40 protein-coding genes and 1 tRNA gene (1 of these 41 only partly in view) are annotated in these 50,066 nt (G+C 37.5%); 18 read left to right on the forward strand and 23 right to left on the reverse strand.

Annotation, left to right across the window (positions count from 1 at the left end; all coding sequences use genetic code 11):
• Positions 1–45 carry the beginning of a glycosyl hydrolase family 18 protein gene (locus tag CRI88_RS21330; RefSeq protein WP_419185182.1) on the reverse strand. Its footprint begins 1,128 nt before the window's first position, so the window shows 45 of its 1,173 coding nt (coding positions 1–45); its start codon is at positions 43–45; the stop codon falls past the left edge of the window.
• A 690-nt stretch (positions 46–735) separates the two neighbouring features.
• On the opposite strand from CRI88_RS21330, the gene CRI88_RS21335 reads away from it, so the two are divergent.
• A complete protein-coding gene (locus tag CRI88_RS21335; protein ID WP_058843580.1) occupies positions 736–1,155 on the forward strand; it encodes a hypothetical protein in 420 nt (139 codons plus the stop codon).
• 13 nt (positions 1,156–1,168) lie between these two features.
• Entirely contained in the window at positions 1,169–6,259 is a 5,091-nt protein-coding gene (locus CRI88_RS21340; protein WP_101967019.1) for a DUF4132 domain-containing protein, read from the forward strand.
• Between the two features lie 43 nt (positions 6,260–6,302).
• Here CRI88_RS21340 and CRI88_RS21345 read toward each other — a convergent pair whose 3' ends face one another.
• Positions 6,303–7,034 (reverse strand): hypothetical protein, encoded by a 732-nt coding sequence (locus CRI88_RS21345; RefSeq protein WP_036118980.1) that lies wholly within the window; start codon positions 7,032–7,034, stop codon positions 6,303–6,305.
• Entirely contained in the window at positions 7,027–8,340 is a 1,314-nt protein-coding gene (locus tag CRI88_RS21350) for an AAA family ATPase (RefSeq protein WP_257982960.1), read from the reverse strand. The genes CRI88_RS21345 and CRI88_RS21350 overlap by 8 nt, the downstream gene beginning before the upstream one ends.
• Positions 8,341–8,514: 174 nt before the next feature.
• Between CRI88_RS21350 and CRI88_RS21355 the strand changes: the two genes are divergently transcribed.
• From CRI88_RS21355 to CRI88_RS21365, 3 genes are all read left to right on the forward strand, one after another.
• Positions 8,515–8,979: a hypothetical protein gene (locus CRI88_RS21355; RefSeq protein WP_036118983.1), complete on the forward strand. Its 465-nt coding sequence runs from the start codon at positions 8,515–8,517 to the stop codon at positions 8,977–8,979.
• Between the two features lie 539 nt (positions 8,980–9,518).
• Complete coding sequence (locus tag CRI88_RS21360) at positions 9,519–11,267, forward strand: methyl-accepting chemotaxis protein (protein WP_036118985.1); 1,749 nt, start codon at positions 9,519–9,521, stop codon at positions 11,265–11,267.
• Between the two features lie 135 nt (positions 11,268–11,402).
• A complete protein-coding gene (locus tag CRI88_RS21365; RefSeq protein ID WP_058843577.1) occupies positions 11,403–14,570 on the forward strand; it encodes a non-ribosomal peptide synthetase in 3,168 nt (1,055 codons plus the stop codon).
• Positions 14,571–14,919: 349 nt separating this feature from the next.
• On the opposite strand, the gene CRI88_RS21370 is transcribed toward CRI88_RS21365, so the two are convergent.
• The 5 genes from CRI88_RS21370 to groES form a co-directional block, all read right to left on the reverse strand.
• The gene (locus CRI88_RS21370; RefSeq protein WP_036118989.1) at positions 14,920–15,930 is read right to left on the reverse strand and encodes an ABC transporter substrate-binding protein; all 1,011 of its coding nucleotides are present in this window, start codon (positions 15,928–15,930) and stop codon (positions 14,920–14,922) included.
• A 10-nt stretch (positions 15,931–15,940) separates the two neighbouring features.
• The gene (locus CRI88_RS21375) at positions 15,941–16,702 is read right to left on the reverse strand and encodes an ABC transporter ATP-binding protein (RefSeq protein ID WP_036118991.1); all 762 of its coding nucleotides are present in this window, start codon (positions 16,700–16,702) and stop codon (positions 15,941–15,943) included.
• A 4-nt stretch (positions 16,703–16,706) separates the two neighbouring features.
• Entirely contained in the window at positions 16,707–17,786 is a 1,080-nt protein-coding gene (locus CRI88_RS21380) for a FecCD family ABC transporter permease (protein WP_036118993.1), read from the reverse strand.
• A gap of 671 nt (positions 17,787–18,457) precedes the next feature.
• On the reverse strand, positions 18,458–20,089 hold the full coding sequence (groL, locus tag CRI88_RS21385; RefSeq protein ID WP_058843576.1) for a chaperonin GroEL: 1,632 nt from the start codon (positions 20,087–20,089) through the stop codon (positions 18,458–18,460).
• Positions 20,090–20,219: 130 nt separating this feature from the next.
• On the reverse strand, positions 20,220–20,504 hold the full coding sequence (groES, locus tag CRI88_RS21390; protein WP_004224358.1) for a co-chaperone GroES: 285 nt from the start codon (positions 20,502–20,504) through the stop codon (positions 20,220–20,222).
• 171 nt (positions 20,505–20,675) lie between these two features.
• Here groES and CRI88_RS21395 point away from each other — a divergent pair, with 171 nt between their 5' ends.
• Positions 20,676–21,440, forward strand: a complete 765-nt coding sequence (locus CRI88_RS21395; RefSeq protein WP_058843575.1) for a CPBP family intramembrane glutamic endopeptidase — start codon at positions 20,676–20,678, stop codon at positions 21,438–21,440.
• Positions 21,441–21,517: 77 nt separating this feature from the next.
• Here the strand turns inward: CRI88_RS21395 and tatC are convergent, their stop codons facing one another.
• From tatC to CRI88_RS21410, 3 genes are all read right to left on the reverse strand, one after another.
• A complete protein-coding gene (tatC, locus tag CRI88_RS21400) occupies positions 21,518–22,342 on the reverse strand; it encodes a twin-arginine translocase subunit TatC (RefSeq protein WP_036119000.1) in 825 nt (274 codons plus the stop codon).
• A 17-nt stretch (positions 22,343–22,359) separates the two neighbouring features.
• The gene (locus tag CRI88_RS21405; RefSeq protein WP_010857065.1) at positions 22,360–22,545 is read right to left on the reverse strand and encodes a twin-arginine translocase TatA/TatE family subunit; all 186 of its coding nucleotides are present in this window, start codon (positions 22,543–22,545) and stop codon (positions 22,360–22,362) included.
• Between the two features lie 165 nt (positions 22,546–22,710).
• Positions 22,711–23,346, reverse strand: a complete 636-nt coding sequence (locus tag CRI88_RS21410) for a redox-sensing transcriptional repressor Rex (RefSeq protein ID WP_036119002.1) — start codon at positions 23,344–23,346, stop codon at positions 22,711–22,713.
• 253 nt (positions 23,347–23,599) lie between these two features.
• On the opposite strand from CRI88_RS21410, the gene CRI88_RS21415 reads away from it, so the two are divergent.
• On the forward strand, positions 23,600–25,543 hold the full coding sequence (locus CRI88_RS21415; RefSeq protein WP_058843574.1) for an ABC transporter ATP-binding protein: 1,944 nt from the start codon (positions 23,600–23,602) through the stop codon (positions 25,541–25,543).
• A gap of 441 nt (positions 25,544–25,984) precedes the next feature.
• Here the strand turns inward: CRI88_RS21415 and tsaD are convergent, their stop codons facing one another.
• The 6 genes from tsaD to CRI88_RS21445 form a co-directional block, all read right to left on the reverse strand.
• Complete coding sequence (tsaD, locus tag CRI88_RS21420; RefSeq protein ID WP_058843573.1) at positions 25,985–27,001, reverse strand: tRNA (adenosine(37)-N6)-threonylcarbamoyltransferase complex transferase subunit TsaD; 1,017 nt, start codon at positions 26,999–27,001, stop codon at positions 25,985–25,987.
• Positions 27,001–27,453, reverse strand: coding sequence for a ribosomal protein S18-alanine N-acetyltransferase (gene rimI / locus CRI88_RS21425; RefSeq protein ID WP_058843572.1), 453 nt, complete (start codon positions 27,451–27,453; stop codon positions 27,001–27,003). Before rimI ends, tsaD begins: the two co-directional genes overlap by 1 nt.
• A complete protein-coding gene (gene tsaB / locus CRI88_RS21430) occupies positions 27,446–28,153 on the reverse strand; it encodes a tRNA (adenosine(37)-N6)-threonylcarbamoyltransferase complex dimerization subunit type 1 TsaB (protein ID WP_058843571.1) in 708 nt (235 codons plus the stop codon). The genes rimI and tsaB overlap by 8 nt, the downstream gene beginning before the upstream one ends.
• Positions 28,150–28,599 carry a tRNA (adenosine(37)-N6)-threonylcarbamoyltransferase complex ATPase subunit type 1 TsaE gene (gene tsaE / locus CRI88_RS21435; RefSeq protein ID WP_036119017.1) on the reverse strand — a complete coding sequence of 150 codons (450 nt, stop codon included), beginning with the start codon at positions 28,597–28,599 and terminating at the stop codon, positions 28,150–28,152. The genes tsaB and tsaE overlap by 4 nt, the downstream gene beginning before the upstream one ends.
• A gap of 189 nt (positions 28,600–28,788) precedes the next feature.
• A complete protein-coding gene (locus tag CRI88_RS21440) occupies positions 28,789–29,127 on the reverse strand; it encodes a hypothetical protein (RefSeq protein ID WP_036119013.1) in 339 nt (112 codons plus the stop codon).
• A gap of 470 nt (positions 29,128–29,597) precedes the next feature.
• Positions 29,598–29,673: transfer RNA gene (locus CRI88_RS21445), tRNA-Asp, on the reverse strand.
• Positions 29,674–29,822: 149 nt separating this feature from the next.
• On the opposite strand from CRI88_RS21445, the gene opp3b reads away from it, so the two are divergent.
• From opp3b to CRI88_RS21465, 4 genes are read left to right on the forward strand one after another with little or no spacing between them, the layout of a single operon-like run.
• Entirely contained in the window at positions 29,823–30,752 is a 930-nt protein-coding gene (gene opp3b, locus CRI88_RS21450) for an oligopeptide ABC transporter permease (protein WP_058843570.1), read from the forward strand.
• Positions 30,749–31,780, forward strand: coding sequence for an oligopeptide ABC transporter permease (gene opp3C / locus CRI88_RS21455; RefSeq protein ID WP_036119022.1), 1,032 nt, complete (start codon positions 30,749–30,751; stop codon positions 31,778–31,780). Before opp3b ends, opp3C begins: the two co-directional genes overlap by 4 nt.
• Positions 31,781–31,793: 13 nt before the next feature.
• Entirely contained in the window at positions 31,794–33,785 is a 1,992-nt protein-coding gene (locus CRI88_RS23150) for an ABC transporter ATP-binding protein (protein ID WP_080717036.1), read from the forward strand.
• Positions 33,782–34,147: a DUF3899 domain-containing protein gene (locus CRI88_RS21465; protein ID WP_231744985.1), complete on the forward strand. Its 366-nt coding sequence runs from the start codon at positions 33,782–33,784 to the stop codon at positions 34,145–34,147. Before CRI88_RS23150 ends, CRI88_RS21465 begins: the two co-directional genes overlap by 4 nt.
• Positions 34,148–34,571: 424 nt before the next feature.
• Here CRI88_RS21465 and CRI88_RS21470 read toward each other — a convergent pair whose 3' ends face one another.
• The gene (locus tag CRI88_RS21470; RefSeq protein WP_058843569.1) at positions 34,572–36,254 is read right to left on the reverse strand and encodes a peptide ABC transporter substrate-binding protein; all 1,683 of its coding nucleotides are present in this window, start codon (positions 36,252–36,254) and stop codon (positions 34,572–34,574) included.
• A 136-nt stretch (positions 36,255–36,390) separates the two neighbouring features.
• Here CRI88_RS21470 and CRI88_RS21475 point away from each other — a divergent pair, with 136 nt between their 5' ends.
• Positions 36,391–37,455, forward strand: coding sequence for a M24 family metallopeptidase (locus tag CRI88_RS21475; RefSeq protein WP_036119051.1), 1,065 nt, complete (start codon positions 36,391–36,393; stop codon positions 37,453–37,455).
• Positions 37,456–37,631: 176 nt separating this feature from the next.
• Complete coding sequence (gene rpoN, locus CRI88_RS21480; RefSeq protein WP_058843568.1) at positions 37,632–38,918, forward strand: RNA polymerase factor sigma-54; 1,287 nt, start codon at positions 37,632–37,634, stop codon at positions 38,916–38,918.
• A 69-nt stretch (positions 38,919–38,987) separates the two neighbouring features.
• On the opposite strand, the gene CRI88_RS21485 is transcribed toward rpoN, so the two are convergent.
• The 5 genes from CRI88_RS21485 to CRI88_RS21505 are packed head-to-tail and all read right to left on the reverse strand — an operon-like array spanning position 38,988 to position 44,500.
• A complete protein-coding gene (locus CRI88_RS21485; RefSeq protein WP_058843567.1) occupies positions 38,988–40,469 on the reverse strand; it encodes an aldehyde dehydrogenase family protein in 1,482 nt (493 codons plus the stop codon).
• An 18-nt stretch (positions 40,470–40,487) separates the two neighbouring features.
• Positions 40,488–41,390: a 4-hydroxy-tetrahydrodipicolinate synthase gene (dapA, locus tag CRI88_RS21490; RefSeq protein ID WP_058843566.1), complete on the reverse strand. Its 903-nt coding sequence runs from the start codon at positions 41,388–41,390 to the stop codon at positions 40,488–40,490.
• A gap of 27 nt (positions 41,391–41,417) precedes the next feature.
• Complete coding sequence (locus CRI88_RS21495) at positions 41,418–42,290, reverse strand: proline racemase family protein (protein WP_036119064.1); 873 nt, start codon at positions 42,288–42,290, stop codon at positions 41,418–41,420.
• Positions 42,291–42,302: 12 nt separating this feature from the next.
• Entirely contained in the window at positions 42,303–43,322 is a 1,020-nt protein-coding gene (locus tag CRI88_RS21500) for a proline racemase family protein (protein WP_058843565.1), read from the reverse strand.
• Positions 43,319–44,500, reverse strand: coding sequence for an NAD(P)/FAD-dependent oxidoreductase (locus tag CRI88_RS21505; RefSeq protein ID WP_036119068.1), 1,182 nt, complete (start codon positions 44,498–44,500; stop codon positions 43,319–43,321). The genes CRI88_RS21500 and CRI88_RS21505 overlap by 4 nt, the downstream gene beginning before the upstream one ends.
• Positions 44,501–44,675: 175 nt before the next feature.
• Here CRI88_RS21505 and CRI88_RS21510 point away from each other — a divergent pair, with 175 nt between their 5' ends.
• From CRI88_RS21510 to CRI88_RS21530, 5 genes are all read left to right on the forward strand, one after another.
• Complete coding sequence (locus tag CRI88_RS21510) at positions 44,676–46,361, forward strand: sigma-54 interaction domain-containing protein (protein ID WP_058843596.1); 1,686 nt, start codon at positions 44,676–44,678, stop codon at positions 46,359–46,361.
• A 141-nt stretch (positions 46,362–46,502) separates the two neighbouring features.
• The gene (locus tag CRI88_RS21515; RefSeq protein WP_058843564.1) at positions 46,503–46,772 is read left to right on the forward strand and encodes a (2Fe-2S)-binding protein; all 270 of its coding nucleotides are present in this window, start codon (positions 46,503–46,505) and stop codon (positions 46,770–46,772) included.
• On the forward strand, positions 46,769–47,107 hold the full coding sequence (locus CRI88_RS21520; protein ID WP_036119074.1) for a (2Fe-2S)-binding protein: 339 nt from the start codon (positions 46,769–46,771) through the stop codon (positions 47,105–47,107). Before CRI88_RS21515 ends, CRI88_RS21520 begins: the two co-directional genes overlap by 4 nt.
• The gene (locus tag CRI88_RS21525) at positions 47,100–48,320 is read left to right on the forward strand and encodes an NAD(P)/FAD-dependent oxidoreductase (RefSeq protein ID WP_058843563.1); all 1,221 of its coding nucleotides are present in this window, start codon (positions 47,100–47,102) and stop codon (positions 48,318–48,320) included. The genes CRI88_RS21520 and CRI88_RS21525 overlap by 8 nt, the downstream gene beginning before the upstream one ends.
• Positions 48,321–48,582: 262 nt before the next feature.
• Complete coding sequence (locus CRI88_RS21530) at positions 48,583–50,034, forward strand: alanine/glycine:cation symporter family protein (RefSeq protein WP_058843562.1); 1,452 nt, start codon at positions 48,583–48,585, stop codon at positions 50,032–50,034.
• Positions 50,035–50,066 lie beyond the last annotated feature (32 nt).

Here is a 50,066-nt window from a genome sequence, read left to right on the forward strand (position 1 = left end):
ATAATAAAAACTTCCGACAATTGGGATCACAAGAGCTTGCCCCACAACTAAACGATTTGGATCGGGAATTTGATTGGCCTCTACAATACTCTGAACCGTAGTCCCATACGCCTGCGCAATACCCCATAAAGACTCGCCAGCCCGTACAACATGTATTTGAATGATTTTGCCTCCTTCTCGCTTGATAAAATCATACCTATAAATCTTATGAAACCCGATAAGAAAAGATGTCTTGCTACAACACCACAAAAATCTATTACTTCGAATAGTGGATGAATTTTTGGATGGTGTATTTTGTCATCCTTTTTAAAATAGTTTTTTTATTAGTGTATGAATAATAATTTCCTAAGGCTTCGGAACCCCCATTCACCTGATTTTTTGTTTGCTATGTATTCTACTGCTGTATGCCATGTACTCGATAATATCCATGTTTTTACTTTCCCTTCATTTTAATGTTTTCAATATATCTAGTATCCTATCTTCTGCTTCTTCTCTACTATTTGTATAAGAAAACGCAAAATGATACACAACCCTAAAATATTTATCGTACAAACGTTCTATATATGACATATCCTTCTGTATAAATTCCCCCTCTTTCTACCTTATACATAAGTCTCTGTACGCTAGTTTTTGTCGCACTTTTCCCGAAATATTTAACGCAACTAGTATCATATGCCTTATTCTTTTCACTATCACCACTCTTGTATAATGAAATTATTGTAAGGAGGTGTTAGATTGCGTTTATTTTACCAGCAAAAAGTAATCGGCAAGAAATCTCGTAAGCTTCAAAAAATTCCATTTTCTATTGATGAGCCTGTTACAACTTTACAAGATTTACTTGTTCAACTTGTGACACAGCAGGTACAACAATTTAATGAAAAAATGGTCGATACACCACTTCATCTTTACTTAACGGATCAGCAATTAGATGACGCAACCCAGTATGGGAAAGTACATTTTGGAGAGAAGAAAAATGATTCTTTACAGTCAGTTGACCAAGCCATGTCCAATATGCTTCAAGCATTTCAAGATGAGCTGTTCTTGGTCCTTCACAATGAGGAATCGCTAGATTCTCTTACTACACCTTTAACCATACAGGAAGACGATGTTTTTACATTCATTAAATTAACTATGCTTGCAGGACGCATTTGGTAAGGAGGGATATTTCATGACACTTTCACATGAACAAAAAACATATTTTCAAGGTATAGTCGATTCCGCACCTATAGCTATACAGCCATTAGCTGCAGCATTACTAAAATATATGGACAACAGAGATTATGAAATAGAACAGCTGATTGCTGCTCAACAAAATTCAACACTTGAAGAGCTATTTAGTGGTCCACTATTTGACGTGCTTACGCTATTTTCTTCACAAGAACGTGCACTAAAGATTAAGAAACTAGCATTACGTTTTGATGCTACAATGTTCCAAACCGATGTTTTACGTCGATCATTTCGTTCATCTCAACCCGTGCAGGATCATCTTTTCCACTGTTTACAATTAATAGAAGAAATGCTGACCTTTGAGGAAATTACTTTGGAGGAGTTACTAGCGAATCATCATCAATACGAACATGGTACCTATCCCAATTACAGCTCTTACGTTTTGAAGAATGAAAATATAAAAGTAATGGGCTTTAACGTCTTTGAACAGTTGCTTGCTGACGAACTCTCTTTAGAAAATCCTTCTATTGAAGAGGTAGTGGAAAGTATTTTATTTGATGAGCATCACAGTAGCTTTTTCGGTCATCCGTTCATTCGGGGTATTTTTAAGTCCAATAACCACCGTATGCACGAGGCTCTTGGCAAATTATTAGTAGCAGCTGCCCGTCAAGAAGGGCTACGACAAGCAATCGTTGAAAATATTGACCATGGCAATCTTGTTGCACAGCTAAAAATGATGAAACTTATTCAAGAACATCAACTAACACGCTTCTCCTCTGTGATTCGAGCAGTCGATACTTGGATGGGGCTTGGCTATAATAGCTTTGAAAATCAAAAAGTGACGGAGGAAGTTTTAGCTTTAGCTGTCCAAGCCATCGAAGAAGATAACTTTGTTGAACAGCTACTAAAGAGTGAACGTACAATTGATATTTATGTCGCATTATGGGCAACTGCTACAAGAGACTATACAAGGCTAGATGCTGTCGTGACAACGCTCTTAAAGCGTAACAAACATATCCAGCTTACAACGCTTGCCTTTTTAAAAAATTTATCTAAGACCTCATTTACAGCGCCATTTGTGAAGGATTTAATTTTAACGACGAAAGATATCGAGTTATTTGCCTTTGCATGGGGCAATTTCCTCTATGCTAACCACTATATTAATAGCGAGTATGCAAGAGATCATGAATGGGATCAAAACCTTCAAAAATTCATGCAAGAAAATGCACAGTTGCAAGGCATTGAATATCTATTATTCGAACAACTAGAATGGGCTAAGAATGAAGTTACAAAAGAAGGGCTGAATATTACAGGTAAACCTTTATCCTTTGTCCATGTCCATTTATCATTAGAAGATTTAATTTCAACCCAAATTATTTTGGCCCATCATGTACAAGATGAGGTATTATTCCAACGAATTATTGCACAGGCAGATTCCTACTCACCATCAAGTAGAATCGGCTTACTTAATATTTATTGTCTTGATCCTAAAACACAAGGTCAACGTGAATTTTTATTTAATTCTTTACGAGATCGCAGCTCCATCAATCGTTCTCTTGCATTGAAAAAAATACATGCTCTGACACCAACCGAAGAAGAAATCGTAAAAATTGAAGATCTTTTAGCTAATAAATCAGGGGCACTTCGTAAAGAGGCTATCTCCTTGTTAAAAGCTCAACCACAGGACCCGTTATTGCAAAGTGCTGAACGACTGATAAAAGATAGTAAGCAGTTAAAAAGGCTTGGAGGACTTGAATTACTGTTAGAAGCTTCTAAGGACGACAATTTAACGAGTGAGCAAATTACCACTTTATGTTCCTTATTACCAAAAATAACAAAAAGTGAACAAGTTCTGTTAGAACAATTAGTAGCAAGGGATGTACCACAGTATAACGAGCGCAATGGCTTTGGCTTATATACGCCGCATTCCCCTATTCAATATGATCGTATTGCCGATGGGGCCATTCAAATGAATGGTGAAGAACCTTGGCAGCAGCTTGTTCCTTTCTATGTACAGACACCGACACCATTTGAACAATTTTTTCAATATGATATTGAAAAATTGCTGTCGAAGCTTGAGCAACTTATCCAAGTACTTGATGAACATGCTGAACTTGAGTATGAGACGTACCAATGGAATGATACGCCTATTACTACAACGTTAGGACAACAATATAGTGTCCTGACAGATAAAACGGACAGTCGGCGAGATGCTAGTCTAGATGCTTATCCTATTCCTGAGGAAATTGTTCAATGGATCAAGTCATCTCTATTTAGCCGTGAGGACTTAGTCTATTTTAATTTCTACAATAATCTATCAGAATACCCTGCTGCCCATAATCTTTCCGATGCAGCCCATACACTTATTAAACCTTTCTTCCAATACGAAGAAATTAAAGCACGAGTTGTTCAATTTGATTCCTTGAAATATAACTATACGATTCAACAAATTTTCTCTGTGCTATCGCAAGATAGCGATAAAATTTCAGGAGAGACAATGTTGCATAAAGAAGCTCTCTCATTACTAGAAAAGCATGCTCCTGAATTTAATAGCTTTGAACAGGCTATCGGCATAATGCTACAGCTATTCAAACAAATCCCTGCAGATCAGTGGCAGCTTGATGTTAGAGAGCAAAGTTATTATTACTATCGTTCTACATCTACTATTATTGATTTGGATGTTATTGAGACATTTGTAGAGCGATGCTGGTCTGGTTACTCAACCTATGGTGAATATGTCAAAATGCTCGCGATCAATGAAGAGCTTACAAAGCGTATGAAAAACGAAGGCTATAGTGCTAATGTATACAATTTATCACTGTTCCAATATTTAGATGCTATGAAGGCTGGGTTATTGACACAGGATCATTTATTTGAAGCCATCTTTACTGATACACTTGCTTCAGAAATATTTAACGAGCCTAATAAATTACTAGAACGCTATCAGCAGTCATTTGAAGACTTAACAGATTTTTTTGCTATTCGTGAACAAGCGATTGATCGTATTTTAGCCATAGAGCTAAAGCGTGGTGATACACCTACCACTGTAACCAAGCTTGCTAGTAATATTTCTTATTTTGAGGGTATTCATTATTTCTTACAAATTCTACAGGCACTTGATGGAGAAAAGCTTGCACGAGGTTATATTTGGCAAGCCGAAACGAAAAAGGATGTATTCTCTCGATTGCTAACTAGCTGCTACCCTAAAAAAGAAGAAACGGCACAGCAATTAAAAGAGGCGTGGGAACAAACAGATATTTCAAAAGAACGTTTAATCGAAGCCATGATGTACAACCAGCATTGGATAGACCTTGTCAGTGAGGTCATTGACTGGGATGGATTAAAGGAATCAGCCTGGTATTTTATCGCCCATACAACTGATTCTTTATCAGACTTTGCCAAAGATCAGATTGCCCTCTTCTCTAGCATAACTGCTGAGGATTTTCGTGATGGTGCATTCGATTTAGCTTGGTTCCAAAGTGCCTACGAAACACTTGGTGCAAAAAAATTCAAACTCGTCTATGATGCAGCAAAATATGCTTCTGAAGGAGCCAACCATCGTCGGGCACAGCTTTATGCAGATACGGCTATCGGTAAGCTCAGTCCCAAACCATTTATGCAAGAAATTCAAGACAAGCGTAATAAAGATAAATTACGCGCACTTGGCCTGATTCCTTTAAATAAATCTGATGATAAAGATGCCCTAACACGCTATCAATTTATTCAACAATTTTTAAAGGAAAGTAAGCAATTTGGTGCGCAACGCCGGGCTAGTGAAGCACGCGCAGCCAGTATTGCACTAGAAAACTTAGCACGCAATGCTGGTGATGGAGAAGCCACACGCTTTACATGGCGTATGGAATTATCAGCCTTTAACGACATCAAGCATTTATTTAAAGCACAACAAATCGAGCAAATTACAGCTCATTTGCAAATTGAAGAAGATGCGTCTGTAGCCATTGTCGTTGAAAAGGATGGTAAACGTCTAAAGAATATTCCTGCTGCATTAAAAAAACATGCTGCTATTGTAACCTTGCAGGAAGCTCGAAAAGATTTACAAGAACAATATAAACGGGCGCGTCCAGCACTGGAGCAGGCTATGGAATTAGAAACCGTATTTTCAGCTGATGAGCTTATCCATTTATTAGCTCATCCGATTCTAGCTCCCCTTTTACAAAAGCTCATCTTTATCAGTGATGAACATGTTGGCATGCTTACACCAGATGGCTTACAGCTTTTATCTGCTGACATTGTGGCACTGGCACCAACGTCCGCCATCAAGATTGCCCACCCTTATCACCTTTTAGAAAGTGGTCAATGGAGACAGTGGCAAGCCTATATGTTTGAGCACAAAATACAACAACCATTTAAGCAAGTGTTCCGTGAGTTATATCTCATCAATGCAGATGAAAAAGCACAAAAACAATCATTGCGCTATGCAGGACATCAGGTAAATCCATCACAAACAATAGCTTTGCTGAAAACACGAGGCTGGCAAATGAGTTATGAAACAGGTCCTCGTAAAGTGTATTACAAGGAAAATATTGTGGCATCCTTGTATGCACAGTCAGATTGGTTTACCCCAGCAGAAATTGAAGCACCTGCAATCGAAGGGGTTTACTTCTATGATCGTCTAACCGGCAAAAATATCGTGTTAGATGTTATTCCTGCTACGATATTCTCTGAGGTTATGCGAGATATTGACCTTGTTGTCAGCGTTGCTCATATTGGTGGTGTAGATCCTGAGGCAAGTCATTCTACTGTTGATATGCGCAGTATTATTGTAGAAGAATTAGCTAAATTATTGAAGCTAAACAATGTGGAAGTGAAAAAACAGCATGCCCTCATTGAAGGTAAGCTAGCAAGCTACTCCTTACATTTAGGAAGTGGTGTGGTGCATCAAGTAGGTGGTTCGATGATTCCGATTATTGCTGTTCCATCACAGCATCGTGGACGAATTTTCTTACCAATGGTGGATGATGATCCACGCACAGCCGAAATCATGTCAAAACTGTTATTACTAAGTGAAGATACTAAAATTAAAGATCCTGCCATTTTAACTCATATTCGTAGCTATGAACAAATGCGCTAATGTAAGCCAAGTAAAAACAGGTGACAAAACAAGTCACCTGTTTTTATTGTACATCCGTTTTAATCATTTCAAATAATAGTGGTACATTCGTACCTCGTTGCAATGAATGGCAACCTTCCATTAAAAACGACCAACTTTTCTTTATTTTTTCCCTATAAGGTAGCTCTGAACTAACCGGGAGATAGGCTCTCAAATATTCTTCAATTGTGCCAGATAGATTGTCCATAAACGCATCTGCTTTTTGTATTTTTTCTGTTGGGATTTCATTGCGCTCATCCCATAAAACATGCTCTAAATTCGTAGAGAAATAAAACAATTGATAAGGTACTTTCATACGATTAATGCTAAAATGGTCGTTGGCAATTAAAATTTTAGCATTCTTCGCTTTCATATCATTACGTTGTTCAATTTGTTCTTTACGCTTAGCTGACTTCACTAAAATAGCATCCTCAGTATAAAATAAATTTTGCTCAATTTTCTCATCTACCTTGACACATTCCGGTGCAATAAAGCAACCATCCGTATCTGTAATATGAACGACAGCAGTTAAATCATTTGCTAAAAATTTATATTTTTCAAGATAGCTTTGGATTACTCGTACCACACTATTTTTAATATTCGGGATACGTTTATGGGCATCCCATTTTGTCAAAATATCTTCACGTTGTACATCAAAACGTATGGTTGAATTCGCAAAGTGAGCATCTAAATAATCCTCTAAAATGATTTGCTCCGTTTGTCCTTCCACAATGATTAAGAGTACCTTTTTAGTCATACTGAACACCCGCTTTACGAAAAGCACGTTTAATTTTAAATGTTTTGGTTTCCTTATAGACATCTTCATCCTGTCCACCAAGTTGAATAGCACGTAAGTAGACATCTCTAGCATTATTTACTTCTTTAATGCCTTTTAGCTGCATATAGCGGTGATTTTCATTTGTCGTTGTAAACCATAAGTTTTTAATAGCTAGCACCTCTAACACACGTAGATTATGGGATGTAAAAATAAGTTGTCCTTTTCCATCCTCATCTATCACTGTTAACAACTCACCCAACAAATATTCAAATACTCCCGAATCTAATTCATCAATAACCACACAGGCATTCGGATTATTGTAGACAGCTATCAATACACTAAGAACAGAAATGATCTTTAAAATCCCCTCAGACTCTGTTCGCAGCGGTAATTCCCTCTCTCCACGCTGTGATAAAAATTCAAAACGAATTCCCGGCTCACCATTATCCATCATTTGCTTTGTAATCACATTAATTTTAATAGTTAGACCTGGAATAATAGCCGTTAACACACGGTTACTTTGCTCAATTACTTCACATAATGCATAGAATGCATCCTCTCGTAATATTGCTGGTCCCTTTAAATCGTAAGGTATTAGACCTCTCGTTTTCTCTAAATGAATACTAAACGGCATGATCCGTTCTTCAAATAATGGTGCTATATTTTGATTATTAACAACATGTAAGTCTCTATTAAAATCAACCGCAATATTTTGAAGTAGTTGCATTTCTTGCTCCGAAAGTCGTTCCTGTAACAATGGCTTTACATCTTTATGGAATAGAAATGACATATATTGCTTTCTTGCTAACTGTTGAATAACAAGTAATTGGATACGTGCCTGCTCACTTAAATCAGCCAGTTTTGATTGACGAATTCGGACGTCCTTCTCTGTTACAGCTACTAATATCTTTGAACGCTTCCCTTTAGCATTTTCTCGATAGCTAAGACGTTCCAGCGTTGTATATAACCGATGCTGATCCTCCTGTAGCTCCACATAGTAATTTACATAAAACGTCCCAAATTGATTTTCAACTAAAAATTCGACATCTATGCAGGCTGTTTGCTCACCTGCTAAGATAAGTCGTTTTTCTTGTGAGGGTAGTTTCACTTCAGCAAGCCAACCCGATATAAGTGTCTTTAATATTTCAAATGCATCCACAATGGTTGTCTTTCCAGAGCCATTCTGTCCATACAGCCCTACAACATTTGCTTGTAGAAATGTCTCAAAATTTACTCCTAGTACAATTTCGCCTTGTCTTACATTTCGCAAATTTTGTATGTTCATCTTTTTTATTTTAATAATCGCCATTTGCTAAACATCCTTTTAACCTTTTTCCTTATTATAATGAAAATTGTTATATTTTATAACAATTTCAACCTTAAGTATCGACTAGCCTAAAGCCTATGGCAATTATCGCAATAGGCATATGTTAGAAAAAATGAAGAAAGGTGTGTTTCATTGGTTTATCCTAGATTAGCTCCTGATGATTTTAACAGTCAATTTCGCCCAGGTATGAAAATATGGGTAACACTCCCCACAGGTACTTATGCAGGTACATTGATTCGAACATTTGGCACGGGAGGAAGAACAGCTGAAATCCAGCTAGATAACGGTCAAATAGTGACTGTGGATGTTAGTCAAATTACTGCCGCAGGTACAGGTACACCACCTGGTAGTTCCTATCCTCCGCCATATCCACCACCCTATCCACCACCTTATCCGCCGCAACCATACCCTCCACGTCCATATCCGCCACAACCTTATCCACCGCAACCCTATCCTCCACGTCCATATCCACCACAGCCCTATCCGCCGCAACCTTATCCACCACGTCCAGGAGGGCAATATCCCGGTTTCCCACCACCATTAATACCAGGATTGCCTAATATTTTACCAGGTATCTTTGGTAATCCTCGACCATAGCCAATTAGAAAAGGTTATTTCTTTGTTCATCTTTGAATAAAGAAATAACCTTTTTTTCATTTTATTCCCATAATAAAAATGACAGAAAACCATAGCATTCTCAATGCATATCAGACATTACAAAATAAGTAAAAAGCCCTAACAAGGAGTTGAAAAATAGGATATCCACCAAATTTTTAATTCAATTGAAATCGACTAGTTCCAAGCAAACTTCTTTTTTATACTAGTAATCTTTCGAGTTTTTGTAAAAATACAGACTAAAATACAAAATAGACAGACTAAAAAACTAAATTCCATTCTTTAATTTTATAAATCTAGACTTTAAATAGTAAGTTTTCTGGGTTGTGAATCAATTTTTTTGGCAGTATAGTAGTTTAATGTTAGGGGATAAATAGATTACTTTGCATTCATAAATATTTAATATGCATCTGGACTTCTACGAATAACATCACAATCTTCAATGTGCAGTACATTGACTAAATTATCCATTTCTTATCCTTAGCTTGAAATATTTGTTATATCATATTAGGAGGAAAAGTATGAAAAAACGCAAGAAGCAGCATATGTCCATTAGCAAAAAACTAACCGTAATAATGGTAAGTATTTTATTATTATTTGGTTTAGTTACTTTAGGCCTTTCTTATTATATTGTCAGAAATAGTAATTTAACAGATATGGATCAATCGCTCTCTGACAAAGGCATGATCTTAGCAAAAACGATTGATATCAATACGTTGAAATCAATACTAGATAATCCAACAAACAGTAACTCCGACGCCTTAAAATTAACAAGAGAAATGGATGCGATCAATGACAATTCTGATAGCATTACCAATCTATTTTTAATTACGGTTAATGGAGAAAATATTAATGCACCTGTTCTTTCATCTAGTATACTAGAACTAGGTGCTGAATATAATCAAGATATGATTGCTATGGGTTTATCTCCCGATTTCCTAGCAAGAATCAAAGAGGTTTTTAACACAAAAAAAGCAACAGCAACAGATATTTATAGCGATGAGTTTGGTAGCTACAAAACGGGCCTCACACCCATTTTAGATGAAAATGGTGATATGTTGGCTGCATATGCCATTGACTATGACGTATCGATGGTAACTGGAAAAGCCATGTCTGAAGCTCTATGGACATTATTAGTCACTGTTATTTTCTTAATTGGTTCATCTATTGCTGTATACACTCTTTTGAGAAAAAAATTAACACCAATTCAACAGCTTTCCTTACAATCTAAAAAAGTAGCAGAAGGTAATTTAGAGCTTGAACCATTATCCGTTACTTCTACAGATGAAATAGGAACGCTCACACAAAACTTTAACTTAATGATTGAAAATCTAAAAACTGTCATTAAAAGTACAACAAACGTTTCTGCTCGTGTGTCAAACACAGCCAACGTTTTATCGGCAAATATGCAGGAAGCTTCCGATTCTTATAATAATGTAGCTTCTTCCATGCAAGAAATTGCGAGTGGTGCGGATCTCCAAGTTCAAAAGGCAAAAGAGAGTACGATTACTATTGAAGAAATGAGTATTGGTATCCAACGCATTGCGATGACATCCAATCAAATTTCAGAATCCTCTATCTTAGCATCAGAGGAAGCTGAAAGAGGTAATGAATCGACAAATAAATCAGTTGCACAAATGAATGCGATTAGTAAAGCTGTGAATCAGTCTGCTGCTTCTGTTAAATTACTTGGCGATCACTCCAATAAAATTGAAGAAATTGTGGGCATTATTACGGGAATCGCTTCCCAAACAAATTTACTGGCATTGAATGCAGCCATCGAAGCTGCCCGTGCTGGAGAAGCTGGTAGTGGGTTTGCAGTGGTTGCTGACGAGGTACGTAAGCTTGCTGAACAGTCTGAGGCATCTGCACGGGAAATTTCTACACTTATTTCTCATATCCAGCATGATACAAACGAATCTGTCAATATCATGGTTCACGCTGTAGAAGAGGTCGATCATGGAATTGTTATGATTAATGATTCAGAAAAATCATTTAGCCAGATTCTAACTTCCATTCATCATGTAACAGGACAAATTCAAGAGCTTTCTGCTACGATTGAAGAAATGGCAGCTGGTATGGAAGAAGTAACATCTGCTGTTAAAGATATGGAAGACTTCTCTATCAATTCAAAAGACAATACGAGAGCAGTTGCCGCAACTTCTGCCTCTCAGCTGAATACCGTACAACGAGTTTCTGAAGAAGCTCAAGTATTATCCGAGTTATCTGATGAACTATTAAATGTTGTTAATACCTTTGTAGTGAAATAAAAAAGCGAAAGGGCTGCTCTTATCAGGAGATGTATGTCCGTTAGAATTCTGAGAATGATTCATTTTCTGTGGAACTAATGGCATAAACACTCCTTCATAAGTGTCTGCCCTTTTCTAAAATAGGAGTTGTCATGATTGAATAATAAACGAGAATTTGATGTATACCCATTAGAGAATAATACGCATTCTTATGAGCCACAAACTCTACCATCCAATCGTACACAACTGTTGAACGAAGAAGATTTACTAGCCTATCAAACTTTAAACCAAACATTAGCTGACTACGATCAAAACACCACAATACCTGACGTATTTTATCAGGCAGCACAACAGTTTGCTGAACGCATTGCATTGTCCTTTGAAAATGGTAAGATGACCTACCATCAGCTAAATGAACAATCCAATCAAGTTGCTCATATGCTAATAGCAAACGGTCTGCAAAAAGGAAACTATGTGGCAATCGTTATGGAACGAAGTAAAGAAACAATCATCAGCCTTTTAGGTGTCCTGAAAGCTGGTGGTGTATATGTTCCTATTGATCCAAGCTACCCGAAAGAACGGTGTCAGTATCTATTAAACGATACAGGTGCCCCGTTTATTCTAACGAAAAACGAACATACAGTATTACTGAATGATTTCATACATAATGATTCCCAAACACGTACAGTGTTAACGATCAACCAATCAGAAAAAGGCTACTCACAGGAAAATCTAACTTGTGAAATACATCCATCCGACCTAGCCTATATTATTTATACTTCTGGTTCTACGGGCAAACCAAAAGGGGTTATGCTTAAACATGAATCTGTTATTAATTTGATTACAGATAATCAAAGAATCTACCATTCAACACAAGACGATGTATATTCTCAGTTTATCTCCTATAGTTTTGACCCATCAGTAACAGAGACTTTTACCGCTTTCTTTTCTGGAGCAAGGCTTCATATGCTAACAAGTGTGGAACGTCTATCGATTGAAGCATTTGCTGATATGATTGGTCGTGAGCAAGTAACCGCTGCCACTGTACCCAATGCTTTCTTTACACAGCTAGCAACACATTTACCTGTAGAATACCGAGAAAAACTGACAACACTAAACTACCTATCTGTTGGTGGCGAAGCTCTATTACCTGCTGTCGTTCAAAAATGGCATGAAAAATTTGGATTAACTACAGAAATTATTAATCTTTACGGACCAACTGAATGTACAGTATTGTCCTCTTACTTCAAGATAAAGGATTCTATAATAGATAAACAATCCAGTATTCCTATTGGCAGACCAATCGCTAATTATGAGATGTATGTTGTTAATGACGATGAGCAGCTTTGCCCAGTTCATGAAACTGGAGAATTATGTATTGCAGGTGCTGGTTTAGCAGCAGGCTATTTACATCAGCCAGAAAAAACGGCTGAGGTATTTGTACCTCATCTATTGAAGCCAGAACAAAAAATGTATCGTACAGGTGATTTAGTTCGCCTATTACCTAGTGGTATTATTGAATTTGTTGGGCGCAAGGATTCACAAATCAAAGTAAGGGGCTTCCGTATTGAGCTTGGAGAAATTGAAACGGTGTTAAGCAATCATCCTAACATTCAGGAAGTCGTAATCATTGCGAAGAAAAAGTCCGATGGTAACAATCATTTATTTGCCTACTATACAGTGACTAGTGGTATACAACTTGAGGAAGATATTTTAAGAGACTACCTGTCAACTCTTCTACCAGATTATATGGTGCCTGAGCGTTTTATAGAATTGCCTGAAATGCCGCTTTCTCCTACAGGAAAAATCGATCGAAAACAACTAGCATCACTGGAAGTGGTTTTATCGCGTAGCCATGCATACAGCGCACCCCAAAATAATATACAGCAGCTGCTAGCTACCGCATGGGAAAAGGCACTTGGTATCGAGCCAATAGGCATTCACGATAATTTCTTCCATATTGGAGGTCATTCATTAAAAGTGCTTGAAATTCTTGTACAAGTGAAAAAGCATATACCATTCTTAAAAATACAAGATTTCTTCCACTACCAAACGATTGCAGAGCTAGATCAATATATTCGTCATTATCAGCCGGAAGCTAATGACAATCAAGAGCAACCAGCTAATCTTGTTTTTAAGGATTTAATGGAGCCAAGTCCGCTGCAAGTCTCTCAAACTGTAAGACCCTTGCCAATGACGTCGGTATTATTAACAGGAGCTACAGGTTATTTAGGAAGCCATATATTATACGAGCTGTTAACAGTAACAAATGCACATATTTACTGTCTTATTCGACCAGGTGCCCATGCAACGATTGAGGACAAGCTAATGGATAGTATGCAATTTTACTTTGGCAACGATCTTGTTCATCCTATGAAAGAGCGTGTCACAGTTATCCCAGGCGACTTAGGAAAGCAACAACTTGATTTATCTGATGAAGCTGAACAAATGTTGCTGGAAAAAATCAATGCAATCATTCATTGTGGTGCAGATGTACGTCATTTTGGTGCGGCTGACCATTTCAATAATGTCAATGTGAATGGTACTCGCCATTTGCTTGAAATAGCTAAACGAAAACCGGGTATGCATTTCCATTATGTATCAACAATTGGTATTCCAGAGGAGTTAGCTGCCATTCAATGGGGCTCAAATGAGGCAAAAGGTAATTTTAATTACGATGTGAAGCTTAATAATGTGTATACCCAAAGTAAGCTAGAGGCGGAAAATCTTGTTCGAAATGCTGTAAATGATGCCATTCCTATTTCCATTTATCGTGTAGGAAATTTAAGTTGTCACTCTGAAACAGGCAAATTCCAACGTAATATTGATGACAATGCCTTTTACCGTATGATTAAATCGATGCTTTATTTAGGTAAAACACCTACTGCACAATGGCATGTTGACTTTACTCCTATTAATTATGCGAGCCAAGCACTCGTTTCTCTGGCGAGTCAGCCAGCAGCAAACGGTCATGTCTTCCATTTATGTAATCCTGTATCGCTTCCTTATTTAGAATTAATCGACATGATTAAGGAATTTGGCTATGATCTATCAATCGTTTCAGCACAGGAATATACAAATTGGCTATTGCATAGTGAGCATACAAAAGAAGCACAGGAATATTTATCGTTAGCCATTGCTCAGCTTGAAGGTGATGGAGCTGGTGATTCCCCGTTTATTTTCAATTGCAAAAAAACACTAGAATTTTTAGTCAATACGAAAATTGAATGTGCAGTACCTAATACAGCCTTTATTCACAGAATGATTCAATATGGAATAGATACAGGCTACTTCCCTGCTCCAAGTCAAGTCAACATAAGATAATCAAACAGGATATACAGCTATTTGCATATCGTTAACACTAACAGAGTAGGATACTTTTTTTAAGTACTCCCTTCTGATATTTAACGAAAATTTAAGAAATACAGGATTTTGCAGGATCAGCAATGAGCATTGCTTGGTTGGGCATGTGCTATAAACCTCATTTGTTTGATACCATTAATATTAAGCGAGCCAAGAAAGAACTTTCTAGCTCGTTCTCGATTCACAACATCCTTTATCCATCTGCCGAAACAATTACAATGTTTAATAGAGAGCTGCTTCCATTGCTATAACAAAAAGGAGGAGAAATTAATAATTTCTCCCCCTTTTTTAAGCTGTCTAATCGACTCTCTTATTTAAATAAGTCTGGATACATCTCTTTTGCTAATGCTTCCATTCCATCTATTGTGTTGTAGCCATAACCAAACATGTAATTATAATCTACGATATAAATTTGTTTATTTTTAATAGCTTTCATGCTTGAAAGTTTAGGATTTGCATAAATTTCTTCGCGTACTTTTGTTAGATCAGAACCATCCCAGTTAGGAAGAATTAATACATCTGGATCTGCTGCAATTAATGTTTCAACACTTACATCGCCTGTTTCATCTTTGAAAATGTTATCTAATTTAACCATTTTGAATGCGTCATTGAAGAATGTTTCATCGTGAGCTGGGTATACAAAAAGCTCTTTTGGATCATTTGTATGCAAATAAGCAAAAGTTTTTTCTTCTTTAATACTTTCTAATTTTGAAGAAATGTTTTGTTGTCGCCCTTTTAATTCTTTAATAAAGCTATCCGCTTTGTCTTGCACTTTGAAAATTTTACCGATATTTTCGATATCTTTGTAAATAGAATCATATGTGCCACCTGTTACAGATGATTCTAAAACATATGTTTTAACGCCCATTTCATTAAGTGAGTCTACTGTCCCTACGCCCCATTCAGCATTATCAAATAAGCCACCGCGACCAAATACAAGATCAGGATCAGTTCCTAATGTAACCTCTTTCCCTACATACTCATCACTTAAAATATTTAACTTAGCGTATTCTTCTTCTACAGATTTATCGACTGCACCAAAGTTTGCACCGACACCAACGATTTTATCACCTAATCCTAAATGTAATAATAATTCTGCTGCTGGGCGTGTATTAGCCATAATTCTTTCAGGTGCTTTATCGAATACTTGATCTTTCTTTTCCCACGTTGAGCCTCCCTCAGCCTTTGCAAAGTTAGCAACTGTCAGTGGATAATAATCTTTTGTTTGTGTTTCCTCAGCTGTATTTTTTGATGTGTTACCACAAGCTGTTAATGTTAATAAAGCTGCTAAACCAATTCCTAATAATAGTTTTTTCTTCATGATTTTCCTCCTATAGTCCATATGCAAAGCCTAATCCGTTTGTCACTGGATTAGTAAACGTTTGACATTTAATATGATATAAAGCTTCTATTGTTTCCGGTGTTAAAACCTCTGCTGGTGTGCCATGCGCATAGATTTCACCATCTTTGACCGCATAGAGATAATCACAGTAATGGGCTGCCATTTCTAAATCGTGAAGCGCTGCTAAAACACCGATGTTTAAACTTCTAACACAGGATAGTATTTCGATTTGATAACGAATATCTAAATGGTTTGTTGGCTCATCCAAAATCATAAATTTAGGCTGCTGAGCAATCGTTCTTGCTAAAATAACTCGTTGCTTTTCGCCACCAGATAGTGAAAGAAAACTACGCCCTCTATAGGATTGTAAGTTCGTACGCGTTAACGCCTCTTCCACTATGTCAAAATCCTTTTGGTTATCTGACTCTAGCATTTTTTTATGAGGTGTTCTGCCTAACATCACCATTTGCTGTACCGTTAAATCAAAATGCATTTCATTGAATTGCCCAACTACACCTAAGTGCTGAGAAATCTTTTTTTCAGGACTCTTCAAAACATCTAAATCATCTAAAAAAACCATCCCTTTTTGAGGCACAAGGCTTTTATAAATACTTTTCAACAAAGTTGACTTTCCGCATCCGTTTGGTCCGATTAAGCCCACAAATTGTTGCTTATTCACATGAATGGATATGTTTTTTACTATTTCCTTTTTGCCGATCTTTACCTCTATTTCCTTTGCTACTAATTCCATTGTTCTACCCTCCGAAGTTGTAACCTTTTTTTACAATCATATAGATAAATAATGGCGATCCAATGACAGAAGTAATGATACCAATTGGTAATTCAACATTTTGGATTAATGTTCGAGACAGAATATCCGCCCAAATCATGAAAAGACCACCTAAGAGCAATGTTCCTAACATTAATCGTTTATGGTCTGCTCCAAAAATGCCTCTCGTGATATGTGGAATAATTAAACCAACAAAACCGATCATACCCGCATAAGCAACCATTGTTCCTGTAATGAGCGAAGTAAGGATCATGTACAATTTGCGATAAGCACTTAGATTGATACCTAATGTGATAGCTGATTCATCTCCAAGTAGCATTGTATTTAGCACACGATGTTGGAAAAGGAATAACGCAGCCCCTAGCACAATCACAATTGTTAAAATCGGTGTTTTATCCCAGCTAGCAGAGGCCAAGCTTCCCATAGACCAAAACGTAACGGTTTTAATGCCCTCAGCATTATTCGCAAAAAAGATAATAAGACTTGAAAAAGAACTACATAATGCTCCAATGACAACACCTGATAAAACAAGTTTGACTGATGTCGCTTTACCACCAATGCTGGATAAGATCAGCACTGCCATAGAGGTAATCATCGCCCCTGCAAATGCTCCAAAGGCTACCCCAAACTGTGCCAACAATGCACTACTTCCAAAACCAACTAGAATGGCAAAGGTTGCACCCAATGACGCCCCTGAAGAAATACCAAGTATGTATGGATCAGCAAGGGGGTTTTGTACAACCGCCTGCATGACAGTCCCGCATAGTGCAAGTCCAACGCCAATCAATAATGCAAAAACCACACGAGGCATTCTGACCTGTAAAATAATATTCAAGTAGGATTCACTATCCACACTATCAAGCGAGCCAAGCTTCCCGTTGGATATAGTATGTAGCAAAATATCCATTGATTGCTTAAAAGGTATGCTGACTTGTCCTATTGATACAGAAAAAACGGCAGATATTAAAATGGCGCCTATTAAAAGCAAGATAATAACATAATAAATATTGCCCATTCCTATTCTGTTAGCTTCCTGATTATCCAAGATTTCACCTCTATCTAACAAACTATTAGTTAATGATAACGATTATCATTTTCATTTTGTATTGTAAGTGATAATCTTTTGAAAAACAACAGGAAAATTTTTAATTATAGATTATTCATACATTTAGTAGATGAATAATCCACTAATGGCGCTTTCATTCACTAAAATTATTTTTTCGTTGAGCATCACAACAATAAGTTTAGAAATCCCATTTATTATATAGAAGAGAAAATTTAGGAATTTCTAATTAACTAAATATAATCAACAATTAAATGCGAAAATGCTCGCTTTTATTTTTAACTATTGGTCTGTTTTATTTGGTTTATGATTATCTCATTGTTGAACTAGAGGAATTAGCTATAGGAGAATTGCAATTGGAATCCCCCTCGCCTAACTACCTTGACTAAAGGTTAGGCAACAGGAAAATCAGTAATCGATGATGGAGGTAAATTTAAACAATTTATTGGAGCTATGATGAAATCACCCTGCTGTTAAATGGATCATCGACTATAAATAGAGCTCATTGGAAAAAGGGGACTGAATGGGACAAATATAGAGCGATATACTTGTTACAAGCGCTGTACATTTAAGCTATTCATTATAAAAACCACTTCCCATAAAGTTATGGAAAGTGGTTATGTTTAGTCAAAAATTTTAGCTGAAACTAAAACTTACATCATGCCTGGCATACCGCCCATGCCGCTCATATCTGGCATTGCTGGTGCTGCTTCTGGAATATCTGCTACAACTGCTTCTGTTGTTAAGAATAGCGCTGCAACTGATGCTGCGTTTTGTAGAGCTGAACGAGTTACTTTTGCTGGGTCCACTACGCCTGCTTCCATCATGTTTACCCATTCGCCAGTAGCTGCATTGAAACCAATGCCAACTTCTTCACGTTTTAGGCGATCCACGATGATTGAACCTTCAAGACCAGCGTTATTAGCGATTTGGCGAACTGGTTCTTCTAAAGCACGTAAAACGATTTTCACACCTGTAGCTACGTCGCCATCTACTGATTCAGCTGCTTTTTCCACTGCTGCATAGACGTTAAGAAGGGCTGTACCACCACCTGATACGATACCTTCTTCAACAGCAGCACGAGTAGAGTTTAGGGCATCTTCAATACGCAGTTTACGTTCTTTAAGCTCAGTTTCTGTTGCAGCACCAACTTTGATAACTGCTACGCCACCTGCTAATTTTGCAAGACGTTCTTGTAATTTTTCTTTATCGAATTCTGATGTTGTTTCAGCAAGTTGTGCACGGATTTGACCAATGCGTCCTTCGATTGCGTCTGCACCGCCAACACCTTCAACGATTGTTGTATTGTCTTTTGTTACAACAACTTTTGCTGCACGTCCAAGTGAAGAAATATCCGCTGATTTTAGGTCTAAGCCTAATTCTTCAGTAATTACTTGACCACCAGTTAGGATAGCGATATCTTCAAGCATAGCTTTACGACGATCACCGAAGCCTGGTGCTTTTACTGCTACAGCATTGAATGTACCACGAAGCTTGTTCACAACAAGCGTTGCAAGTGCTTCACCTTCCACGTCTTCAGCAATGATTACTAATGGACGACCTTGTTGTACCACTTGTTCTAATAATGGTAATACTTCTTGAATGTTTGTAATTTTTTTATCAGTAATTAAAATGTATGGGTTATCAAGAACCGCTTCCATTTTATCTGTGTCAGTTACCATGTAGTGTGAAGCATAGCCACGGTCAAACTGCATACCTTCTACTACATCAAGTTCTGTTGTGAAGCCTTTAGATTCTTCGATTGTAATAACGCCGTCGTTACCAACACGCTCCATTGCTTCAGCGATCAGTTGTCCAACTTCATCATCTGCAGCAGAAATAGCAGCAACTTGTGCAATTTCTTCTTTATTGCTTACTGGACGAGAAATAGCGTGTAATTCTGTAAGTGCAGCAGCAACTGCTTTATCAATACCTTTGCGGATACCTACAGGATTTGCACCAGCCGTAACGTTTTTCAAGCCTTCACGAATAATTGCTTGTGCTAATACTGTTGCTGTTGTTGTACCGTCACCAGCGATTTCATTTGTCTTAGAAGCAACCTCTGCTACTAATTTTGCCCCCATGTTTTCATATGGGTTTTCTAGCTCGATTTCTTTAGCGATTGTTACACCATCATTTGTAATAAGTGGTGAACCGAATTTTTTTTCTAAAACAACATTACGCCCTTTTGGTCCTAATGTTACTTTTACTGTATTCGCTAATTTATCTACACCTTGTAACATTAATGAACGAGCGTCTTCTGAGAATTTAATATCTTTTGCCATGAGAATTTACCCTCCTGAAATGGAATATTCGTTAAGCTTCTTCAATATATTTATATCAATTTCATCTTATTGTCATTTTCGTTAAACAAACAATAAGCCTTCACCTTTATTTAAGGTGTGAATAATGTACTTATTCAATAATTGCAAGAATATCGCTTTCGCGTAAAATTAGGTATTCATTACCTTCAAATTTAACTTCTGTTCCAGCGTATTTAGAGAAAATAATGCGGTCGTCAACTTTAACGTCAAGCTCTACACGTTGCCCGTTCTCTAATACACGACCTGTCCCAACTGCTACTACTTTACCCTCTTGTGGTTTTTCTTTTGCAGAGTCAGGTAGTACAATACCGAATGCAGATTTCTCTTCTACCTCGATTAGTTCAATTACAATACGATCTCCTAGTGGTCTTAACAAGTGAAACAACCTCCTAATAATTAAATAATTGTTAAAATTTATTAGCACTCTATATCAATGAGTGCTAACACAATTATTATGATAATCAATCACACTTTTTTTTGCAAGCCAGAACTTCGAAAAATTTTGTTTTCTTTCCATATTCCTCTACAATAGAAAGGAAGCATATGAATGGAAAGGATTTTGACTGTGACTAATTCTCAAAAAATAACGAAACATAAAAAAACAGCCCTGTATGTCTTATTAATTTATATCTTGATGCAGATTTCAAGCAGATGGCTGCTCTTACCGTTTCATAAGCTCGTTATGAAGATAACTGGTCTAGCTTCTGAACAAGCGGCTCCCATTACTCAAGGCTGGTATATTGCCCTTAGTTTTGCTATTGCGCTCATTTTAAGCTTAATCCTAACATCTCGTGATAAAGCCTTTTGGAACATTTATCAAGGAAAAAAGGAAACGATCCCTCTTACAATTGTTTGGGGAATCTTCGGTTTCTTCCTCGTGTTCTTTGGTCAAATGATTGGTGCCGCTATTGAGATGGCTGTTTTCGGTATCGAAGGAGGTTCCCAAAATACCGCAGATATCGTCGCTATAGCTCAAGGTGCTCCCGTTGCTATATTAGCGATTGTTGTATTTGGGCCTATTTTAGAAGAATTCGTCTTCCGCAGAGTCATATTTGGCTCGCTTGTCCAAACAACAAATTTCTGGGTGGCGGCTATAGTAAGTGCCATATTCTTTGCGATTATCCACTTCGACTTCTCGCATATCTTGCTTTATACCATTTGTGGCTTAATATTTGCCTTTTTATATCACAAAACAAAACGCATTTGGACTTCTATTATCGCACACGTTATGCTTAATGGATTTGTGACACTTGTACAATTCTATGCAGAGCCATTGCAAAAGTTTCTTCAAGAACTAGAAAAAATGCAATAATTTTTTGTAAAGTCATCGTAAAGCGGAATTAGAACACAAAAGCTCGGTGTCCCATTGAGGGCACCGAGCTTTATCTATTACTGTTGATTCAATTCTTCTATTTGTCGTCGTTGCTGCTCAAGCGCCTCTTCAATCTGACGCTTTTGCTCCGCTTCCTGTTCTTCTTTTAAACGAATTTCCTCTGATTTAAGATATTTCTTATAACCAATCCGAGAAATCATAATACTAATTTCATACAAGATAAACAATGGCACAGAAACCATTAAATGTGACGCCAACTCAGGCGGTGCAATAATCGCTGCACATACAAATAAACCAAAGTATGAATATTTACGAATTCGAATTAGTAAATCTGGACTTAATATACCAATTCGCGAAAAGAATAAAACAACAATCGGTAACTGGAATAGAAAACCAAAAGGTATTGTAAGCTTAAACAAAAATGTAAAATACTCATGTATACCAATGGTTTGCTGTATCTCCAAATCATTCGATAAATTCATCATGAATTTTATGACATACGGGAAGAGTAAAAAGTACGAAAAAGATAACCCTGCAATAAACAATAGAAATGAATATGGTATATAGCTTAGAGTGGCTTTACGTTCTACTTCTCTTAATCCAGGGCTAATAAACGACCACAATTGATACATCAACACTGGCGATGAAAGAATAAAGGCAATTATAAAAACAACTTGGATATAAATTGCAAGTGGTGTGACTACGTCAAATGCATGAAGCTCAATATTATATTTTGCTCCAGTCATTTGAAGGTATTTAACAAGCGGCTTTGCGACGAAAAAGCCGCCAGCCATAGCGAGAACAAAGAAAACGGCAACAATGAACAGCCGTTTTCTTAATTCTTCTATATGCTCAATGACAGTTAGATCTTTTGGATTCATTCCTCAAACATCCTAACTTACTTATCTAGTTCTTTCTTTTTCTTGTCATCATCATCTTCGTCGGCTAAACCTTTAGTAGCATTTTTGAATTCACGTAGTGTTGAACCAAATGCCTTACCAAGCTCTGGTAACTTCTTAGGACCAAAAATTAATAACGCGACAATTCCGATAATAATGAGGCTCATAGGACCAATTCCACCCATTACAGCCACCTCCTCTTTATATCCATCATTTTAACGCATATTTCGCCATTTTGCTAACTAATTATATGTGAAAGTTTTTCGTCTCTCTCATAGGTTTACCCGCATTTTATTAAAAAATATTATTTGACAGAAATGGTGAATTACACTTAAAAATATGTATTATTTTCACACTTCCTGATTACGAATTAAATAGATAAGCGCTTGCAATTCTACCGATAAATCAATGGTTAAGAGCTGCATTCTATCTGGTACTGTTAACCGTTCTGGTGTAAAGTTTAAAATACCTTTTGCATTCATTGCTGCTAAACGATCCGCCATTTTTTGTGCGGAGCGTGGTGAAACGGTTAAAATCGCAAGCTCTGCACCGTATTCAGCATACTTCTCCTCCAGCAAATCTGGATGAAAAACAGGAATATTACTAATCATTTTGCCATCCTTCGGTGCTTTAGAATCGAATGCTACGACAATATGTGTATTATGGTTTTTTTGAAAATTATATTTTAATAATGCACTGCCCAAATTCCCCACGCCAATTAACGCTACTTTTGTCGCTTCATGTTGATCAAGCGTCTGGCTAAAAAATTGTAATAAATGCTGCACATCATAGCCATAGCCCTTTTTACCAAGAGCGCCAAAATAAGAAAAATCACGGCGAATCGTTGCAGAATCTATTTTCATCGCTTCACTCAGTTCCTTCGACGAAATACGTTCCATACCTTCTTGTGCAAAGTTTTGAATAAATCGATAGTAAAGAGGAAGTCTTTTTGTAGTGGCTTGTGGGATTTTTAATTCTTGTTTCAAACTTTCTCCTCCTTATGATGAACCTCAATCAATTTTACTGTATTTAACTACTAATTTTAATACATTTATCCTTAACTATATACAACATTTTTGCAATCCACTAGCGTATTTCTCTTTAGTTAATGGCGCTTTGTACGCAACTAACTAAAAAGAAATCGTTTCAATCTTACATGACTGCTAGGAATAAGTAAAGCACCTACATTGCATGCAAATCGTTCATCCATTACACTAAGGTAGAATTGAGGTGTCAAGAATGATTGTTTTACAGGTCAATCAACTAACTAAATCCTTTCTTGCAGATGAAATTTTAAGTGGTGTTAAATTAGAAGTTCAACACCGTGATCGCGTTGCCTTAGTAGGGCGAAACGGTGCAGGTAAATCGACTTTATTAAAAATAATCGCTGGTCAAATGTCCTATGACTCTGGGGATATCATTATCCCAAAGGGCGTTCAGGTTGGCTATTTAGAGCAACATGCTGGATTAAATTCTACGTTAACTATTTGGGATGAAATGATGACCATTTTCGAACCGCTTTTAGCTCAAGAACAAACGCTCCGCTCGCTCGAACAGCAGATGGCTGATCCTACCGTTTACGAAAATTCCACTCTGTATGCGAAAGTTATGTCGGAATACGATCAACTACAGCATACTTTTAAGGATGCTGGCGGCTATCAATATGAATCGGACATACGTTCAGTGCTTCATGGAATGCAGTTCTATCCCGAAGACTATGATAAACCCATCAGCTCACTATCTGGTGGACAACGCACACGTTTAGCACTGGCTAAGCTTTTACTTAGTAAACCAGACCTTTTAATTCTCGATGAGCCTACGAACCATTTAGATATCGAAACATTATCTTGGTTGGAATCTTATTTAAAGAGCTATGAAGGAGCTATTTTAATTGTTTCCCATGACCGCTACTTCTTAGACCAAGTCGTTTCCATTGTCTACGAGGTGTCACGTCATCGTGTTACAAAATATACAGGCAATTACAGTGCTTATTTAGATGAAAAGGCTAAAACCTATGAACGCGATGTCAAACTTTTTGAGCGTCAGCAAGATGAAAAGGCCAAGCTAGAGGATTTTATCCAAAAGAATATTGCACGTGCCTCTACAACAAAAATGGCACAAAGTCGACGTAAAATGCTTGAACGAACTGAGTGGATGGAATCGCCGGATGGTGATGAGAAATCCGCTAGTTTTGGTTTTACTATCGAACGTCAAAGTGGTAATGATGTTTTATCCGTCGATGATTTAACAATCGGCTATGATGATCAGCTAATATCTAGTGGTATTAACCTGCGCACTTTTCGCGAGGATCGGATAGCCCTTGTTGGACCAAATGGGGTTGGTAAATCAACATTATTAAAAACAATTGTGAAAGATTTAACACCTCTTGCAGGTGCTATTCGTTATGGTACTAATGTACAAATTGGCTATTATGATCAAGAGCAAGCAAAGCTTTCAAGCAATAAAAGTGTCTTGAAAGAGCTATGGGATGAATGGCCGCTCATGAATGAAAAAGATATTCGCACTGTCTTAGGACGCTTCCTATTTAGTGGAGAAGATGTGGATAAAACCGTATCCTCTTTATCAGGCGGTGAAAAAGCACGCCTTGCACTGTCAAAATTAATGATGCAAAAGGCCAATTTTTTAATTCTCGACGAGCCTACAAACCATCTAGACTTAGATAGTAAAGAGGTTCTGGAAAATGCACTGATTGATTATCCTGGAACGCTTCTATTTGTCTCCCATGACCGCTACTTCATTAATCGTATCACAACGAAAGTGGTGGAGTTGTCTGGAACTGGGTCATTTGAATATTTAGGTGACTATGATTATTATGTAGAGAAAAAACAGGAACTGTTGGAGCTAGCGCAAATGAAGGCTGCCTCCCAACTACAAGTACAGCAAGACCTACCTGATAAGACTTCTACCTCTAAAATTGATAAAGAGGCAAAAAAACGCGAACGTCAAATTAGACGTACTATTGAAGAACTAGAAGTGAAGATGCAAGAAACAACAGCTATCATTGATAGACTCGAGGAAGCTCTCTGTGACCCTGCAATTTTCACGGATCACGAAAAAATTTCACAGCTTCAAGACGAATTAGCTACTGCTAAAGAACAGCATGAGCGATTGGAATTAGAATGGTTAGAGCTAAATGAGGAACTTGAAAATATGAATATGTAGTTACTGATTTTAAGCCATGTGCCTCGCCGCATGGCTTTTTTCTTTACACACCTTTATTTTTCATATATATTGGTCAAGTGCTATTTTTCGACAAAAAGTGCCCACAGTTTTATACACACTATAAATCTAGTAATACCAACATATCAACAGAGTTTTCCACATTGTCCACAATCAAAAATTATTTTATCCACATCATCCCTTGTAAAACATGCTACTATATATTGAATAATCACAAGTTATGCACAAGTTATCAACATATTGTGCATAAGTACGCGTGTTCGGTACTTAGTTCGCTCCATTACCTGTGGATAATTTTCTGAAAAATTTGTCAATTAACGTGTTGAATATTATTATTCTCTTCGCAACGTTCATTTTTTATCAACAAATTTTCGACAATCAAAAAAAGAGATATCTTCAATAAGATACCTCCTTCATTTACTGCTACACCCAAGATTTTAACTCCATTCCTGGACGTCCATTCATCATTAAGTTTCCTCGAACCCCCGCCTCAAACATTGGCATGGCTGCTGCTCCAATCATTGCCGCATTATCTGTACACAATTTGAGTGGTGGTACAAAAAATGGGATGCCTTCCTCGGCAAATACAGCCTCTAAAGCGCTTCGCAGACCTTTATTCGCTGCTACACCACCAGCTGCTATGACCTGCTTCACCTGATATTCGCGAGCAGCACGCAATGTTTTCGCTGTCAGTACTTCGACAACACTTTCCTGAAAACCTTTAGCAACGGCTGCTGGCGAAATAGCTTCGCCTCGTTGATCCATATTGTGTTTATAATTGATGACTGCTGATTTTAAGCCACTAAAGCTAAAATCATAAGAACCCTCCTCTAACCAAACTCTTGGAAAAGGAACAGCCTCTTCACCCTCATGAGCAAGCTGATCAATACGTGGTCCACCTGGATAAGGTAAGTTTAAAACGCGTGCCACTTTATCATAGGCTTCACCAGCTGCATCATCTCGTGTTTCACCAATGACCTCAAAGGAGCCATGTTCCTTCATATAAACAAGCTCTGTATGACCACCTGATACGACAAGTGCCAACAAAGGAAATTCCATTGGCTGAACAAGTGCATTGGCATAAATATGTCCTGCAATATGGTGGACGCCAACAATCGGCAAGCTGTTAGCAAAAGCAAAAGCCTTAGCTGCGTTAATGCCAATCAATAATGCCCCTACAAGACCTGGGCCCTCTGTAACAGCAACTGCATCTAAATCGGCTGGCTTTAAATTAGCTTGTGCCAGTGCTTCTTCTATTACTACTGTAATTTGTTCAACATGATGACGTGATGCAATTTCAGGTACAACCCCACCAAATCGCTTATGACTTTCTATTTGAGAAGCCACAACATTCGACACAATTTCATGACCATTTCGAATAATCGCTGCAGCTGTTTCATCACAACTTGATTCTATTGCTAATATCAATCCATTATTCATTATAAATTCACCCACATGACAAGGGCATCCTCCCCGTTATCAGTATAATAGCCTTTCCGTATGCCACCATCTTGGAATTGAAGCTTGCGATAGAGATTTTGTGCAACCATATTTGTTACACGTACCTCTAACGTCATGACCTCCATTCCATGTAAACGAGCTATTTGCATCGCCTCACGCATTAACCCCTCACCTATCCCTCGGCCACGTGCCTCCTCAATAACAGCTACATTTGTAATTTGAGCTGCATCTATGACCATCCACATCCCACAAAAACCAATAATACTGTCATTTTCATCTATAGCCAGCACATAATGCGCATACTGATTTTCATGCACTTCGTAGTAAAAGGAATCTAACGTCCATGGCACTGGAAATGAAGTCACTTCAATTTCATAAACCGTTGGCACATCGTCAGAAACCATTTTACGATAAGTTACATTCCTACTCATGTTCCTTCTCCTTCTGTTCTTTCAGCCAGTTCGCCTCAGCTTCTGCAATCCGTTTATATTGTGGAACAAAGTGATGGATAGCTTCGACTCTAGGTAACTCTAATTTCGTTGCTACACGAATGACTTCCGTTGCGCGTGGCAAGTCAAAACTAAATGGTGCACGTACTGCTGTATCACCAAGCACCTGCTCAATATTCTTCCAAAATATATCAACATCTGTTCCTACAAATAAAATAGGCGCCTCTAATGCCTTTAAACGCACTAATAAATCATCAATATGTACATGATGATCCTCCACAAGGGCCTCTAATGTCTCGCCCTGATAAACAGCTGTGTAAACATTGCCTCTTCTAGCATCAATAATTGGACAAATCAATCCGTTGTAAAGAGCAGCATTAGCAGCCAATGTCTTTAAGCTAGATACACCAACTAAAGGCTTCTGTAATGTCCATGCTAGGGTTTTTGCTAATGTCACGCCTATACGAACACCTGTATAAGAACCTGGCCCTTCAGACACTGCAATCACATCCAAGTCATTCGGTTTTAAACCTATTCGTGCCAAGATTTCTTCAATCGCCGGCATTGCACCTGCAGAATGCGTTAATTTTATGTTTTGTACCATCTCGGCCACCACTTTGCCATCCTTCACAACTGCAATGGAGAGTGGTGTATTTGCTGTTTCTATTCCTAACCAAATCATTTCATTAGCTCCTCACATAGTGCCTCATAGCGTTCTCCACGAGGTATTAACACAAAGCGTCGTTCATTTTCTCCGATTCGGTAAATCTCTATCGCTAAGCGATCCTGTGGCAAATCCTGTTCAATTAAATGCGCCCATTCGACCACTGAAACTGCATCTCCATAAAACAGTTCATCCCAGCCTAGGTCTTCATCACTTTCTGCTAACCTATACACATCTAAATGATTAAACGGTAATCTCCCCTCATACTGCTTAACAATCGTAAATGTTGGACTGTTGACTGTTCGTTTGACCCCAAGTCCCTTTGCCAAGGCTTTCGTAAATGTTGTCTTGCCAGCACCTAGATCCCCTTCTAATGTAATCGTATCTTGAGCTTCTAGTATATTGGCAAGTTTAATGGCGAAACGTTCTGTATCATCAACTGAATTCATGATTATTTCATACATATTCTTTTTTCCTCTCATCACTACATTACCTCTAGTTTACCTAAACTAACGAAAATGTTCAAAGCATCCAATATCAATTATACCTGCTTTGATTGTGCTTGTTAAAAAGCCCTGTTCTGTGATGACAATAGTTAGGTAACCTAAATGCAAACAAAAACACGTCTTCTCTTATGAAGACGTGTCAACTATCTATCTATTGGAATGACCTTTTACAGCTATGATCTCTTTAGCAATTAATTTATCATCCTTAAATTTCACTATATAAGCCTGAGTCAACAGGGTTTCATCATTCCAACGATATTCATTATTTTTAACCTTTTTACCTGCGCCGCCTGCTGTCTCTACTACCTCAATATATGACATATCATTTTTTAATTTCTCAAATTCTACTTCGTTCATATTTTTTTGCCAGTGATACGTATTTGCTTCTTCAATCTCTATAATAGGATCTCCACAGCCTACCATCATAATCATGGAACCAATAAGCAAAGGTAAATAAAGACGTTTTAAGAAATGGTCTTTGCTCATATAAACACCTCCGTAGCCAATCCGATTACTTCTAAATTTTTACCCCTAATTTTTATTTTAGAAACATATCTCATTTTACCTTATAAAAACGCCCTCATTTATCGGTAATTTTTACTATTTTTAGATAATGTTAAAAATATGCAATAAGTTAGGCTCATGTCAATAATTCAATTAACTTCACTGGGATTGGGTGATTTTTTAGTAGCAGTAGAGGCGTTATTTAGGGCAATAGATGTTATTTTATTAAAACCAATGGGAGGTTGGTCATAAAGGCTTCAGAAATTGTAAAGCTTTTAGCCTCTATGTTTCTACCCTATGAACTGGGTCTTTATAAAATGATGCTTTCACAATTTCAACATAAGCTTGAATGCATTTCATGCTCAAATGCTAAGTTGAAAGAAAATCATTATTAAATAAAAAAAGCTCTTATGACTGTAGCAGCACATAAGAGCGATCATATCAATTTTAAATGGCGGTCCCGACCGGGATCGAACCGGCGATCTCCTGCGTGACAGGCAGGCATGTTAACCGCTACACCACGGGACCTCTTTAAGACATTTATAAATATATCATATAGTAAAAAGCTATGCAATATATATTTTCATATTTTTTCTTCTCATAATTTCTGCAATTGGCATCAATCTTGCAAATAAATTAATAGTTTTAACAACACTATTTAGTAGGAGGTTGGTGCCATGGTTCGGTACATATTTACACGAATTGGTTATATGATCATTACCCTTTTTATTATTATTCTACTGTCATTTTTATTAATGAAAGCTTTGCCAGGTTCACCATTTAATGATGAGCGTCTTCCGGAGCCTCAAAAAGAGCTACTTTACAAAAAATATGGGTTAGACAAGCCTGTTCCTGTGCAATTTGGCATTTATTTAACGAATCTTGTACAAGGAGATTTAGGAGTTTCTTTTGTCTTTGATAATCGACCAGTGACTAAAATTATTCAGGAACGTATCGGTGCATCGGCAATTTTGGGCTTTCAAGCCATTATAGTGGGAACAATTATTGGGCTTTTATTAGGAATTATAGCGGCTCTAAAACATAACACTATTATTGATTATGGAGCCACAATACTAGCCGTACTAGGTATATCGATTCCATCGTTTGTCTTTGCAGGCTTTCTACAATATTGGGTTGGCGTTAAACTAGGCTGGCTACCCATTGCCTTTTGGAATGGCTTTGAATATTCTATTTTACCAACGATTGCTTTAGCAGTTGGAGTAGTTGCTACAATTGCCCGTTTCACGCGCATTGAAATGCTAGAAGTACTTAGTCAAGAATACATCTTAACCGCAAAAGCCAAAGGTTTATCAAACCCTTTTATCATTACAAAACATGGTATTCGAAATGCCATGATTCCAATCGTGACTATTATTGGTCCGTTAACTGTTAACACTATTACTGGTTCACTTGTTATTGAAAAGATATTCAGTATTCCAGGTTTAGGTGAGCAGTTTGTTAATTCTATTATTACCAACGATTATCAGCTAATTATGGGAACAACTATTTTTTATGCGGTGCTATTTGTAACCGTTATTTTAATCATCGATATTTTATACGGGTTGATTGATCCCCGAATCCGTGTGACAGGAGGCGATAAGGCATGACTATAAAATTGACAGAAGGTATAACTAAGAGCTATTCAAAGGAGTTATTTGAATATGCATCGCAAACTGATATTACGGATGATATCACCTATCGTCCTGAGCAATCATTTTGGCAAGATGCATGGCGTGGTTTGCGGAAAAATAAAGCAGCTATTGTTGGGTTATGTACAATTATCGTCGTTCTATTACTTGCTATTTTCGGCCCTTTTATGAATAGCCACGGTTATGATGAACAAAATATCGCGCGCACTAATTTACCTCCAAAAATTCCTGTCCTTGAGAATATTTCTTTCTTAGGCTTGAATGGTGTTGATAGCCGAGGCGTAGACCAATATGAAGCAAAAGGGATTGCAGAATATTTTTGGTTTGGTACAGATGAATTAGGTCGAGATCTTTGGACGCGTATATGGGAAGGAACACGAATTTCTCTTTATATTGCTTTTTTAGCAGCAACCATCGATCTAATTATAGGGGTTGCCTATGGGGCTGTCTCAGCATTTTATGGTGGTCGGACAGATAATATCATGCAACGTATTATTGAAGTGTTAGTTGGTATCCCTGGCCTAATTGTGAACATACTTTTGATTCTTATTTTAAAGCCAGGGATTATTTCGATTACGATTGCAATGGTGATTGTAGGCTGGATCAGTATGGCTCGAATTGTTCGAGCACAAATATTGAAGTTAAAATCATATGAATATGTGCTTGCTTCACGGACACTTGGTGCTAGTAACCAACGTCTCATTTGGAAGCATTTAATTCCCAACACGCTTGGGCCAATTATTGTTGCAACTACGTTTACTATTCCAGGAGCCATTTTCACGGAAGCATTATTAAGCTTCATCGGATTAGGGCTACAGCCTCCAACAGCTTCTTTAGGAACAATTGTCAATGATTCGTATAAATTACTACGAATTTATCCACATGGCATGATTGTTTCATCTATTGTCATTAGCTTGATTATGATTAGCTTTAATTTACTCGGGGATGGACTGCGTGATGCATTCGATCCAAAAACTCGTAAATAAGGAGATGCTCTAAATGAAAAAAATATTAGAAGTGAAAAATTTAAGTGTCTCATTCAACACATACAACGGTGAGGTACAAGCAGTACGCAACATTTCATTTGATTTATTTGAAGGTGAAACCTTAGCCATTGTAGGCGAGTCTGGCTCAGGAAAATCAGTTACTTCTAAAAGCCTTCTTCGCCTCAATCCAACTGAGACAACGATATTAAAAAGTGGACACATTTTATATAACGGACATAATATTTTTACTTGCAGTGAGCAAAAAATCCGAGCAATTCGTGGAGCTGAAATAGCCATGATATTTCAAGATCCAATGACTGCTTTAAACCCTACGATGACGATTGGTCGCCAAATAGCAGAAAGTATAAAGAAACATACAACTTTACGTGGCCAACAAATTACTAACCGTGTTATAGAACTATTGCAACTAGTCGGTATTAAAGAAGCTGATAAACGATATAAACAGTACCCACACCAATTTTCTGGAGGGATGCGCCAACGAATAGTGATTGCCATGGCGCTAGCTTGTGAGCCGCGCATCATTATTGCCGATGAGCCTACTACAGCACTAGATGTTTCGATCCAAGCACAAATTTTAGAATTACTAAAAAACATACAACAAAAAATGAATTTATCGATTATCTTTATTACCCATGATTTAGGTGTTGTCGCCAAAATGGCTGATCGTGTTGCTGTTATGTATGCTGGAAAAATAATTGAAATTGGCTTAGTTGATGAAATTTTTTATCATTGTCAACATCCTTATACACAAGGCCTACTTGCAGCCATGCCTAATCCAGATATTGATACCAATTCATTGTATGCCATTCCAGGAACACCACCAAACCTGCTTCAGCCACCTACTGGAGATGCCTTTGCAGCTCGTAATAAACATGCATTGAAAATTGACTTTATAGAGGAGCCACCGATGTTTCAAATAAGCGACACTCATTTCGCAGCAACTTGGTTATTGCATAAACACGCACCTAAAATAGTACCGATTCATCAACAACCTACACAGGTACAGCAAGAGAAAAGTAAAGCACCCACTGTATTCGATAAAGAACATCCATATTTATCATTAAAGGAGGTCAAGCAGCACTTTTCTTTAGGAAAAAACACTGTTAATAAAGCTGTTGATGGCATTACGTTCGATATTTATAAAGGAGAAATTTTTGGTCTAGTGGGAGAATCAGGATGTGGTAAATCTACAACTGGACGTTCCATAATTGGACTCAATTCGATTACTAGCGGAGAAATTCACGTTGATGGTCGTAATATCAATGACAATCAAACAAAAAAAGACAAACTAACTTTCAATAGCAAGGTGCAAATGATTTTCCAAGATCCCTATTCTTCCCTTAATCCGCGTATGAAAATAGCGGATATTATTGCAGAAGGATTGGCCATCCATGAAGTACCAAAAAGTGAATGGAAGCCCAAAATATATGAGCTATTAAAAATAGTAGGATTAACAAAGGAGTATGCAAACCGTTATCCTCACGAGCTTAGTGGTGGACAACGTCAGAGGATTGGTATTGCACGTGCTCTTGCTGTAGAACCTGAGCTCATCATTGCAGATGAACCTATTTCTGCGTTGGACGTGTCCATCCAGGCACAAATAGTGAATCTACTGAAAAAGTTACAAAAGGAACGTGGATTGACCTATCTTTTTATTGCACATGACTTGTCGATGGTGAAATATATTAGTGATCGTATTGGTGTGATGTATCGAGGAAAAATCGTTGAGCTAGCAGACAGTCAAGAGCTCTATGATCACTCAGTACACCCTTATACGAAGTCATTATTATCAGCCATTCCATTGCCAGATCCTAAGTTAGAGCGAGAACGCAAACGCATTATTTTTAATGAAGCTACCTATCAAGCTAGCAGAAATTATGAAAGTGAAAGCTTTGTAGAGATACGGCCTGGTCACTTTGTTATGCTGACAGAAGAAGAGCTTGTCCAATACCGTCTAGCACAAGAAGGAGGTATATCACTTTGAATATAAAGGTCACAGCCCTACTTGCTAGCTGTATTGTCATAAGTTCCCTTAGCTATACTTGGCTCCTCCATCAACCAATAACTTTTTTAACATTGATCAACAATATTTTCCTTATTTCACTTGCGTTCACTATTGTAGGTGCATCATTATTTGTTGTGCAAGGTGGGCTTTTTAATGGTATCGCCTATAGTTTTAAACGTTTTTTTGCACGTGTCACTAAAAATGGTGCCTATGCCTTTGAATTAGATGGAGATTTAGAATTTGTTCATGCACCTTCCTACACCTTCACTTATCCACTATTACTAGCGGGTATACTTGGCTGTTCCGCAACAGCCATTTTATCGATAGTTTTCTATCTATAAATGAAAAACAAAACCATCAATAGAATTTTGTGAAAGGTGAAAAAGGATTTCCGTTGCAGGTTAATTGCTTTCCTGTGGTTGAGCGCCGAGCCGCTTCGCTCAAATGTTTCTTTTTAGCAAAGTTTTTTAAATAAAGTCTGGTAGAGGGGTGTTGTCACTCATCACTTCTCCACATTGAAAATAAGAGGCTATCTACAAATAATGGGCTATTTTGCTCGCTACGGCTCGTATGAAAGATAAGGAAAGACGCTTTTGCATATGGCGAGACTCTGGAGCAAACGCAGTGAGTGAAGCAGCTCATCGGACGCTGGCGGAACGGAAATCACCCCCCTCGCCTTTCAAAATAGCTTTTTCTGCCGTTGACATCGCCCTTTTTCAACAACATGAAAAAATGCTGTCCTCCGAAAGTAGAGGACAGCATTTTTTAGTTTACAATTTCTACCCATTTATAGCTTATGTCAGCTGAGAATGGATGCTCATATAAATTTTTCACGTATGGTTTTGTCAAACGACTTAACCCTTTTTGAAATGTTGGAGCGAATGCTACGTCTTCCATCATTAATTTTTCAGCTTGCTGCATAAGTTCCCAGCGCTCTATAACATCAGAGGTAGTTTTCGCTTGTTTTATTAATGCATCCACTTTTTCATTTTTATAGTTGGATTGATTATAATAAGCTGTTGATTCAAATAATTCAATGTAAGTCATAGGATCTTGATAGTCAGGACCCCAACCGCCATAGTCTAAGTCAAAATCAACAGCCCCCTCTAATGCAAGTTTTTGCTTATTAGGCTGCATATTAATTGTTAGCTCTAAGCCTTCTAAATTCGTCTCTAATTGATTTTTAATAAATTCAGCAGCTTTCTTAGATTCTGCACGGTCATATGTTAAAAACTCCAGCTTTACTTGGTCTACACCAAGTTCCTTTTTGCCAGTAGCCCATAGTTCCTTCGCTAATTCGATATCTGTTTTATTCATATCACCGTTTCCATCGCGGAAGTCATTCCCCTTGTCATCTGTTGATAATCCCTGTGGTACTAAATAATAAGCAGGAATAGAACCATCCTGTAATATCACATCAGCAAAGCCTTGTTTATCCCATGCCAAATCAATGGCTTTACGAATGTTTTGATTAGCTAAATATTGATTTTCGTGATTTATACGAATAAAATACGTATTTGGCTTTAAAAACGTTGAATACTCTGGACTGTCTTTATATTGAGCGACATACTCACTCGATAACTCGGCAGTGTCTATTTCACCAGCCTCATAGAGATTGACAGCCGTTGCTGTATCTTTGACAATTTTTTGTGTGATTTTAGTAAGCTTGACAGTGTCTTTATCCCAATAACTTTCATTTTTGACGAACGTCCATCCTTGCCCATGTTGCCAAGATTCCATCTGGAAAGGACCATTATAGATCATATTAGCCGCTTCTAGCGCATATTGATCGCCTTGGGATTCTGTAAATTCTTCATTTAATGGGAAAAACGGTGCATAAGTCGTTAAGCTAATAAAATACGGAATAGGCGCATTTAGTTGCACTTCTAATGTTTCATCGTTTAACGCCTTAATACCAATTTCCTCTACCTTTCCATAAAGTGGGTCCTCTTCTGTTTGAACATTGGCCGCATTTTTTATATCCAACATTAAGTAAGAATAAATTGCTTGTGTTTCTGGGTTTATAGCTCTTTTCCAAGCATATTCAAAATCATGTGCTGTAACTGGAGACCCATTACTCCACACTGCATCCTTGCGTATTTTAAATGTATAAACTGTACCATCCTCAGAAACTTCATGTGACTCTGCCATACCCGGAACTGGTGTATTTTCAGGCCCTATACGATATAACCCCTCGAACACAGAGTTCATTGCCGTCACAGCAAGTGCATCTACACTCCCCAATGAGCTCATTGTCGTTAAATCACCTGTTGCAACTAAATGAAGCTCTTGTGCAGCAGTATTGTCGCCTTCATCAGTAGATGCATTGTCTGATTCATTACTATTTGTAGTATTTCCAGAAGTATTGTTTTCTTTCCCGTAACAACCGACCAATACAATGAGCATTAATCCTAACAATACGACAAGCCATTTTGTTTTTTTAGCCATCCTCAAAACCCCTTTGATTTTATTGCACGAATGAAATCGCACTATAAAAATCTATGCAATTTTCATGCCGACGCCAAATATTTTTAAAATTGGCACAGATTTTGCATTATAATTTCACTAAAGGGGGAATGACAACATGTCAAAATTAGAACAATTACGAAATGCTTTACAAGCACAAGATACAAGCGCAATGATTATCACAAATGCACAAAACCGACGTTATCTAACAGGATTTACTGGAAGTGCAGGAACGGTTGTAGTAACTAATAGGCGCGCACTTTTATTAGTGGACTTCCGCTACACACAACAAGCAACGGAGCAAAGTAAAACTTTCGAGGTTCATGAGATTGATCGCAACCGTATATATGAAACGATTCAAGAGATTTTAGATCAAGATTCAATCCAATCAGTTGGCTTTGAACAACATCACGTAACTTATTACGCCTATCAATTAATGGCTAATAAATTGACAGCAACATTAAAGCCTTTATCTAATATTGTGGAAAATTTACGTATGATTAAGACACCAGAAGAAATTGAAATAATTAAGAAGGCAGCTTGGATTTCAGATGAGGCATTTAAGCATATTTTAACATTCATTAAACCGGGTGTTTCAGAAATCGAAATTGCCAATGAATTGGAATCCCATATGCGAAAAAACGGTGCAACTAGTGCTGCATTTGATATGATTATCGCTTCAGGTCATCGCTCTGCTCTACCACATGGTGTAGCATCTTCAAAAATAATTGAGCAAGGTGACATGCTAACACTTGATTTTGGTGCTTATTATCAAGGCTATCGTTCTGACATGACAAGAACTATTGCTGTTGGTGAGCCACCTGAACAATTAAAAGAAATATATCAAATTGTTTATGATTCCTTGCAACATGCTCTTTCTAATATGAAAGCTGGTATGACAGGGCAAAATGCAGATAGCTATACACGTGACTACATTACAGCTAAAGGCTATGGGGACAATTACGGACATGGAGCAGGACATGGCATCGGGTTAGATATCCATGAAAATATATTCATGTCGTCAGTTTGTGAAGACATCTTAGAAGAGAATATGGTACTTACAGTTGAGCCAGGCATTTACGTTCCACAAGTTGGCGGTGTTCGCATAGAAGATGATGTCATCATTACAAAAGACGGTGTAGAAGTGATCACACACTCACCAAAAGAACTCATTATTTTATAATTTCTTTACACTTATCCTATAGATGTTTACTTTTTTTACACTTTTTAAAAACCTTTCATTTCAACATTTTGAGCTTTTTATTGGAAGCTTATAATATATTTCGTTGCACATGTCAAAATTTCTTGTCACTATATTTTCTAAGGTTAGATAGATTGATAGAGAATCGAGGTTTTATTATGCAACTTTCTATTAAGCAAACACAAGAATTACAAATCGTTATGTCTGCCCAACTTCGTCAGGCAATCGAGCTACTCCAATATTCAACTCAGGAATTAGAACAATATATACGTGAACAAGAACTCGTTAATCCTTTAATTGAATTAAGTGAACCAACACTTAAAGACCATCTACAGATTCCAAAAATGAGTAGCAGACATCTTGATATTATGCATCTTGCCACAAAATGTGAAAAAAATGTTCGTGATGAACTATTCCAACAGGTCAGGCTAACATTTTCTAACGAAAAGGACATTCAACTCTTAAAACATATTATTTATCATTTAGATGACAATGGTTATTATGAGCATTCAACACAAACGTCTTATAATGACCTAGAAATTGAAAAGGGCATTCATTTATTACAAACAATTGGTCCCTTAGGAATTGGTGCACGCAATTTGAAGGAATGTTTACTATTGCAAACCATTTATTGTCATAACAGCCCTGCTCATGCTGAAACCGTTATTTCTAATTATCTAGAAGAGCTTGCCAATAAGAAGTGGAAACAAATCTCAAAAGAGCTGGATATATCGCTAAGTGACTTACAAATGATCTATCTTTTTATACAATCACTACAGCCAAAGCTGAGCTCATTATTTTATCAAGAGTTGGTACATACGACGATACCAGATATCATTGTTGATATCGTTGATGGTGGGATTACCTTTTCGTTAAATGATTATTATTTACCAAAAATTAATATTCACGCTGACTACTTTCCTTATATAAAAACGCATTCCTCAGAGAAGAGTTATTTTAAAAAACACTTAACTGACTACCATTGGTTAGTTAACAGCATTGAACAACGTCGAAATACAATGATCAATATCATGAAGGCACTTATTGAAAAACAAAAGAAGTTTTTTCTATATGGCTTTGATGCCATGCAACCACTTACGTTGCGTGAAATTGCTGACCAAATAGATGTTCATGAATCAACGGTTAGCCGCATTACAACGAATAAATATGTACAAACTGCTTTTGGCACATTTGAATTAAAAGAATTATTCACCTCTAAATTGTCAACAGCAAATGGTCATAGTGTGTCGCAAATAAAGGTGAAGTCATTGCTGTCAGACTATATAAAATCTGAAAATAAAGCAAAGCCCTTCTCTGATCAAAAAATAGCTGAGTATTTTAACTCTGCGTTGGGAATTGAAATATCTCGTCGTACCATAGCCAAATATCGCGAGGACATGAACATACCTTCCTCTGCTAGACGTAAAATAAACCAGTTTAAATAATGAGAAAAGGAGCTATCTATTGGGGGTAGCTCCTTTTCCATCTAAACAAATTTAAAGCAGACTCACTTATTATTGCTTCATATTGACAAATACACTTTTCACCTCAGTATAATTGGACAAACCATATTCGCCGCCCATTTCACGACCAATACCTGACTGTTTATAGCCACCAAATGGCATCGTTTCCCATTCTAAGCCAAAATCATTAATCCATACTGTTCCTGCCTGTAGTTTACTAGCAATATAATGTGCTTTTTTTACATTTTCTGTCCAAATGCTTGCAGCAAGTCCATACCTACTATTATTAGCACGCACGATCACTTCTTCTATTGTTTCAAACGATAGAATAGACATAACAGGTCCGAAAATCTCCTCCTGAGCAATCGTCATCGTGTCCTGTACATCAGCAAAGATAGTTGGTTGTACAAAAAATCCCTTTTGGAGTGCTCGATTACCACCAGCTACTAAGCGAGCACCCTCTTCTTTTCCTTTTTCAATAAAACCAAGGACTGTATTTAATTGTTTTTGTGACACTAACGGGCCCATTTCTGTTTCCGGATCTAGTCCTGGTCCTACCTTCAATGCCTTAGCCTTTTCTGCAAGTCGTTCAACAAATTGATTGTATAGACTACTATGCACAAATACTCGTGTACATGCGCTACAGTTTTGGCCGTGATTGTACATCGTTCCAGCAAAAGTTCCCTCTATTGCTTCCTGTACATCTGCATCTGGTAACACAATAGCAGGAGATTTCCCTCCAAGCTCTAATGTTACACTTTTCACTTCATCAGCTGCCTTTTTCATCACGTGGATTCCAGTTTTTGTTGATCCAGTGAAGGCTACTTTAGCTACACCTTTATGTGTAACAATAGCTTCTCCAGCTTCTCCCGTACCCGGTACAATATTTACTACACCATTTGGAAAACCAGCTTGTTTCATTAATTGCCCTACATATAATAATGATAATGGCGTTTCAGCCGCTGGTTTGATGACAATCGTACACCCTACAGCTAACGCTGCGCCTAGCTTCCATGCCGCCATTGCAAGAGGGAAATTCCAAGGAATAATTTGACCTACAACACCAACAGGCTCATGTACAATATAATTTAAGTAATCCTTGGATACTTGTACAGTCTGTCCTGTAATTTTTGTCGCCCACCCTGCATAATAACGGAAATGCTGAACAGTGCCATCCACATCATCTGCGAGAGCAGTTTGATATGGTTTACCATTGTCTATTGATTCAAGCTGTGCTAGCTCTTCACGATGTTCTTCTAGTAAATCTGCCAATTTATAAATAATTCGTGAGCGTTCAGCTGCCTCCATCGTTGACCATGCACCATCAAATGCTTTTTGAGCAGCTTCTACTGCAAGATCAATATCTTCTGCCTGTGCTTCGCTTACTACAGCAATGACCTCTTCATTAGCAGGATTTAGAACATTCAATGTTTTACCTGATTGAGCTTGCATGTATTCACCGTCGATATACAAGCCGATTGTGGACTGTAGAAATTCCTTTACTTGTGGTTTTAATGTCAACACTGCCTCCATCATTCATCCCCCTTTGCATTAATAATGTTCAATTGCCAGTACGTCTAAATTAGTCATAATTGCTTTAAGTTGGGCATCTTCTTCCTCTGTTAGTGGGAGTCGTGGTAGACGACATGGTCCCCCTGCCCATCCTTTTAGTTCCATTGCACGTTTAGTGATTTGTACATATTTACCTGATCCCTCTAAAAATGCACATAAAGGTAATAAACGATCATAAATTGCCCAAGCTGCCTCTAAATTTCCTTCTTTTACTTGACTATATAACTTTGTGACAAGCTCTGGCACAATATTTCCAGATACAGAAATCCACCCAACAGCCCCAACTAAAAATGATTCTATGGCTAAGTCCTCTGAACCACAAAATACTTTAATATTATCTTGGCCTTGACGTACGATATCACGCGCTTTTCCAATACTGCCGCTCGATTCCTTAATGTGTGTAATATTTGGAACATCTCTACCTACTTTTAAAATCGTTTCTAAACCAATATCTACCCCCGACGTAAACGGATTATTATAGATCATAATAGGGAAGCTTACAGATTCGGCTACTGATTTAAAATGAACATATATTTCCTCATCTTTTGGGTGTGCATAATAGGAATTAATCAATAATGCTGCGTCTGCGCCGGCCAGTTCAGCCTGCTGTGTATAGGTGATAGCCTCTGCAGTTGTCTCAGCAGCTGTACCAACAATCAATGTAATTCGCCCTTTAATTTGATCTACAGCTACTTCTACTGCTTTAAACCGTTCTTCTTTCGTTAAACTTACAAATTCGCCTGTACTACCGTTAATAGCAATACCTGTTACCCCTGCTTCAATAAAATGTTCAATATTTTGACGGAAACCATCCCAATCAATGTCCGTTTGGTTTTTCATCGGTGTTACTAATACCGGAAATACACCTTCTAATTTTTTCATCTTTTTTTCCTCCTCTACCCTCTTTTATTACACTATGATAAATCCATGCTGCAAAGGATCTTCACGGTCCACTACAAATTGATGGATTCCTGTGATATATCCTGTTAATGCAATTTCATAGCCAGCTTCATGCTTTTGACTAATTTCAATGCTGCTACCAAAAATACTGTCATTTTTTTTGACAGCTTCTTCCCCTAAAACTGCTAGTAACGCCAATGTACTGTCTACACCAGGTGAACGTAATATATAGCCATCTCGCTCAAAGGTAACTGACCGTACTGAACTGTCTAGCTGTTCATACATAATGACACCATCTGCTGTACTATATTTCTCACTTTCTAGTAATCCCCACGTACTGATTTCTGCTAATTCATCTAGAACAATTGCCTTTAATTGCTGTGGTTTTTCTACAACAAAGTAGCGGCGCTCATTATCGATAATTACTTCGTCACCTTCTATATGCGCTGGCTTCAATGTCAAATGAACTGATAAAACAGTATCTTTCGGTTCAGAAAGTTTTACATAGGCTTCATAAACACCTTTTACTGTTTCAATAGAGTAAATATTATCTCTTGAAAGCTCTATTATTCCTTGCTCAATCAACGCTGTCATTGTGGCTACAAGTGCTTCATACTTAAAATTTGTAGAAGCCGAATGTTGGAAAAATAATAGTCGATAGGATGCAATAGCTGATGGTAAAACAAGACAGCCATTCATTCCACGGTGTCCTCTAGGTTCATTCAGAAGCAATTGTTTTGTATCTTCGAATTGCGTATTTAAAGCATGAGCCGCTTCCGTAATATTTTCATGCGCAAGCATGATTGGTGATTGCACAATAATACGAAAGGCTTCTCCCACTACTTGTGTATCGATCGTTTGAAAAGACTTATGAAAATTCATGCTTATCCTCCCTTAGTGATCCATTGGCGGAATCATCAAATAGCCCTCTTTCAGTGGATCCTGATTATTGTAAAAGAATCGATGCATACCCATAACCCAGGCAGATCCTGTTACCTCTGGAATAACAGCGGTTAGGCCACTAATAGCTACTTCTTCTAGTACACGTGCTTTAAACATTGTCCCCACAATACTTTCATAGACGAAGGACTCATTGAGAGCAAGCTCATTTTTTGAATAGAGTGTAGCAATTTTTGCGGATGTACCAGTGCCACAAGGGGAACGGTCAATCCCTCCTGGTGGAACAACAACTGTATTTTTTAAATCTGCTAATGGATTGACTGGGTCTGTATAAAACTCAATATGTGTAAGTCCATGGATAAATGGGAATTCTGGATGGACAATATCTTCCTTAGCATTCACAGCATTGCGGAGACGAATAGCTGTGTTAATAATTTTCGTTGAATTGTCTACAGCTAAGTTTAGATTGATTTTTCTAGCATCTATAATGCCGTAAAAGTTCCCTCCATAAGCTATTTCACATTCCACTACACCTAATTCAGAATCATTTATTTCAATCGTTTTTAATAGAAAGGATGGTACATTTTTAAATGTCACTTCCTTCGCTACGCCATCCACTACTTTAATCTTTACATCAATTAAACCTGCAGGTGTGTCCAATTTTATGTTTGTATAAGGTGTATTAACCTCTATTAAATTTGCTTCAATAAGTGCTGTACAAACGCCTATTGTGTCATGTCCACACATCGGCAAGTAACCACCTGTTTCTATATAAATCACTCCAAAATCTGCTTCGGGATGGCAAGGATCTGTAATGATAACACCTGACATCACACTATGTCCTCGGGGCTCATTCATAAGAAATTTTCGAATCCAGTCAAAATTCTCTTGCATAAATAACATTTTTTCAGACATTGTTTTGCCTTCAAGCTTAGGCATACCGCTTATTAATGAACGTGTTGGATTCCCACCTGTATGGGTATCAATTGTTGTAAAGAGCTTTTGAAATTTCATTTGTGAAGTACTCCTTTCTGGAAACGACTAAGATGAACTGGTTCAGTAGGAATGCATGTATCTTTGTACTGTAGTAATTCTTGGATAAGCTTCCCAGTAACTGCAGCCAAGCTAATTCCATCTCCTTCATGACCTGCCGCAATATAGAAACCAGGCACTTCTTCTACTTCACAAATAATAGGTAAATGATCTTCCGTCCATGGTCTTAACCCTGCATATGTACGAATAATCGACATATCAGCGATTTTTGGATAAAAACGTACAGCACGTCTAGCAATCATTTTCACCACATCATGATTCACTTTCGTGTCAAAGCCTACAAATTCGCGACTACTTCCTATTAAAAAATTTTGTGCCTCTGTCGGCTCAAACACTAACGCTACTCCGTATTTTTCAATATCCACATCCACTTTACGTTCTCCACCAAATTTTGAAATTAAATAACCAAATTCCATCACTTTTCTTAGCCCTACTAGTTGCTGACGTGATGCGACAAGAATATGTCCTTTGCGAGGTTTAATTGGAATATCAACACCCAGCATTTGCCCAATAAACGGTGCCCAAATTCCACAAGCATTAATTACTTTATTTGCTGTTATCCATCCCTCATTCGTTTCAAGTAAAAATGTACCATCTGGCTGTTTCGTAATATTTTTGACTTCTGTATGTTTTTTTATCTTTGCCCCTAACTTTTCAGCTGAGTGAAACATAGAAAATGTCAGCATATATGGGTTCACTGTTGAATCGGTTTTACATTCCAATCCACCGTATAAGTCATCTGCAAAGTATTTTGACTCATTCCGCAAGTCCTCACGATCTAACATTGTAAAATCTAAACCCGCCTCCCGTTGACGATTAACCCACTGCTGAGCAGCCTCCATCTCTAGCTCACTTTCACAAACAAGAATGCTGCCAGGATTCCGATATTCAAAGCTCATATCTAACTCTCGATTTAACTCATGTACTAATCTTTGACTGACTAAAGACATTTGACTGTCAAAGCCAGGATCTTTATCAATAGCTAAAATATTGCCATCACAGCGAGAAGAAGTACCACTCGCAAGTTCATTTTTTTCAAGTATTGTGATATCAAGGCCCGCTTTTGCACAATAATAAGCAATTGCTCCACCAATAATGCCACCGCCAATAATGACGATATCATGATGGGATTTCTTCATGTCTCTCCCCTCCTTTTCTATTCATGACTGTATGATGCAAAAAACATGCCAATCTATCTTATTGGAATTTGTTTGATAAACTAGTCACTATGTGTCAAAATTATTTATATTATTCAAAATAATTTGACAAATAAATAATGAGGGGGGACTTACATTGCATCCATATCATTTAATAATGAATAAAATATTAAAACGTAACTTTGCTATTATTTCTACTGACGATATAGTGTCCAAAATAAACGATGACAGCAAACAATATTTTGTGCTTGAAAATAATAAACCCTATGCAACAATGCGCGGTAAAAGAAAAAATGATGTTCACTATGTTGCTTGTCATACCATCCAGTTGGATTGCCCACTCAACATAGCTATTGAATATATGAAGGAATATGAATTTTTACTAGTTTGTAGTGAGGAAAAACAATATTTAGGATATTTATGGAGAGAGTCCTTAGTATACGATCTTGCCTATGAATTAGAATGTGGCAATGCTTATTTACAAACCATTTTAGACACAATAAATGAATCATGTACTGTCATTGATGCTGAACAAAATGTTGTTTATTGGACGAAGGGAGCAGAAAGCATTTTTTCTGTGTCTGGAGAAAATATTATTGGAAAGCCCATCACTCAATTTTTCAAAGAAGATCAACTAGAAATTTTACATACTTTACAGCATAGAAAATCTGTTTATCAACAGCAGCATTTTCCTCGGGAAGATCTCGTCGTCATGATCAATTCAAACCCTGTTATGCTGCATGATAAGACAATTGGGGCAGTCGTTGCTGAAACTGATATTACCCATGTCAAAAAATTAAACGAAGAGCTTCATCTTACATCTGAAAAATTATTGAATTTAGAGAAACAGATGAATACTAATGGCTTAGCCTATGATCCATTTACACTTATTCGTGGCAATAGTCCAAAGCTTAAAGAAGTATTAGAAAAAGTAAAAAAGGTAGCAGAAACCGAGGCAAATATTTTAATTTACGGAGAGAGTGGAGTTGGTAAAGAACTGTTTGCACGTGCAGTTCATGCCATTCGAGAAAAGCCTGAAGCACCATTTGTCGCTATCAATTGTGGAGCCATTCCTAGTGGCTTATTTGAAAGTGAGATATTTGGTTATGAAAAAGGAGCTTTTTCTGGAGCCCATCAAAAAGGAAAAAAAGGTAAAGTAGAGCTTGCACGTGGAGGTACTTTATTTTTAGATGAAATTGGTGAAATGCCGCTAGAAATGCAAGTAAAGATTTTGCGATTGCTACAGGAAAAAACGTTTTATACAGTTGGCGGTACAAAGGAAATGGACGTTGAATTTAATTTAGTAGCTGCTACTAATAGAGATTTAAAGCAATTAGTGGCAGAAGGAAAATTCAGAGAGGATTTATATTATCGACTGAATGTGGTGAATTTCACAGTTCCCCCGCTTCGAGAGCGAGCATCAGATATTTTAGAAATTAGCAATTATTTCTTATATGAAAAATCGATTAAATATAATCGACCTATTCAAGGAATCCCAACTGAAATAGCCAATGTTCTTTTAAAATACCAATGGCCAGGCAATGTACGGGAATTATCTAACGTTATTGAGCGACTTGTTGTATTTTCTGATGAGGGAGCCATTCATATGGAAGACTTACCTACGGATATTTTAGCAGCTATGCCAAAAGATGAAAAGTTGGAAGTTAAGAGGGATTTTCCTCTAGGGACAGAGCTTAACAATCAACTTGAACATTATGAACGGGAAATTATTTTAGAACAGCTTGCCAAAGTAAATGGTAATAAAAAAATATGTGCTAAAAACTTAGGCATTACTCGTGCCACTTTATACAATCGATTAAAAAAATTAAACATAGATGTCTAACTTTTTAAAATAAATGTCAATGTTTCTATACACTACTTTCACATATGTCTATAAAATCATTTTCTTAGCGACTTTCTTTTTTCTGGCATAGTTTTTGCATTATCTAGTATGGAAAGTATTTCATATAGTAGAGGTGGAACTATGCAAAATAAATCGATGATTGTATGTCGTTGTGAAGAAATTAGTTACGATGAATTAATAGAAAGCGCATCAAAATATAAGTGCTCTGCACGAGAACTGAAGTTACGAACACGTGCAGGAATGGGCTATTGCGGTGGCCGTACATGCCGTACTATGGTAGATAATATTGCTCATCTTCATCATCCACGTACAAATGATGAAATTTCATTAAAACATCAGGCACCCATTCGACCAGTGCGATTCTCCGATTTAGGGGAGGTTAAATCATGACAGAACGTATAATTACCCACCCCGTTTTAGGGAATTTAATCCAAAAAGAAAAAATAACTTTTACTTTTGACGATCAGGTAATTGAAGGTTACAAAGGTGAATCCCTAGCTGCTGCATTGCTAGTACAAGGAATCCGCACTTTACGTTTGCACGAAGAAACAGGGCAGCCTCGAGGCATTTATTGTAATATTGGTCACTGCTTTGAATGCCGTGTCAATATAAACGGCTTGGACGGCGAGCGAGCATGCTTAACCCCTATTTCAGATGGGATGGTTGTAAAAAGTGGGCAGCCACTTCCTACGACAGTAAGGGACTGGAGGAAGAACCATGAATAATAAAGTAATTATAATTGGAGCTGGTCCTGCTGGGCTTGCGGCGGCCATTACATTGGCGGAAAAAAATATTGCTGTCCTTGTTATCGATGAATATTTGTATGCGGGAGGGCGATTACTGGGACAACTATATGAAGAAAAACCAGGAACATGGTGGAATGGTATTGTGGAATCTGAACGTTTATTAAAACGAGCTAAAGCAGTCAATGTTGAATTTTTACTACAAACAAGTGTATCCGATTTAGAAAAAGTGGATCAAACGTGGATCATCCACACAACCAAAGGTATATTTCGTACCCAACATCTGCTATTAGCTACTGGAGCTGCCGAATCACCTTTCCCAATTCCAGGCTGGACTCTACCAGGTGTAATGTCTGTTGGAGCAGCACAAGTAATGACAAATGTGCATCGTGTGAAGCCTGGTAAACGGGGAGTCATTGTCGGGGTCAATGTACTATCTTCTGCTATTGCGATGGAATTACAATTAGCAGGGGTTCAAGTAGCAGCTATCACATTACCTCCCTCTAACTTGTTAGCGAAGAAGAATAGTAATCCTTTAGAAGTTATGAACTCCTTATTACATGTAGCTCATATGGCTCCCTCCCCTCTTGTTAAAATGGGCAGCAAATTGATGAAAAATGACTTTATGAAAAAGCTCAGTATTTCCTTTTATCCCAAAAATGGTGTGAAAATGTGGGATATACCTATTATGTTGCGTAAAGCTGTTATTGAAATCGTCGGTAAAGATCAAGTTGAAGGGGTCGTTTTAGCAACAGTGAATACAGATGGCTCTCTTGTTAAAGGTAGCGAACAACGAATCAAAGCAGATTTTATTTGTATCGCTGGCGGCCTATACCCTTTAGCAGAACTTGCCTCTTTAGCTGGTTGTCCATTCCATTATATCGAAGAATTAGGTGGGTTCATTCCTTTACATAATGAACAAATGGAAACTAATTTAGAGGGGTTGTATGTCGCTGGAAATATTACGGGCATTGAAGGAGCCAAGGTAGCATTAGCACAAGGAAAAGTTGCTGGCCTTACAATTGCTCAACGTCTCAATGCAGGAGCCTCAAAGTATGATATTAAGCTTGCTATCCAAGATGTTGAAAAAACAAGAGCTACTGCACATATTCAATTTCATCCTGAAATTTCAGCCGGTCGTCAACAGATGAAACAAATTTGGGATGAATCTGTTGGACCGCTTACGATTCATTAAAAATGCCTATTAAAGAATAAAAGTCTTTTTCTCATCTTCATGAGTAAAAGGCTTTTTTGCTTTATGGCATAAAACATGCAATACATATGATGTGATTAAAAATCGTGAAAGGAGGTTTTGATTCTTAAACAATATGCCATATATGTACCTTCCATAATATTGAATTACTGATTTGTGTGACAAAATGGATGCTGCTGTATAGTACACAATTTCTTGGGTGGGAATTTCGGGTTTTGATTGAAGAAAACAAGGGGGAAAATCTATGGAGACAATCGTTAATACATTGGTCGATTATATTTGGGGGAATGCACTCGTATACTTAGCATTAGGTGTGGGTCTTTACTTTACCATCCTGACAAAAGCTGTTCAATTTCGTTATATTCCTGAGATGATTCGTTTATTACGTGAACGTAAAGAATCAAAAGAAGGAATCTCGTCGTTCCAAGCTTTTTGTATGGCATTGTCTGGACGAGTTGGTGTTGGTAATATCGCAGGTGTGGCTACGGCCATTGCTGCTGGTGGACCAGGCGCAGTATTTTGGATGGGTGTTATGGCATTTCTAGGGGGTGCAAGTGCATTTATAGAATCTACCCTTGCCCAATTATATAAAGAAAAGGCTGATGGTCAGTATCGTGGTGGTTCACCATACTATATCGAAAAGGGTTTAAAACTAAAAGGCTTTGCTATATTTGTTGCGTTTGTTATCTGTCTTTCATATGGTGTTCTAGTGCCTGGGATCCAGGCAAACACAATTGCCACTTCATTTAATACTGCTTTTCATATTCCACCATTTATAACAGGCGCGGTGATTGTTGTTCTTTTGGGATTAATCATATTTGGTGGTGTTAAACGTATAGCTCGTGTTGCTGACAAAATTGTTCCTATCATGGCACTTGCCTACGTCATTTTAACACTTATCATATTAGGGGCTAATGTGAGTGAAATTCCAGATATGCTTAAACTTATTATTACAAGTGCTTTTGGTACTAATGAAATCTTTGGGGGTATAGTTGGTACCGCAATCGCCTGGGGTGTAAGACGCTCCGTATTTTCAAATGTAGCTGGAGCTGGAGAAGCAACATTTAGTTCTGCTGCTGCTGAAGTATCTCATCCTGCTAAACAAGGTTTAGTTCAGGGTTTCTCAATCTATATTGATACAATCATTGTATGTACTGCTACAGCATTAATGATTCTCATTACAGGTATGTATAACGTTACCCCTTCAGGAACAACGGCACCGTTAGTTGAAAATATCCCGGGCGTCGTGGCAGGTACTGCTTATACACAAGCAGCAGTATCTACAGTATTCCATGATTTTGGAAGTGGATTCGTGGCTATTGCCATATTCCTCTTCGCATTCACGACTTTAATGGCATACTACTATATTGCAGAGACAACAATTGTTTATTTAGATAATAAGCTACGCTTCCCCATTTTGAAATTAGTATTAAAAATAATCTTCTTACTCGTTGTTTATGTCGGAAGTGTACAATCGGTCAGTCTTATGTGGGGGCTTGGAGATATTGGATTCGGAAGTATGAGTTATTTAAACTTTATTGCGATTGTATTATTAACCAAACCAGCCATTCAAGTTTTGCGAGATTATGATCGACAAAAAAAGGCTGGTCTCGATCCTATTTTTGATCCAAGAGAAGTTGGAATTAAAAATGCTGAATTCTGGATAGAATATAGCAACAATCATAAACGGAAATAAAAAAACAGTCAGCATACAGCTGACTGTTTCTA

The organism is Lysinibacillus fusiformis, assembly GCF_002845985.1.
GTDB lineage: Bacteria > Bacillota > Bacilli > Bacillales_A > Planococcaceae > Lysinibacillus > Lysinibacillus fusiformis_D.

Bases quoted from the DNA above. Each gene is read 5' to 3' on its own strand.
- CRI88_RS21510 (WP_058843596.1), top strand. From the start codon at position 44,676: ATGAATAAAATATTAAAACGTAACTTTGCTATTATTTCTACTGACGAT.
- CRI88_RS21525 (WP_058843563.1), top strand. From the start codon at position 47,100: ATGAATAATAAAGTAATTATAATTGGAGCTGGTCCTGCTGGGCTTGCG.
- groL (WP_058843576.1), bottom strand. From the start codon at position 20,089: ATGGCAAAAGATATTAAATTCTCAGAAGACGCTCGTTCATTAATGTTA.
- tsaD (WP_058843573.1), bottom strand. From the start codon at position 27,001: ATGAATAATGGATTGATATTAGCAATAGAATCAAGTTGTGATGAAACA.
- tsaB (WP_058843571.1), bottom strand. From the start codon at position 28,153: ATGATTTGGTTAGGAATAGAAACAGCAAATACACCACTCTCCATTGCA.
- CRI88_RS21495 (WP_036119064.1), bottom strand. From the start codon at position 42,290: ATGAATTTTCATAAGTCTTTTCAAACGATCGATACACAAGTAGTGGGA.
- CRI88_RS23150 (WP_080717036.1), top strand. From the start codon at position 31,794: ATGAAAAAAATATTAGAAGTGAAAAATTTAAGTGTCTCATTCAACACA.
- CRI88_RS21415 (WP_058843574.1), top strand. From the start codon at position 23,600: ATGATTGTTTTACAGGTCAATCAACTAACTAAATCCTTTCTTGCAGAT.
- CRI88_RS21505 (WP_036119068.1), bottom strand. From the start codon at position 44,500: ATGAAGAAATCCCATCATGATATCGTCATTATTGGCGGTGGCATTATT.
- CRI88_RS21405 (WP_010857065.1), bottom strand. From the start codon at position 22,545: ATGGGTGGAATTGGTCCTATGAGCCTCATTATTATCGGAATTGTCGCG.
- CRI88_RS21530 (WP_058843562.1), top strand. From the start codon at position 48,583: ATGGAGACAATCGTTAATACATTGGTCGATTATATTTGGGGGAATGCA.
- CRI88_RS21500 (WP_058843565.1), bottom strand. From the start codon at position 43,322: ATGAAATTTCAAAAGCTCTTTACAACAATTGATACCCATACAGGTGGG.
- tsaE (WP_036119017.1), bottom strand. From the start codon at position 28,599: ATGTATGAAATAATCATGAATTCAGTTGATGATACAGAACGTTTCGCC.
- tatC (WP_036119000.1), bottom strand. From the start codon at position 22,342: ATGAATCCAAAAGATCTAACTGTCATTGAGCATATAGAAGAATTAAGA.
- CRI88_RS21515 (WP_058843564.1), top strand. From the start codon at position 46,503: ATGCAAAATAAATCGATGATTGTATGTCGTTGTGAAGAAATTAGTTAC.
- CRI88_RS21485 (WP_058843567.1), bottom strand. From the start codon at position 40,469: ATGGAGGCAGTGTTGACATTAAAACCACAAGTAAAGGAATTTCTACAG.
- CRI88_RS21520 (WP_036119074.1), top strand. From the start codon at position 46,769: ATGACAGAACGTATAATTACCCACCCCGTTTTAGGGAATTTAATCCAA.
- CRI88_RS21340 (WP_101967019.1), top strand. From the start codon at position 1,169: ATGACACTTTCACATGAACAAAAAACATATTTTCAAGGTATAGTCGAT.
- opp3C (WP_036119022.1), top strand. From the start codon at position 30,749: ATGACTATAAAATTGACAGAAGGTATAACTAAGAGCTATTCAAAGGAG.
- CRI88_RS21475 (WP_036119051.1), top strand. From the start codon at position 36,391: ATGTCAAAATTAGAACAATTACGAAATGCTTTACAAGCACAAGATACA.
- CRI88_RS21375 (WP_036118991.1), bottom strand. From the start codon at position 16,702: ATGGAATTAGTAGCAAAGGAAATAGAGGTAAAGATCGGCAAAAAGGAA.
- rimI (WP_058843572.1), bottom strand. From the start codon at position 27,453: ATGAGTAGGAATGTAACTTATCGTAAAATGGTTTCTGACGATGTGCCA.
- CRI88_RS21345 (WP_036118980.1), bottom strand. From the start codon at position 7,034: ATGACTAAAAAGGTACTCTTAATCATTGTGGAAGGACAAACGGAGCAA.
- CRI88_RS21440 (WP_036119013.1), bottom strand. From the start codon at position 29,127: ATGAGCAAAGACCATTTCTTAAAACGTCTTTATTTACCTTTGCTTATT.
- opp3b (WP_058843570.1), top strand. From the start codon at position 29,823: ATGGTTCGGTACATATTTACACGAATTGGTTATATGATCATTACCCTT.
- CRI88_RS21470 (WP_058843569.1), bottom strand. From the start codon at position 36,254: ATGGCTAAAAAAACAAAATGGCTTGTCGTATTGTTAGGATTAATGCTC.
- dapA (WP_058843566.1), bottom strand. From the start codon at position 41,390: ATGAAAAAATTAGAAGGTGTATTTCCGGTATTAGTAACACCGATGAAA.
- CRI88_RS21395 (WP_058843575.1), top strand. From the start codon at position 20,676: ATGGAAAGGATTTTGACTGTGACTAATTCTCAAAAAATAACGAAACAT.
- rpoN (WP_058843568.1), top strand. From the start codon at position 37,632: ATGCAACTTTCTATTAAGCAAACACAAGAATTACAAATCGTTATGTCT.
- CRI88_RS21350 (WP_257982960.1), bottom strand. From the start codon at position 8,340: ATGAACATACAAAATTTGCGAAATGTAAGACAAGGCGAAATTGTACTA.
- CRI88_RS21370 (WP_036118989.1), bottom strand. From the start codon at position 15,930: ATGAAGAAAAAACTATTATTAGGAATTGGTTTAGCAGCTTTATTAACA.
- CRI88_RS21360 (WP_036118985.1), top strand. From the start codon at position 9,519: ATGAAAAAACGCAAGAAGCAGCATATGTCCATTAGCAAAAAACTAACC.